The organism is Achromobacter arsenitoxydans SY8, from assembly GCF_000236785.1.
Lineage (GTDB): Bacteria > Pseudomonadota > Gammaproteobacteria > Burkholderiales > Burkholderiaceae_B > Achromobacter > Achromobacter arsenitoxydans.
Genome location: NZ_AGUF01000039.1, coordinates 1 through 55,815, shown reverse-complemented (window position 1 = coordinate 55,815; position 55,815 = coordinate 1). Strand labels below are relative to the sequence as shown.

The window sequence follows — 55,815 nt, the reverse complement described above, 5'->3', positions numbered from 1 at the left end:
GGATCAGGGTCGTCAGTTCTTCCTTGGAGGCCGACACGTTGCGGCCCAGCGAATACTGCGTGCGGCGCTTCTTGAGGGCGTCGAGATAAGCGTTGCTCATGGGAATATGGCCTTTCGACTAGTAGATAGAGGGAAACGATGGAAGGAATTCTACCGGCTGGCCCATGACACGAACACCCGTTCAGGCGCACTCAAACCGGAACAGACTGTTCTACCAATGAAGCGAATGGGGTTTCTAGTGCGCACGTGCGCGCAGAATCCAGCTCACAGATCCATGTCGAGCACACGGGTCTCGGTACCGCACGACGCGCATCGGCCCGACACGATGAGATTGCTGAAGAAGTTCTGCACGGTGTCCGGATCCTCGTCCCAGAGTTCGTCCGTGCCGTCGTAATCAAACTGCGCGAACACGGCAAAGCGCGTCCCCTTGCAGGCCGGGCAGGCGAACACCTGCGGCGCGCCCTCGCCGCGGATCTTGGCGGAGCAGTCCAGTTCGCCGTGGTAGCCGTGGATATCGCTGTCGAACACCACCGCGCCCTCCGCCGCGCCGTCCCACTTCACGGCCAGGGGCGACACGAATTCATAGGAATCGACGTGCTCGTTGTAGTCGCGCAGGTCATAGCCCAGGATCTCGCCGACCTGCGCGCCGTCCAGGCCCGTCAGGCGGAAGGCCACGGAAACTTCGCCGCGGTCTTGCACGATGACCGGCGCGGGCGTGGCGCGCACCGGATCCAGGCAGCGGGGCGGGTGGGCCAGGACGTGGTCGTAGGTGGGATCGGACATGCGGCGGCGACTCCTTGGATGCGCGGAAAAAGAGGAGCGCGTGACTATAAACAATCGGCGCGTCTTCAGGTACGCGTGCAGCCGCCGCAACGCAGTTCAGTCCGCCCGGAAGCCCGTCGCCTTCACGACCTCCGTCCAGCGCTTGCTCTCCGTCGCCAGCAACGCCTGCAGCGCTTGCCGGTCCGACCCCACCACGACGAAGCCGGCTTCGCCCAGCGTGCGCACGGCTGCCGGCTGGCGCAGCGCCGCCGCGCTGTCGGCGGCAAGGCGCGTCAGCACCGCGTCCGGCGTGCCAGCCGGCGCAAACAGCGCAAACCAGGCGCCGAAGTTCACTGCGGGCAGCCCGCGTTCCGCGAACGTGGGCACGCCGGCCAGCGCAGACGAACGCTGCGCGCCGGTGGTGGCCAGCGCGCGCAGCTTGCCGCCCTGCACCTGCGGCGCCGCCAGCGCGGTCGTCACGAAGGCCGCCTGGACGCCGCCGGACACCAGCCCCGACACGGCGTCGCCGGTCGAGCGGTAGTGGATGGCCTCGATCTTCAGGCCCGCCTCCCGCGCGAACAGTTCCGCGCCGAAGTGGCCGGGCGTGCCCGCGCCGAACGTGGCGAAGTTCAGGCGGTCAGGCGCCTTCTTCGCGGCGTCGATGAACGCGGCCAGATCCTGGTAGGGCGACGCGGCCGGAACCACCAGCACGAAGTCCGCGCGCACCACCTCGGATATCGGCGCGAAATCGCGCGGCGGATCGTAGTTCAGATTGCGGTACGTGGCGGGCGAAATGCTGATGGAGCCGACCTCGCCCAACAACAGCGTCTGCCCGTCCGCGGGACTGCGCGCAACCGCCTGCGCGGCGATCTGCCCACCCGCGCCGACCTTGTTTTCCACCACGACGCTTTCACCCAGCAGCGGCCCCAGGTGCTGGGACAGGGTGCGGGCCACGATGTCGGGGCCGGTGCCGGGCGGAAACCCCACGTTCAGGCGCACCGGTCCGTTCGGAAACTGCGCCGTCGCCGCAAGGGGCAGGCACAGAAGGAAGCCGCCCAGCAGGCGGCGCAGCATGGTGTTCATCGTTGTCTCCTGGTTTTTTTATTGCCGCGGCGCACGCCGCGGGTTCAGCAAATGCGGTAGAAGCGCAGCTCCACCCGGTCGGGATAGCGCGCGCCGGTGCCGATGAACAGGCTCTCGTTCATCCAGCCCAGCGCGGGCGACGCGGTTTCAAAGCGGGGATAACTGCGGAAATAGATCCGGGCGGGATCCACCGCCTCGCCGCGCGCCAGGCGCGCGATGTCCTCGGCGCTGCCCGTACGGATGCCGGTGTTCTCCACGTAGACGCGCTCGCCGTCCGGCGTTTCGATGACATAGCGCGCATGGATGTCGGTGTAGGTCGCCGACCGGATGATCTGGAAGTCGGCCCCGCCCGGCAGCACCTTGCCGCGCAGGCGCGGCCCGTCGACCGTGCCTCCCGTAATCGGGATGACCCGGCGGCGGCCTTGCGGCGTGTCGCCGACCTCCTGCGGCGCACCCACGTCGACCACCACGGTGGCCACGTGCTCCAGCCGGGGCGCCAGCGATTCCTTCAATTCGTCGATGCCGCTCATTGCTTTTCTCCACGGGCAAGGCGCAGCGCGGCAGGATCAAACCCCGCAAGCTGCTTGTAACGCAGCGACACCGCCGCCAGCTCCTGCTGCGGGATCACATCGTTGATATCCGCAAAACCCGCCGGTGCGCGCTCTTCGGCCATCTGCATAACCTGTTCGGGACCGTTCAGGCGATTGCGCAGCACAATGCCGGCGGTGCGCGGCAGGCGTTCGGCCTCGTATTCCAGCAGCGCGATTTCCATTGAACGCGTCGCGCCACGCGCCGCCAGGTCCAGCCAGTCGGACAGACAGCGAGCATCCAGGATCGCCTGGGCCGAGCCGTTGGACCCGATCGGATACATCGGATGCGCGGCGTCGCCCAGCAGGGTCAGGCGGCCGCGCGTCCAGCGCGGCAAGGGATCGCGGTCCACCAGCGGGAATTCGTAGATCGCCTGCGCGCCGTCGATGATGGCGGGGATGTCGATCCAGTCCCAGCGCCAGTCTTTGAAGCGGCCGGCAAAGACCGACTTGTCGACCTTGCGGTTCCAGTCGGTGGCGGGCAGTTCGGCATCCGGGATGGAAAGCTCGGCGATCCAGTTGATCAGCGAACGGCCTTGCCGGCGCAGCGGCTCGGAAATCGGATAGCAGACGAACTTCTGGTCCTGGTGGCCCGCCATGAACATGCTGCGCCCGTCCAGGTACGGCGGCGCCTCGGTCACCGCGCGCCACAGCATGCGGCCGGAAAACCGGGGCTCATCGCCCACCGGGTGCAACTGGCGACGCAGCGCCGAATGGATGCCGTCCGCGCCCACCAGGATGTCGCCGCGCACGGTCTGCAGTTCGCCGTCCGCCCGGCGGCGGAACTGCGCCGACACGCCCGCGGCGTCCTGGCTGGCCGACTCCAGCACCATGCCCGGCACGATGGCGTCCGGCCCCAGGCGTTCCCGCACGGTTTGCGCAAGCAGCATCTGGAACTCGCCGCGATGCACCGAATACTGGGGCAAGGGATAGCCCGCCTGCAGGCCGCGCGGCTCGCGCCAGATAGGCTGCCCGAGCTTGTTGTAGTAGTGCAGCTGCGAGGTTTCGATGGCGCGTTCGGCCAGGGCGGGCATCAGGCCCAACTGCTCGATCTCGCTCACCGCGTGCGGCAGCAGATTGATGCCGACGCCCAAGGGGCGCAATTCCTGCGCGCTTTCGTATACGCGGCAGCCGATGCCGCGTCGATGCAGCATCAGCGCGAGCGTCAGCCCGCCGATGCCGGCGCCGGCAATGACGATTTGCATGTCTACTCCTGGTCTTATTTGTTATGCAACATAACAAAATCGCCATCCGTTCCGCACCGGGGATTTCCCGTAATCCGGTGGCGCGGCGACAATGCCTGCATTAGTGTTGAGCCCCCCCGCGCCGCGATTCCCCCATGTCCCGAACCTCCGCCCAACGCCCCCGCCGTCCCGCCGCCCGCGGCGAGCACTTCGATCCGCATGTCCCCGGCATCCAGTACGGCGCATTGGACGATCTGGTCGGCTACGCCATCCGGCGCGCGCAGATCCTCATCTATGAAGACTTCCTGTCCGCGCTGGCGCCCTGGGACATCACGCCTCAGCGCTACTCGGCGCTGACGCTGATCGCGGCCAACGCCAGCCTGAAGCTCACGGACCTGGCACGCATCCTGGGCATCGCGCGCTCAGGCGCGGTGCAGCTCGTCAATCAGCTGCAAGACCTGGGATACGTGGAACGGCAAGAGGCCGAGCGCGACAGGCGCGCATACGCCCTCGCCATGACCCCGGACGGCAGGGCCGCCCTGGCCGCCATCACTGCGGCCGTGCAGGATCACGACGCACGCATCAGCGCAAAACTGGGCGCGGCCGACCGGCGCAAATTGATCGCCCTCCTGGGCAAGTTGGGATAGCGCGCGCCCATCAGGGCATTCCCCTATTACTCCCCCGCCGTCAAAAAACTATCGTATTCGAGAATTATCAAATAAGAGAATTCTCGCTTCCGACAAAATGACTGCTGAATCCCTATACGATTTCGCCGTGGTCGGCGCCGGCATCGCCGGCGCGTCCGTGGCCTACCGCCTCAGCGCCTCGGCGTCCGTGGCGGTGCTGGAACGCGAGTCCCAACCGGGTTATCACTCCACGGGCCGCTCCGCGGCCATGTTCATGGAGACCTACGGCACGACGCAGATCAAGGCGCTGACGCGCGCCAGCCGCGCCTTCTACGAACACCCGCCGGAAGGCTTCTGCGAACACCCGCTGCTTAGCCCGCGCGGCGTGCTGTATATCGCCACGCCGGAACAGAAGGACCTGCTGCAAGAGGTGTATGACGACTTCCACAGCCAGTCGCCCAACGTGACGCTGATCGACGCCGGGCAGGCCGCGGCGCGCGTGCCCTGCCTGCGTGCAGACCAGCTCTGCGGCGCGATCGAAGAACCGGATGCGCGCGACATCGACGTGCACGCCCTGCATCAGGGATTCCTGCGCGGCATGAGCCGGCAGGGCGCGGTGCTGCACAACAACGCTGAACTCGTTTCCGCCGCCTATGCCGACGATGCCTGGACGCTGACCACGGCCGACGGCCGCACAATCAGGGCGCGCGTGCTGGTCAACGCCGCCGGCGCGTGGGCCGACCACGCCGCGGCCCTGTGCGGCGCGGCCCCCATCGGGCTGCAGCCGTGCCGCCGCACCGCTTTTACCTTCACCGGTCCGGAAGACGTGGACTTTTCCCACTGGCCCGCGGTGGTCGGCGTGGACGAAAGCTATTACTTCAAGCCCGACGCCGGCCAACTGCTGGGCTCGCCCGCCAACGCCGACCCGGTGGCCGCGCATGACGTCGTGCCCGAAGAGCTTGACGTAGCCACCGGCATCTACCGCATCGAAACCGCCACGTCGCTGACGATCCGCCGCCCGAAGCACACCTGGGCGGGCCTGCGCTCGTTCGTGCGCGACGGCGACTTCGTGGTGGGCTGGGACGCCTGCGCGCCCGCCTTCTTCTGGCTGGCGGCGCAAGGCGGCTACGGCATCCAGACCGCCGCAGCCACGTCCGAACTGGCGGCGGCGCTGCTGACGCGCCAACCCGTTCCCGAGCACCTGCGCGCGCACGGCGTGGACGCCAATGCCGTGCGTCCCGAGCGCCTGCGCTGAACCGAATTCCCACGACCGAGATCCCGACATGACCGCCATCACCCGCTACCCCAGCACCCTGCCCCTGCCCTTCTCGCGCGCCACCCAGGCGGGCGGATTCCTCTTCCTGTCCGGCCAGATTCCGATGGACGCCAACGGCCAGGTCGTGCGCGGCGACATCTCCGCCCAGACGCACGCCGCCATCGAGCGCATCAAGGAAACGCTGGCGCTGGCGGGCGCATCCCTGAAGGACGTGGTGCGCGTGACCGTCTGGCTGTCCGACCTGGCGCTCTTTGCGCAGTTCAACGAGGCCTATCGCAGTCATTTTTCGTCCGACTTCCCATCGCGCTCCACCGTCGAGGCCAAGCTGGCCATGGAAGTCGACGTCGAAATCGAAGTGCAGGCGTGGCTGGGCGACGTCCAGGCCCGCGGCTACTCGCCCGGCCCGACGTCCGAAGCCTGACGCCGCACCCGACCGATTGCATGACACCGCCAGGCCCGGCGCCTGGCGGCGCGACACCCCCACGCGCGCGCGTCGATGCCCGCGCCCCAGCCCCTCTTTGCGCGGAGCGTCATCCATGAAGATATTTTCCGGGTCCCTGGCGACCGAGACCAACACTTTTTCCCCCATCCCGACCGGCCTGTCCGCCTACCGCTCGCGCGGCTACTACCCCGCCGGCCAGCATCCGGACCGCATGCAGATGTTCTCCGGTCCGCTGTGGGCCGCGCGCCAGCGCGCCGCGGGCAAGGACTGGACGCTCATCGAAGGCCTGACCGCCGGCGCGACCCCGGCCGGCATCACCACCCGCCATGCCTATGAAACGCTGCGCGACGAACTGCTCGAAGACCTGCGCCGCGCGGGCAAGGTCGACATCGCCTTGTTCGGCCTGCACGGCGCCATGGTGGCCGACGGCTACGACGACTGCGAAGGCGACCTGCTCGCCCGGGCGCGCGAGATCGTCGGCCCCGACACCGTGATCGGCGCCGAGCTGGATCCGCATTGCCACCTGACGGACGCCATGGTCCACAGCGCCGACTTCCTGGTCTGTTTCAAGGAATACCCGCACACCGACATCCTGGACCGCGCGTACGACCTGGTGGACCTGTGCGTGGCGCGCGCCGAAGGCCGCATCAAGCCCGCGCGCGCCGTCTTTGACTGCGAGATGATCTCCATCATGCACACCAGCCGCGAGCCCATGCGCGGGTTCGTGGACCGCCTGCTCGCCATGGAAGGCAAGGAAGGCGTACTGTCCGTGTCCATCGCCCACGGCTTCCCGTGGGGCGACACGCCGGACATGGGTTCGAAAGTGCTGGTCTACACCGACGGCGACGCGGCCCAGGCCGAAGCCCTGGCGCGCGCACTGGGCGAAGAGATCATCGGCTTTCGCGACCAGCTCGCGCCGCCCTACCCCGGCGCGGACGAAGCGCTGGACCAGGCCCTGGCGCACAAGGAATTTCCCGTGGTGCTGGCGGACTCCGCCGACAACGCCGGCGGCGGCGCGCCCAGCGACGCCACCTTCATCCTGGAACGCGTGCTGGCGCGCGGCATCGCCGACGTCGCCACGGGCCCGTTCTGGGACCCGGTGGCCGTGCAGCTCTGCTTCGAAGCCGGCGAAGGCGGCCAGATCAAACTGCGCGTCGGCGGCAAGGTGGCGCCAGTCTCCGGCCAGCCGCTGGACCTGGACTGCGAAATCCTGGCGCTCAAGCGCGACGCCGTCATGACTGGCCTTGCCGGCACCCCCGCGCTGCTGGGCGACGTCGCCGTCGTGCGCACGCGCGGCGTGACCATCGTCATGACCACGTCGCGCACCCAGGCGATGGGCACGGACCTGTTCACGCAGTTCGGCGTGGACCTGCAGGCGATGAAGCTCATCATCGTCAAGTCCTCGCAGCACTTCTACGCCTCGTATTCCAAGGTCGGGCGCCACGTCATCTACGTCGAGACGCCGGGCGCAATCACGCAGGATGTCAACGCGCTGCCGTTCACCAAGCGCAAATTGCCCAAGTGGCCGTTCAAGGCCTGAGGCCGCACCCATTTGCCGCCCGTGACGGGCGCACATAACCAACAAGGGGAAAACGATGATCAGACGTTTCAGCCTGCTGGGAGCCGCCGCGCTCCTGGCCATGAGCGCCGCCACCGGCGCGCTCGCGCAGACCAAGACCCTGCGGCTGGTGCCGCACGCGGACCTGAAGACGCTGGACCCGCTGTTCAACACCGCCTACATCACGCGCAACCACGGCTACATGGTGTTCGACACGCTGTTCTCGCAGGACAGCAAGGGCCAGGTCAAGCCGCAGATGGTGGACACCTGGACCGCGTCCGACGACGGCAAGCGCTGGACGTTCACGCTGCGCCCCGGCCTGAAGTTCAGCGACGGCACGCCCGTCACGGCCGAGGACTGCATCGCGTCGTTGCAGCGCTGGGCCAAGAAAGACACGATGGGACAGGCCATGATGGCGGCCGGCGCCGAGCTCGCCGCCACGGGCGAAAACACCTTCACGCTGACGCTGAAGGAGCCCTTCGGCCTGGTGCTGGACGCCCTGTCCAAGCCCTCGGGCATGCCGCCGTTCATCATGCCCAAGCGTCTGGCCATGACGGACCCGAACACCCAGGTCACCGAGATGGTCGGCTCGGGTCCCTTCCTCTTCAAGCGCGATGAATGGGTGCCCGGCAACAAGGTCGTCTACGTGAAGAACCCGGCCTACGTGCCGCGCGCCGAGGCGCCGGACGGCCTGGCCGGCGGCAAGACCGTGAAGGTGGACCGCGTGGAGTGGGTGTACATCCCCGACGGCAACACTTCCACCGCCGCACTGATGAACGGCGAGGTCGACATGATCGAACAGGTCACGCCAGACTTCCTGCCCGTGCTCGAAACCAACCCGGACATCACGCTGAGCACCTCGGTCGCCTCGCAGGGCATGGTGATCCTGAACTCGCTGCATCCGCCGTTCAACAATCCGCTGGCCCGCCAGGCGCTGTATCACCTGGTCAGCCAGAAGGAAATGCTGATGGCAATGGGCTACCCGGACAAGTACCGCGTCGACTACTGCGCCACCATGTACATCTGCGGCTCGCCCCTGGCGACCGACGCGGGCGCCGCCCCCTACGCCAAGCCCGACGCGGCGCGCGCCAAGCAGTTGCTGCAGGAAGCGGGCTACAAGGGTGAAAAAGTGGTGCTGCTGTACCCGACGGACCACCTGAGCGCGCCCGCAGTCATGGTGCTGGCGCAAAACCTGAAGAAGGCCGGCGTGAAGGTTGACGTGCAGTCGATGGACTGGGCCTCGCTGGCCGGCCGCCGCCTGAAGAAGGACGCGCCGGACCAGGGCGGCTGGAACATCTTCCTGACCTGGGGCGGCTACTTCGACGCCAGCACGCCGCTCACCAACCCCTGGCTGTCCGCCGCCTGCGGCAACAGCCTGCCGGGCTGGCCCTGCGACAAGGAACTGGACACGCTGCGCACCAGCTGGATCCGCGAAACCGACGCCGCCAAGCGCAAGGACATCGCGGCGCAGATCCAGGCGCGCGCCTACCAGACGGTGCCCTACGTCATGTGGGGCGAGTTCAAGCCCGTCTTCGCGGTGCGCGGCCTCAAGCACACCGAGCTGATCAAGTCCGGCATCCCGGTGATGTGGAACATCGAAAAACCGTAAGGCAGACGCCGGGCGCCGCGCGCGCCCGGCCGCAAGCCGGGGGGAATCCAGCGTGAAATTCATCCTGCGCCGCATCGCGGCCGTCATACCCGTCATGGCCGTCGTGGCGGTGGTGGTGTTCCTGCTGATACACCTGTCGCCGGGCGATCCGGCGGCGGTGATCGCGGGCGACAACGCCACCGCCGACGACGTCGAGAAAATCCGTCAGAACCTGGGTCTGGACAAGCCGCTGCTGCAGCAGTTCGTCATCTGGGTCAGCCACATCGCCGTTGGCGACCTGGGCACGTCGATCGCCACCCAGATGCCGGTTTCGCAGCTGATCGCCCAGCGCATGGGTCCGACGATCTCGATCGCCATTTTCACGATGCTGTTCGCCGTGCTCGCGGCCATTCCCCTGGGCGTGCTGGCCGCATGGAACGCCGGGAAGTGGCTGGACAGATTGGTGATGGTGGGCGCGGTCTGCGCGTTCTCGGTACCCGTGTTCCTGATCGGCTACAGCCTGGTCTACGGCTTCTCCATCAAGCTAGGCTGGCTGCCGGTTCAGGGCTACAAGCCCATGGCCGACGGCATCGTGCCCTACCTGCGCCACCTGGTGCTGCCCTGTCTGTCGCTGGGACTGGTGTACATGGCGCTGCTGACGCGCATGACGCGCGCCACCATGCTGGAAGCCCTGTCCGAGGACTACATCCGCACCGCCCGCGCCAAGGGCCTGTCCTCGGGGCCCGTCGTGTGGCATGCGCTAAAGAATGCCGCCAATCCGATCGTCACCACCATCGGCGTCGGCGTGGCCCTGCTGATCGGCGGCGTCGTCGTAACCGAAACCGTGTTCGCGATTCCCGGCCTGGGCCGCCTGACCATCGACGCCGTGCTGCGCCACGACTACCCGGTCATCCAGGGCGTGCTGCTGGTGGCCTCGGGCATCTACGTGCTGATCAACCTGCTGGTCGACCTGAGCTACCGGCTCTTCGATCCCCGCATCCGCTACTGAGAAGGGGCAACGCATGAACACGACCACCCTGCCGCTTCCCGCCGCGCGCCCGCGCCTGCGGCGAGCCTTCAGATCGCTGCGCCGCCACCCCATGCTGTTCGCGGGCGGCGCAATACTGGTGCTGCTGGCGGCCATCGCCCTGGCCGCGCCCTGGCTCGCCACCGTCGATCCGCAGGACATCAATCCGATGGCGCGCATGAAACCGCCGTCCGCCGAGCACCTGTTCGGCACCGACGCGCTGGGCCGCGACGTCTATTCGCGCACCGTCTGGGGCGCTCGCATATCACTGCTGGTCGGCGTCGTCGTGGCGCTGGCATCCACCGTGGCGGGCGTGCTGCTGGGCATGCTGGCGGGCTACTTCCGCCGCATCGACGCCGTCATCATGCGCATCATGGACGGCCTGATGGCCATCCCAGGCGTGCTGCTGGCGATCGCCCTGATGGCCACCCTGAAGGGCGGCCTGGGCACCGTCATCATCGCCATCGTCATCCCTGAGATCCCGCGCGTGGTCCGCCTGGTGCGCGCGCTGGTGCTCACCATCCGCGAGCAGCCCTACATCGAAGCGGCCGTGTCGGTGGGCACGCGGGTGCCGTCGATCCTGCTGCGCCACATCCTGCCCAACCTGTTCGCGCCGCTGATGGTGCAGGCCACCTTCATCGCCGCCTCGGCCATCCTGACCGAAGCCGTGCTGAGTTTCCTGGGCGTAGGCATCCCGCCGCACATCCCCAGCTGGGGCAACATCATGGCCGAAGGCCGCAACTTCGTGGCGGTGGCGTTCCACATCATCCTGTACCCCGGCCTGTTCCTGGGCGTGGCCGTGCTGGCCGTCAACCTGGTCGGCGACGGGCTGCGCGACATGCTCGATCCCCGCCTGGCCAAGAAGCTGTAGGAGCGCACATGCAACCCGATCCCGTCCTGCGCGTGCATGACCTGACCACCTGTTTCGACGGCGACGACACGACCGTCCTGGCCGTCGACAAGCTCTCGTTCGACCTCCTGCCCGGCGAAACCCTGGGTCTGGTCGGCGAATCCGGCTGCGGCAAGAGCGTCACGTCCCTGTCCATCATGCGCCTGCTGCGCGCCCCCGGCCGCGTCGCGGGCGGCAGCATCGAATTCGACGGCCGCGACCTGCTGGCGCTGCCCGAGAAGACCATGCGCGCCATCCGCGGCAACCAGATCTCGATGATCTTCCAGGAACCCATGACCTCGCTGAACCCCGTGATCACGGTGGGCAAGCAGATCAGCGAGTCGCTCATGCTGCACCAGGGCCTGTCGCGCCGCGACGCGCTGGCGCAGGCCGAAGCGCTGCTGGACCTGGTGCAGATATCGGATCCGGCGCGCCGGGTGCGCGAATATCCCTACCAGCTCTCGGGCGGCATGCGCCAGCGCGCAATGATCGCGATGGCGCTGGCCTGCCAGCCGAAGGTATTGATCGCGGACGAACCCACCACGGCGCTTGACGTGACCATTCAAGCGCAGATCCTGCACCTGCTGCGCGACATCCAGGCGCGGCTGGGCACGGCCATCGTGCTGATCACGCACGACCTGGGCGTGGTCGCGCAGATGTGCCAGCGCGTGATCGTGATGTACGCCGGCCGCAAGGTCGAGGAAGGCAGCGTGGACGACGTCCTGGACCGCCCGCAGCATCCCTACACGCAGGCGCTGATCCGGTCGCTGCCGGACTTCGTGGACGGCCAGGACCACACGGCGCGGCTGGCCGAGCTGCCCGGCATCGTCCCCGTAAGAACGCCCGAATCGCGCGGCTGCGCCTTCGCCGCGCGCTGCCCGCAGGCGCTGCCGCGCTGCGCCCAAGAGGCCCCATCCGCCACCGACGCCGGCGCCCGCCACCGCGTCTGGTGCTGGGCCCGGCAGGCCGAGCCCGCCGCCCTGACCGCGTGAGACCCGCCATGAACCTGCACGACATCCCCCTTGCCTCTTCCGCGCCCGCGGCCACCGCTGTCCCCATGCTGGAAGTCATCGGCCTGAAGAAGCACTTCCCCGTGGACAGCGGCGGCGGCGCCAGGGTGCTGCGCGCCGTCGACGGCATTTCGCTGTCGGTCCCGCGCGGCCAGACGCTGAGCCTGGTCGGCGAATCCGGCTGCGGCAAGTCCACCACCGGCAAGTGCCTGATCCGCCTGACCGATCCCACCGAAGGCCGCATCCTGCTGGAAGGCGAGGACCTGGCGACGATGAACAGCAGCCAGCTGCGCGCCATGCGCCGCCGCATGCAATTCATCTTCCAGGACCCGTTCTCTTCTATGAACCCGCGCATGCGCGTGCGCGACATCATCGGCGAGCCGCTGCGCAACTTCGGCCACGACCGCGCCGCCATCCGCGAACGCGTGGCGCAGTTGCTGGCGCGCGTCAGCCTGCGCCCCGACGCCGCAGACCGCTATCCGCACGAATTCTCGGGCGGACAGCGCCAGCGCATCGTCATCGCGCGCGCCCTGGCGCTGGACCCCGGCCTGATCGTCTGCGACGAGCCGGTGTCCGCCCTGGACGTGTCGGTCCAGGCGCAGGTCATCAACCTGCTCATGGACCTGCAGCGCGACCTGGGCCTGACCTACGTGTTCATCTCCCATGACCTGAGCGTGGTGCGCCACATCAGTCACCGCGTGGCCGTGATGTACCTGGGCAAGATCGTGGAGATCGGCACCCGCGACGCCATCTTCGACCGCCCGGCCCACCCCTACACGCGCGCACTGCTGGCGGCCGTACCGTCCGCCCGCCAGGGCGAGCGCACGCCGGTCGAAGTCTTGAAGGGCGAAATCCCCAGCCCGCTATCCCCGCCGTCGGGCTGTGCGTTCCGCACCCGTTGCCCGATGGCCCAGCCGCGCTGCGCCGAAGAAGCCCCCCTGCCCCGCCAAGTCGCCGCCGAACAGCAGGTTGCCTGCCACTTTGCCTGACCCTATCCGCCGGAGAAACGCATGTCCCAGCACGACGCCACCCCGTTTGACTACATTCTTGCCGGCGGCACCGTCATCGACGGCACCAACGCCCCCGGCCAGCGCGCCGACGTGGGCGTGCGCGGCGACCGTATCGCCGCCGTCGGCGACCTGACCGCCAGCGCCGCCCGCCGCCGCATCGACGTGTCGGGCAAGGTGGTCGCCCCCGGCTTCATCGACTCGCACACGCACGACGACAATTACCTGCTCAGGCGGCGCGACATGACGCCCAAGATCTCGCAGGGCGTCACCACCGTCGTCACCGGCAACTGCGGCATCAGCCTCGCGCCGCTGGCCCACGCCAACCCGCCCGCGCCGCTGGACCTGCTGGACGAAGGCGGCTCCTACCGCTTCGAGCGCTTCTCCGACTATCTGGACGCGCTGCGCGCCACCCCCGCCGCCGTCAACGCCGCCTGCATGGTGGGCCACTCCACGCTGCGCGCCGCCGTCATGCCCGACCTGCAGCGCGAAGCCACCCCGGACGAAGTGCAGGCCATGCAGGCGCTGGCCGACGACGCCCTGGCCAGCGGCGCCATCGGCATCTCGACCGGCACCTTCTACCCGCCCGCGGCTCGCGCCACCACCGAAGAGATCATCGAAGTCTGCCGTCCGCTCAACACCCACGGCGGCATCTACGCCACGCACATGCGCGACGAGGGCGAACACATCGTGCAGGCGCTGGAAGAGACCTTCCGCATCGGCCGAGAACTGGACGTGCCCGTGGTGATTTCCCACCACAAGGTGATGGGCCAGCCCAACTTCGGTCGGTCCCAGGAAACCCTGCCCCTGATCGAAGCCGCCATGGCCAGGCAGGATGTCTCGCTGGACGCCTATCCCTACGTGGCGGGCTCCACCATGCTCAAGCAGGACCGCGTGCTGCTGGCCGGCCGCACCATCATTACCTGGTGCAAGCCCTATCCCGAACTGAGCGGGCGCGACCTGGACGAAGTCGCGGCGGAACGCGGCAAATCCAAATACGACGTGGTGCCAGACCTGCAGCCTGCGGGCGCCATCTACTTCATGATGGACGAGCCCGACGTGCAGCGCATCCTGAAATTCGGCCCCACCATGATCGGCTCGGACGGTCTGCCCCACGACGAGCGTCCGCATCCCCGGCTATGGGGCACCTTCCCCCGCGTGCTGGGCCACTACTCGCGCGACCTGGGCCTGTTCCCGCTGGAAACCGCCGTCTGGAAGATGACGGGCCTGACCGCCGCCAAGTTCGGCCTTGCCGAACGCGGCCAGGTGCAGCCCGGCTACTACGCCGACCTGGTGGTCTTTGACCCCGCCACCGTGGCGGATGCGGCCACCTTCGAGCGCCCCACCGAACGCGCCGCCGGGATTCATTCGGTTTTCGTCAACGGCGCCCCGGTCTGGGAAGACCAGGCCTTCACCGGGCAGCACGCCGGCCGCGTATTGCACCGGAGCGCCGCATGATCGCCGAACGCACCGGCGCCTGGCCGGCCGCCTGAACCAGACCAGCCCTTACAATCCGGCTAGACGCGGCGGGGCTTGCGGGCCCTGCCCCAGCCCTCAACCCTAGAAGCCAGACCGCCACATGGCCCCAACCGGCAATACATCCCCGCCCGAAATCGTGGGCAAGGAAGAAATGGGCGCCCGCCTGCGCGCCGAGCGCAAGGCCAGGAAAATGACCCTGCAGGCGCTGTCCAAATCCAGCGGCATTGCGGTATCGACCCTGTCCAAGGCCGAACTCGGGCAGATCGCCCTCAGCTACGAAAAATTCGCCGCCCTGGCCCGCGCGCTCGACATCGACATGACCCGCATGTTCATGCTGCGCGACGCCTCCCAGGCCGCCGTCGCGCCCACCTACGTCAAGAACAGGCTCAGCGACGCCCGCGACTACATCACCGAGAACTACCACTATCGCCTGCTGATGGGCGAATACCCCGGCAAGAAGATGCTGCCGATGGTCGCCATGATCGACTCGCGCAAGGTGGTGGAATTCGAAGACTACATCCGTCACCCGGGGCAGGAATTCGTCGTGGTGCTGTCCGGCAAGGTCCGCATCCAGTTTGAAAACGGCGACAGCGTCGTGCTCAGCCGGCTGGAGTCGGCGTATTTCGACAGCAGCATCGGACACGTGTATCTGTCGCTGAGCCGGAAGCCGGCCGAGGTGCTGGCGGTGTGCAGCGATATGGAGGATGTGCCGGAGCGCTTGAAGGGCTGAACCCTTACTTCAGACGGTCGCTCGCCGCCATGAGCTTCTTAGCCATGTTGTCGTATCTGCGCAGGATACGCCGGGCGTTCAGCGCCTTGCTCCAGGAATACACCGGAATCAGTTGCTTGGAACCGTATCCGTCCACCAGGTAAAGGCCTTCCCGCCCGCTGGCATTGAAGCCCACGACGATGTTGCTGGCGCTCACGTCGTTGAAGATGACGTGGGCGTCGATCAGCGCCATGACAAACTCTTCCACGCGGCGGCGAAGCTCTGGATTGAATCCTTGCCGCGCCACCACCTCTTTCAGGGTGGGCGCCAGATTTCCATGCGCGTCGACGATACGCTCCACCACCAGACCCAGCCCCTTCGACGTCAACACCAAGCCGAAGATGCGCGCCATCAGCGAATTGCCCGTGATGGCGGATTGCCGGGTCGAAGTCGCTATGTACTCGACGGTTTCGGCGATGATGACCCGATTGCCGCCCTCGCGCTGGAAACGCTTGTACCAATGGCGCTTGCGGTGAATCTGGCTGCTGCGGGCCCAGTTGACGGTTTTGATGAGCAGGGCTGTGTCGGTGGGGTGCAGGTACACATCACGCTCGCTGCCTGCCGCGGCAATGGCGAGCGGTCTCAAGTCCAGGACCTCGAACGGGTCGGATGACGTTACGGGGAAGAACTTCTGCTGAAGCATGACTTCCATACCCCCCAAGGAGGTCGCCGCGTTGGCCACTTTTTTCCGGACGGATACATTCAACATGTCGATCCCTCAGCTTGACTGCTGCATCGCGGCCAAGCCCGGGGATCCGCGCTGCGCGAGCCATGCTTCGTAAACCTGTTCGGTGCGAGCACCCAGCCCCGCCAGGGAGAATTTTCCCTCGGCATACGCCATGCGCCTGCCCGCCTCTCCCATGCGCGCCCGCAGCTTGTCATCGTCGATCAGGCTGGCCAGGGCCTCCCTGAGCTTCACGACATCGCCTGCCGGCACCAGGATGCCCGTCTCGCCGTCATTGACCATTTCGCTGACGCCGCCAACGTCGACGCCGACGACGGGAAGGCCGGCGGCTGCAGCCTCGACATATACCGTGCCCGACGCCTCTTTCTGCGTAGCCAGGGCAAAAATGTCGCTGCCGGCCAGAATGGCGTGCACGTCATTCCGGAATCCCAGCATGTGGATGCGATCGGCCAGTCCGATTTCCGTGATGAGCGCCTGCAGTTGCTCGAACAACGGCGATCCGTTGCCGACCAGGACCAGGTGCACCTCAGGCCGCTCCGCCATCAAGGGCCGCAGCGCTTCGATCAGTTCGCGGTGTCCCTTGGTGGCCCTGAGAATGGCGACACAACACACCACGATGGCATTGGCGGGCAGGTTCAACTCTTCCCGCAGGCCGGATCGAAGATCGGGCGGGGGCAACTTGATGGGCGAGTAGACGGTCTCCACCCGCGCTGCAGGCACGCCGCGCTCGATCAGGTATCCCCGGACATGATTGCTGACCGTGGTGATCCGATGCGGAATCCAGGTGTACGCCAGCATGGAATTGACGCGATTGGTCAAGTGGCGCGTACGTACGATCAAAGGCGTGCCCGCCATGCGAGCCCCCATACCGGCCAGCAGCGTGTCAATGCGGCTATGGGTATTGAGGACATCGAAGCGCCCCTTGCGCAAAATGCGGGCCACCTGCGGCGCGCCGCGCAGCAGGTTCATCAAGCCCCCCATGCGCAGCGTATGGACAGTGATTCCCGCCTCGGTTGCAGCCTGGACGAGTTTCGCCTCTGGCCGGCATATCAGTTCCACGTGATGCCCGCGATCACGCATGGCCTGCATTTCTTTGAGGATTCGGCGTTCCTGGCCGGCAAAGCCTAAAGCGGCTTCGGCATGGGCGATGCGCAAAGATCGTGGATTTTCAGAAGACATAGGGAAATATGAAGGCAACACTTCGACCTGAACGAATGGTTGCCTGGAGTCTTGATGGCGTAGTGGCAACATGGTATTCGCGCGACCCCGGCGGCACAAGCGCCGATCGGCCGCCGGCGAAGCGAAATTCGCCGAAATATCCGCGCTGTTGCTGCGCAGCTGGCGGCTAAGCCCGTTGTTTCCCAATCTGGAAATGTGTTTTCCACCAGTCAAGCGCCGCTTTTCGTTGCGTCCAGGTCACGGTTCGCTCGGTCTACGGCTGCTCCAGGCAACAAAAAACCCGCACCCCCTTGCGAGGATTGCGGGTTATTTGCGAGGAATTCTGGTGCCGACGGCGAGACTCGAACTCGCACAGCTTTCGCCACTACCCCCTCAAGATAGCGTGTCTACCAATTTCACCACGTCGGCTTGACCATCCCAGAAAGGCATACCTTCCTGGAAAGTCGAGCATTCTATCACGTAAATCGGAATGCGGGGAACCCGTCCCGTTTTATCCGTGAAAGCGTCCCCAGGGCCGGCCGATGACGCCGCCGCGGGGACCGTCCGATCAGTTGATCTGCAGGTTCGTCGCCTTGACCACTTCGCCCCACTTGCGGGTTTCGCTTTCCATGAAGGCCTTGAATGCCTGCGGGGTGTTGGGCGGCGGGGGCAGCAGGAAGCCATTGGTCTGGTAGCTGGCGGCCAGGGCGGGATCAGACGTCAGCGCCTTGTTGATGGCGGCGTTGACCTTTTGCACGATCTCCGGCGGGGTGCCGGCCGGGGCGAACAGGCCGAACCAGGCCGCCACGTCGAAGCCCGGCACGCCGGATTCGGCGATGGTCGGGATTTCGGGGGCGAACGGGACGCGGCTGCCGGTGGTGACGGCCAGCCCGGTCAGCTTGCCGGCGCGCACGTGCGGCAGCAGCGGCGGCAGGTTGTCGAAGATGGAATCCACCTGCCCGCCCAGCAGGTCGGCCACGGCCGGGCCGCTGCCGCGGTACGGCACGTGCAGGATGTCGATGCCGGTCTTCATCTTGAACAGCTCGCAGCCCAGGTGGGCGGACGAGCCGTTGCCGGGCGACGCGCAGGTCAGCTTGCCGGGATTCTTCTTGGCGTAGTCGATGTACTCCTGGACGGTCTTGACCGGCACGTTGGCATTGACCGCCAGGATGTTCGGCACCACATTCAGCAGCGCGACGGCGTCCAGGTCCTTGAGGGCGTCATAGGACATCTTGGAATACAACGACTGGTTGATCGCGGTGGAGATCGACCCCACGAACAGGGTGTAGCCGTCGGCGGGCGCGCGGGCGACAGATTCCGCGCCAATATTGCTGTTGGCGCCGGGCTTGTTCTCCACGACGAAGGTCTGGCCGAATTCCTTGCCCAGCACATCCGCAATCATGCGGGCGCTGATGTCGGTCGTGCCGCCGGGGGCATAGCCCACGACCAGACGGACCGGCTTGGTTGGATAGGCGTTCGCCTGAGCCTGGACGGCTCCCGACGCGAAGCACGCCAGCACCGCGGCTGCGCCAGCCAGCCTGGAATAGATTTTTCTCATGTTTCCTCCTTTTGAGAACGATCGGGCGCGACGGGACGTGCGCGCCATTTTTTGTTGTTGTCCGGGCCTGCCGGCCCGGCGGGGATTACGCGGCGGCCTGTGGCCGCCAGGAACCAGCCGCGCTCACCGGCGCGATCAGGTCTGGTGTGACGTCGGCAAGCGTGCCGCAGCCTAGCAGCGCCATGTTGGTCGAGATTTCGCTGCGGAAAATATCGGCCACCTTGCGGATGCCGGCGGCGCCGGCCACCGCCGCGCCGAAGAGTTGAGGCCTGCCGGTAAATACCATGCGCGCGCCCTGCGCCACCGCCTTGAGCACGTCGGAACCGCGCCGGAAGCCGCCGTCGACCATCACGGGGTAGCCAGGCGGCACCGCCGCCACGACGTCGGGCAGCGCCTGCAAGGGCGAAATGCAGCCGTCGAGCTGGCGGCCGCCGTGGTTCGACACGATCACGCCGTCGGCGCCGGCCGCGCAGGCCAGCCGCGCGTCGTCGGGATGCATGACGCCCTTCAGCACCAGCTTGCCGGGCCAGTTGTCGCGGATCCAGCGAATGTGTTCCCACGACAACTTGTCGCGTTCGCCGCGAAAGCCGTTGGGCGGGTCCTGCGTGATCGGCGGACCGATGTCCTCGTACAGATTCGAGAAACGGGGCACGCCGCTGCCCAGTAGCGTGCGCATGAAAACGTTCAGGGTCCAGCGCGGATGCAGCATGCCGTCCAGGACGACCCTTGCGCTCATCTTGAACGGCACCGTGAAAGCCAGGCGCTGCAGGTTCTCGCGGTTGGCGCCGACGCAGGTGTCGATGGTCACGACCAGGACAGGAATGCGGGCCTGGCGCAACCGCGCCATCAGCTTGCCGATGCGCTCGATATTGCCCGGCAGGTAGGCCTGGTACCAGCAGCGGTTGCCGGTGGCTTCCTGCAGGCGTTCGAGCGGCACGCTGGAGGCGCCGCTGATGATGAAGGGAATCCGGGCGTCCTGGGCCGCGCGCGCCAGCGCCAGATCGCATTCGTGCATGACGATGGCCGAAAACCCGGTGGGCGCGAAGCCGACGGGCATGGCGTAGTCCTCGCCGAACAGGCTGACCTGGCTGCTGCGCTGGTCCACGACACGCAGCCCGCGCGGACGAAAGCCGATGCCGCGAGGGGCGCGCAGGCTTTCGGCCAGCGACTCGCCGTCTTCGGTGCCGCCGCAGATGTAGCCTTCGACGCAGCGCGGCATGATGCGCCGCGCTTCACGTTCAAAGTCGCCCACCGACAGGCAGCGGTCCAGGCGGCTCATGCGGCCACCGGCGAACCGGCTTGCGCGCCCAGCGCCTGCTGGCAGGCGGCAAGCGACCGCGCCTGCGTGTCTTCATACAGCGCCAGCTCGTCCTTCACCGGCGCGCCCAGGGCCTGCTCGAAGGCAACCTGGCTGGCGTTCTGCGCGTACTCGGCCTGCGCCTTGTCGCCCAGGTTGGACTGGAAGATGCCCGCGGCGCTGACAGGCAGGAAGTCTTCGTACACCAGCGGCTCGAATTGGATGTAGCCCTGCGCGATCAGCGCGTGCAGGTCCGCCGTTCCTGGCTCGCCCTGCTTGCCGGTCAGGAAATAGCGGAAATAGGCCAGCCCCTGCTCATGCAGTTGCGCGTAGTCGTCCGGAAACGCCGCAAAGCAGTCCTGCAGGTTCTGCATGTAGGCGGCTGCGTTGCCTTCGTTGGGCGCGCCGCTGATCCGGCTGCGCGCCAGGTCCAGCAACTGGTCGTATAGAGCGCGCCCCTTGCGGGTCAGCGCCACGCCGCGCTGCTCGATCTCGCCGAAGCGGGCCGTGTGGCTGCCCACGGACGAGACGCCGTCCGCGCCGGCAAAACGCACGGGTTCTTCCAGCGCCTTGAAGCTGGTCTGGCGCAGCAGGATCGGGCACTTGCGCGGCGGCGGGCCTTCGATCACGGCCTTGGCCGACACGCCACGCCGGGGCATCTCGGCCTGCGCTTCGTCGATGTCCAGGGTGCGCGGGGTCAGATGATTGATGTGCGGCCCCTTGAAGGCCACCACGTCTGCGATCAGGCGGTGCTGGCCGTGCAGTTCACGATAGTCGTCCAGGCTGACCGTGGACTCGCTGTGCCAGCGGAAGGTGTGCAAGGCCTCGGCGACGAATTCCCGCGCGTCAGCCTCGTTCAGGCCGCCTTGCGTCTCGAAACAGGCGGTCAGCGCCAGCACGCGGTCAGTGAAGATCTGGCGCGCCGCCAGGATGCGGGCCGCCTTTTCGCGCAGGCCGGCGTCGTCGATGAGTTCCAGGCGCAGCAGCGACGTGAACACGCGGAACGGACTGGCCTGCAACGCCGCTTCGTGGGTAGCGCGGAACGCCGTGGAATGCACCGGGACGCCTGCGGGCGACAGGTCGTAGTAGCCCACGGGCTGCATGCCCATGACGGCGAACACGCGCCGCATGTTGGACAGTTCCTCGGGGGTGCCCACGCGGATCGCGCCATGGCGCTCGATGTCCAGGCGCTCGATCTCGCCGGTGCGCGACAACTGCGCGGCCAGTTCGGGCTGCTCGGCCATCGTCTTGGCGTTCACCTGCGCAACCAGGTCCAGCAGCGTGTCGTACAGCGGCACTTCCTGCTTGTACATGTCGGACATGGCGCGGGAGAACCAGGCGCGGATTTGATCGGGATTAACGAAACTCTGACTCATGGCGGGCTTGACGCATCGGTAAACAAGGATGGCCCGCATGAAATCACGCCCGGCGGGGCGCAATCAAATGAAAAAATTCGGCCTAATCAGTCCGTTTTTTCATGGACCGCAGCCGCCGGTCCTGTCGGGCGTCCCGCGGCCCCCGCTTCGTCTTCGACCCAGGTCACGAACTGCTTGATTTTCGGCACCTCGGCCGAGTGTTCGGAATAGGCGACGAAGTACGCGCCGCCGCTGGGCTGCACGTAATCCCAGGGAATGATCAGCTTGCCGGCCTGCAGCTCTTCCTCGGCCAGCAGGCGCGGCGTCAGCGCGATGCCGCAGCCGCCTTCGGCCGCGCGTACGCACATGTAGAACGTATCGAAGCGCGGACCGTGGTAGCTGCGGTCGGACTGGAACTGCTGATGGGAAAAATAGTCGTGCCACGCCTCGGGGCGCGAAGCGCACTGGATCAGCGTCTGCTGGCCCAGTTCGCCCAGGCTGGCGATTTTGTCGCCGCGCAGGAATCCGGGCGCGCATACCGGCACCACGTCGGCTTCGAACAGTTCTCGGCATTGCGCGCCGGGCAGCGTGCCGTGGCCGAAAAAGAACGAGATATCTATCTTCGCCTGCATCAGGTCGAACGGCCGGGTTTCGCTGCGCACCTTCACCTGGATGTCCGGGTGCGCGGCCATGAAGCGCTGCAGGCGCGGGATGAGCCAGCGCGCGCCAAACGTGGGCTGGGTGCCGATGGTCAACACCTGGGTTTCGCTGCCGTAGGTCAGGATGGCGCGCGAGGACATGTCCACCTTGTTCAGGATCGCCCTGACCTCGGACTGGTAGAGCGCCCCGGCGGGCGTCAGCTGCAGGCGGCGCCGCACTCGCAGGAACAGCGGATTGCGCAGTAGCCCCTCCAATTGCGCGATCTGCTTGCTGATCGCGCTTTGCGTCATGTGCAGTTCCTCGGCCGCGCGCGTAAAGCTCATGTGCCGCGCCACCGCCTCGAAACACTGAAGCGCCATCATCGACGGCATCAAACGCTTTTCCATGGGGCCTCCACGCGGATCGCTACATTGCTGCAAGCGTAAAAAAAGGCCGGCATGCGCCGGCCTCTTTTCCTGCTGCCCTCTTACTTCGCCGGTGCGGCGGGCGTTTCCGCCGGCTTTTCGCCAGCCGGTGCGGCAGGCGCGGCGGGTGCGGCCGGCACCGACGCGTCGGGCTTGGCGGCGGGAGCCGGGGCTGCGCCGGGGACCGACGAAGCGCCAGGCACCGACGAGGCGCCGGGAGCGGCGGGCACCGAGGAACCCGGCGCTTGCGGAACCGAACGGTCGGCCGGGAAGCTTTGCATCACGCCGGAATCGACGGCCGGGCCGCTGGTGCCTTTGTGACTGACATAAGCCAGGCCCGCGGTGGAGGCGAAGAAGACCACGGCGGCCCACTTGGTGGCGCGCGACAGGAAATTGGCCGCGCCGGTGGCGCCGAACAGGCTGCCGGACGAGCCGCTGCCGAAGGCGGACCCCATGTCGGCGCCTTTGCCCTGCTGTAGCAGGACCAGGACGATGATAGCCAGCGCCGAGATCACTTGGACGGCCAGCAGGATTTTGAGCATCAGGGGCATTACAGACTCCGGAACGGAAACTTAGATGGCGGCAATTCGCAAAAACTCATCGGCCACGAGCGACGCGCCGCCGACCAGGGCTCCGTCGATATCAGTCATGGCGAACAAACTGGAGGCGTTGGCGGCCTTCACGCTGCCGCCGTACAACACTTGCACCTGCGCGGCGCCCAGGGCGCGCAGCGCGGCGCGGATGGCGCCGTGGACTTCCTGGGCCTGCTCGGGGCTGGCGGTGCGGCCGGTGCCGATGGCCCAGACGGGCTCATAGGCCAGGACCATGCGGGAAACGGCGTCGGCGCCCAGGGCCAGCACAGGCTTCAACTGGCGTTCGATGACGGCCAGCGTGTTGCCGGCTTCGCGGTCGGCCAGGGACTCGCCCACGCACACCACGGGGGTCAGGCCGGCGGCCAGCGCGGCCTGGGCCTTGGCGGCCACGGCTTCGTCGGTTTCACCGTGCAGCACGCGGCGCTCGGAGTGGCCGGCCAGCGCCCAGCGGCAGCCGAATTCCTTCAGCATGGCGCCGGACACTTCGCCCGTGTACGCGCCCTTTTCGTGCGCGCTGACGTCTTGCGCGCCCCAGGAGACGCTGCTGCCGGTCAATGCCGAAGCGGCCTGCGCCAGGTACGGGAACGGAACACAGATGCCGATTTCGCAGTGGCTCGCAGCATCCGCGGCGCGAAGCTCGGTCAGCAACGCGGCGTTCTCGGCCAGGTTGCCGTGCATCTTCCAGTTGCCCAGCACGAGGCGGGCGCGGTTTTCGACTGAAGTCATGGCGAATTTGTTTGGCGAATTTGTCTGAAGCGGAAAAACCAGCACAACGCGCGCCCTGTCCGGAAGTCCGGCCTGGAAATCCAGGCTGGGAGACGAATCAGGGGCCTTGTGCGGCAACCGCCCACGGGCCTGCCTGGAAAAAATTCCAGGCGAAACCCGAGATTGTATCCTGTTGCGCGGCGATACGCCGAACGCCGCGCGTTTCTTACATTGTCAGGATGATTTTGCCGATGTTTTCACCGCTTTCCATCATGGCGTGCGCCTTGGAAGCCTCGGCCAGCGGGAACGTGGCGTGCACGATGGGCTTGATGGCCCCATTTTCCAGGAGCGGCCAGGCCTGCTCACGCAGGGCGCGGGCAATGGCGCCCTTGAAGGCAACGGGACGGGGACGCAGGGTGGAGCCGGTGATAGTCAGGCGACGGCGCATGACCTGAGCCGTGTCCACATTGGCGTGCGAGCCGCCCAGCTGGGCGATGATGACGATGCGCCCGTCGTCGGCCAGGCACTGCATGTCGCGGGCGATGTAGTCGCCGGCCACCATGTCCAGGATCACATCCACGCCGCGGCCGCCGGTCGCGTCCAGCACTTCCTTCACGAAGTCCTGGGTCTTGTAGTTGATGCCCTTGTCGGCGCCCAGCGCCTCCACGGCGCGCGCGCGGTCATCGCTGCCGACCGTGGCGTACACCTTGTGGCCCATCGCGCGGGCAAGCTGGATCGCCGTCGTGCCGATGCCGCTGGCGCCGCCATGCACCAGCAGGGCTTCGCCTTCGGCCAGCCGGCCGCGATCAAACACATTGCTCCAGACGGTGAAATAGGTTTCCGGCAGGCCCGCGGCCTCGATGTCGGACAGGCCCTTGGGGATGGGCAGGCACTGCGCGGCCGGCGCGACGCAGTATTCGGCGTAGCCGCCGCCCGCCACCAGCGCGCAGACCTTGTCGCCCAGGGCAAATCCGCTGCCCGCCAGGTCGCCGCCCACGATCTCGCCGGCCACTTCCAGGCCCGGCAGGTCGGACGCGCCGCGCGGCGGCGCATAGTTGCCCTTGCGCTGGAACACGTCGGGACGGTTGACGCCTGCGGCGCTCACTTTGATCAGGACTTCGCCGGCGCCGGCTTCGGGCGTGGGACGTTCCACGGGGACCAGGACATCCGGGCCGCCGGGGCGGGAGATTTCAACAGCGTGCATCGCGTGCCTCCTTCGCAGCAAATGGATTATTATTGCGCCCTTTACGGGATATCGCGTTTCCGTTCAGGCAGAATGTCTGCCAGACGGCCGGATCGCGGGGCGACTGCCCGGCGGCCTGCGCATAGCGGCAAGGCCAAGTCCCAGCACTACCCCAGCAGTACCCCGGAAGCGTGGCAGAGTGGTCGATTGCACCGGTCTTGAAAACCGGCAACGGGCAACCGTTCGTGAGTTCGAATCTCACCGCTTCCGCCAGCAGGCCCATGCCTGCTCCAGCCTTGTGGGCGCGGCGCAGCCTTGCAGGCCGCGCCGGCTTGCCATGTGTTCAGCGCTTGCCGAACAGGCGCCTGATACGCCGGCGCAGCTTCGAAGGCTGCCGGGGCGGCTGCAGGACGGGGGCAGCGTCATAGGCGCCCGCAAGCACGGCCAGATCTCCAGCCGCGGGCCGGGCGCCCTGAAGCAGTTGGCCGGCCACGCCGATCATCGCCCCCTTCAGCGTTTCGACCTCTTGCGAAACCGCCTTCCAGTCGATCGACGAAAACTCCGACGGCGTATACACCGGGATCAGCCGGTCGATCGCCGAGAAGCGGTCATCCCTGTCGCGCCGCGCCAGCACCACGGGAATGCCCATCGCCAGACAGGGGCTGGCCACATGCAGCAGGGGCGTCACGACGAGGGAGGCCTCGTTCTTGTAGACATCAAGATAAGACTGCGCCAATGCGTCCATTTTCTGGATGGCGCCATCGCTCAACGGCACGTCGGGCACGGGTTCCCGCTGATAGACGAGCCGCGCGTGTTCCAGGATGGGCTTGGGGATGTTTTCAAGCAGATTCTGCTGCAGGACGCCCGATCCCGCGCCGAACGCGATGACCGGCTTGCCGCCCACTGCGGGGTCTTCCCGCTTGGCCAGCGTAAGCGTCGCGCAACCCGTCACAAAAGCGGAGATGCGGTGCTTGTCGAACAGGCGCTTGGTGGCGTTGTCGCGACAGCCGATGGGCTGGTGCTTCTGGAACAACGCCTTGTTCCGGGTAATGACCGTTTCAGTTTCCGCGTTGAATCCAAAAAAGACGGGCTCGATCTGCGGGGGCAGCGGAAAACAGTCGTCGTGGAAACACCCATTCATGATGAGCTTGACGGGTTCTCCGTCATAGTCGCGGAGCGAGTCCCGATCTATCCCTACGATGCTCGTGTCCTGGATTTTCAGGCGGTTCAACAATCTGCGCACGGCAATGGATTGAATATTGTCGCCAACGTTGACAGTGCGCCGCTTTGGATTATTGCCGTACCGGAATTCCAGGTACCCGAACTTCTGGGTGTGCATGATTTTCAAATTTGAGGGGCTGCGCGGGCGCCCCCCGCCTATCGGAGGGTGCCGGACAGGCAGCGGTGAATCACAGGCTTATGCCGACATAAATTGTAAATCATCAACATAATCCCAAACATTGCTGCCAGCGAACTCGGACCGCTTCCGATCACCAGGCGGCCTGCCGAACGCCCCCTTCAGGCGTAGTATTGACGCAGATTCCCACCTGGAGGTTGCCATGTACAAGCACATACTCATCCCCATCGACGGATCCAGCCTGGCCAATTCCGGCCTGGAGCAGGGACTGGCCCTGGCCCGCGAGCTAGGCGCCAGCGTCACGGTGCTGACGGTGTACAGCCACTTCCACATGCCCTCGATGGAGACCGTGCAGCTCGAAGGCGTGCGTCAGGTCTACGAACATCAGGCCAAGGAACTGGCCAGCTCGTATCTGTCGGAAGCCGCCGGCAAGGCAAGCGCGGCGGGCGTCGCCTGCGCCACCGAACTGCGCGAAAGCGACACCCCCTACCAGGTGATCGTCGATGTGGCGATGACGCACAACTGCGACCTGATCGCCATGTCCTCGCACGGGCGCGGCGGCATGGCGGCCCTGTTGCTGGGCAGCCAGACGCAGAAGGTGCTGGCGCACTCCACCCTGCCGGTGCTGGTGTACCGCTGAAACGTCAGGCGGCTGAGTAGGTCCTGGGAATGCCGGCGGCGGCCACGCCGCTGCGCAGGCTTTCCCGCGGCAGGGACGCCGCCAGCAGTTCGCGCGCCGCAATTAGCCGGGACAGATCGACCCCGGTCCGGTAGCCCATGCTTTCCAGCATGAACACCAGGTCTTCCGTCACGATATTGCCCGACGCGCCCGGGGCGAACGGACAGCCGCCCAGCCCGCCCAGGCAGGAATCGAAGCCGCGGATGCCTTCATCCAATCCCGCCAGGACATTGGCCAGGCCCAGCCCCATTGTGTCGTGCAGGTGCAGCTTGGTCAGCGTCGCGCCCACCGCATCCTGCGTGGCGCGCACTGCCTCCCGCACGCGCGCCGGATGGGCATAGCCCACGGTGTCGGCCAGCGCGATTTCATCGGCGCCGGCGCGGGCCGCCGCCTGGGCCACCTGGGCCACGCGCCGCACCGGCACCTCGCCTTCCATCGAGCATCCGAAGGCGGTGGCCACGGCGGCGTCGATGCGCATCGGCCGCGCCTGCGAGCGGACCCAGTCGACGATGGATTCAAGCATCGCCACCTGCGCGTCCGTGCCCTTGCCCACGTTGGCATGGCTATGCGTGTCGCTGACCGACACCGGAAATGCCAGCACGTGCGCGCCCGCCTCGTAGGCGGCGATGGCCCCCTTGAGATTGCAGGCCAGCGCGCAAACGGTCACGCCGTCCATCTTCAGGACCTCGGGCAGGATATCGCCCGTATCCGCCATCTGCGGCACCAGCCGCGGCGACACGAAGCTGCCCACCTCGATCTCGCGCAGGCCCGCGTCGGCCAGCTGCCGTATCCAGCGCAGCTTGTCGGCGCCGGCCATCATGCCCTTGGCCATCTGCAGGCCGTCGCGCGGCCCCACTTCGCAAAGCCTGACTTCCTGATTCATGTGCGTCCCGCGCTCCGTGTCCTGACTATTGCTGGATGACGATGCCAGCGCTCTTGATGGTCTGGCGCGCCTTGCCGATGTCCGACTGGATCAGCGCGGCGAATTGCTCGCTGGATACCGGGTCGGTCTCCAGGCCCTGGGCCGCCAGCGCTTCCTGCACGTCCTTGCGCGCCAGCAGCTTGTTGAAGTCGCCATTCAGGCGCGTCACGATGTCGGCGGGCGTCTTGGCCGGGGCCAGCACGCCGTAGTAGGTCACCACGCTGAAATCCTTGTATCCCAGCTCCGCCACGGTGGGCACGTCTGGCAGCGCGGGATTGCGCTTGGGCGAGGTCACCGCCAGCGCGCGCACCTTGCCGGACTTGATAAGGGTCGCCGCCGACGAAATCGACGAGCCTGCAAACTGCAAATGCCCGCCCATCAGATCGGCCAGCGCCGGCGCGGACCCCTTGTACGGCACATGCTGCATCTTGAAGCCGGCCGCGTGCTGCAGCATTTCCATGGCGATGTGCACGCCGCCGCCGGTGCCGGAGGTTCCGTAGGAAATTTTGTTGGGCTCCTTCTTGGCGGCCTCAATCACCTCCGGCAGCGTCTTGTAGGGCGATTGCTCGGCCACCAAAAGCACCATCGGCGTGGTGGCCACCAGCGCCACCGGCGCCAGATCCTTGACCGGGTCGTAGGCTACCTTCATCAACAGCGGAATCAGCGTGACATTGTCGGACTGGCCGATCACCAGGTCGTAGCCCTGGGCGGGCGAACGCGCCGCCTCGGCCAGGCCCAGCGCCGTGCCCGCGCCGGGCTTGTTTTCCGGCACCACCGCCCAGCCGTTCAGTTCATGCAGCTTGGTACTCATCAGGCGCCCGATGTAATCGGTGCCCCCGCCAGGCGTCGACGGAATGATGATGCGGATGGGCTTGCTGGGATAGTCCTGCGCATGGGCCGTGCAGGCGATGGCCAACGCGGCCAGCGCAAAGAGTTTGCGGATCATCTCGGGTTGTCTCCTCTTTGGTGGACGTCTTGGCGGTCTGGCGCCGCCTCGACAGGGATCAGGCGCTATGGCCTGGTCTTCATGCAATGACTCCCTCGGCGCGCAGGGCTTCGATGCGCGCGGCATCCAGGCCCAGGCCCTGCAGAATGGCGTGCGTCTGCGCGCCCTGGTCCGGCGGATCGAACCGCTTGCCCGCCTTGCGGCCGTCGAATTCGATAGGCAGCGCGGCGGCCGATATTTCGCCGCCGTCCGGCAGCCGGGTCTTCAGCAATGCGCCGCCGGCGTTCAGGTGCGCGTCGTCCAGCAGATCGTGCGGCTGGCGGATCGGACCGTAGGACAGATTGGCCTCTTCAAGCGCCGCGCACAGCGCGTCGGTCTTCCAGGTTTTCAGGATCTCGCCCACCCCGGGAACCAGCCAGGAACGCGCGGCCTCGCGGTCGACGGCCGTGGCCAGGCGCGGATCCGCAGCCCACTCGGGAGGCAGGAACCTGCGGGCGAAATTGCGCCATTGGGCGTCGCCCACCACCGCGACGAACACGCGGCCGTCGGCGGTTTCGAACACGTCGTAAACGCCCCATGGCGGCTTGCGCTCCGCGCCCATGGGCTTGGGCGCCGTTCCCGTCAGCTGGAATTGCGCGATGAACTGGGCCACCAGCAGCAGGTTGTTTTCAAACAGGCCGGACCGCACGTGGCGGCCACGGCCGGTCGCATGCCGGTCGTGCAGCGCGGCCAGCGCGCCCACCACGCCGAAGGTGCCGCCCAGGATGTCGTTGACCGATGCCGCCACCCGCTGCGGCGTGTCGGCGCCGCCGTTGATGTAGGCCAGACCGCCCATCATCTGCACCACTTCATCCAACGCGGTGCGGTGCTTGTAGGGTCCGGACAGAAAGCCCTTCAGCGAGACATAGATCAGGCCTGGGTTCTCGGCCGACAGCGACTCGTAGTCCAGCCCATACTGCGCCAGGCTGCCGTCGCGGAAATTCTCCACGATCATGTCGGTCTGCAGGGCCAGCTTGCGCACGACCTCCTGGCCCTCGGACGACTTCAGATCAATCGCCAGGCTCTGCTTGTTGCGATTGAAGACCGGAAAATAGCCGCTGCCGGAGCCCTTCAGGCGCCGCGTGCGGTCGCCGTCGATGGGTTCGACCTTGATCACGTCCGCGCCCAGATCCGCCAGCGACAGGCCGGCCGCCGGCCCCATGATCATGTGGGACAGTTCCAGGACCTTGATGCCGCGCAGGGGCAATTCGGCGCTGTCCATGAAAGGTGAAGCCGGTGCTGCTGTCATCCGTGTTTTCCTCGTGCCTGCCTGTTCGACCAGTGTGCGCCGGCGGCGGGGAATCAGGCTTGCCGCCGCCAGCATGGACCCATGATCGCGGGCTTGCGCGGGCTGCGGGTAGCGGTCTTTCAGCACGGGGGCATTCTCGTTTCGGAACGTCCGGGTTTGCCCTGGGCTTGCCCCGACATCTCAGGTTGGCGCGGCGGGCAGCACCCCAAGGTGCGCCAGCAAGGCGCGTGCGGCCGGCGACAGCGCCTGCGGATCGCGCACGGCGATGCAGAGCGGCGTGCTGGACCAGGGACCGCGCAGCGGGATGAAGCGGATGTCCAGGTGCGCAAGGCGCGGCTTCAGGTAATGCGGCACCACGGCCACGCCCATGCCGCGCGCCACCAGCAGGCAGATGGTTTCGTGCGAGCTGACCCGGGCGCTGATGCGGCGTGTCATGCCCGCGTTGCGCGCAGCCTGGTCGAATACGCTGCTGATGCCGTTGTCGCGGTTCAGTTCGATCTGCTCGAACGGCAGCAACTGCGCGTAATCCAGCGTCTCGCGGTCGGCCAGCAAGTGCTGGCCGGGCACCACGGCCGCCAGTTCGCAATGGCCGCAGGGGTACACCTGCAGGCCGTCATGTCCGAAGTCCGATCCGGCGGCCACGTCCGCCTGCCCTTCCAGCACGGCGCGGAAGGCGGCCTGGGTCGTGTCCTCTTCCAGCGAGATGTCGATCTGCGGATACGCGCGCCGGAACGACTGGATCTGCGCCGGCAGGTCGCCCGACAACGCCGCGAAGCTGACCGCCAGCCGGATGTGGCCGCGCACGCCGGTCGCGAATCCCGCCATGTCGCGATGCATGCGGTCCATGTCCTGCAGCACCCGGCGCACGTGGGTGGCCAGCGCGTCGCCGGCCGGCGTCGGCTGCACGCCCTTGACGCCGCGCTCCAGCAGCGGCACGCCGAATGCGTCCTCCATCTCGGACATGCGTTTGCTGACGGCGGAGGGCACGATGTTTTCGCGGGCGGCGGCGCGCGCCAGGCTGCCCTCTTCGAGCGCGGCAAGAAAGAGACGCAGGGAAACGGGGTCGATATCGCGGATTGGCGCGGCGGGCGGGGACGGCTTCATGGCGCAAAGTGTCGTCCTTTGTCGGCCCGGGCTGGGATCGGGGTTTTCCCGTGGCGACGCATCGGGCCCGGGCATGGCCCAAACGTTGTGGGCGCCCGCGGCAACCTAGACGCTGGTCCAGTCGTAGTCTTGCAGCAATTCCAGCAAACAGCGCCTGACCGCCGCCACCGCCCCGTCGCGCAAGGCGTCGCCGCGCCAGCCCACTTCAATGGCGTATCCAGGCATGGCGATCGGACAAGGCAGCAGCCGCAGGCCCGACGCTTCGGCCAACCCGCGCGCCGCGTGCGTCGGCAGGGTCGACAGCGACTCCCCATCCCGCAGCAGGAACGCCAGCGCGGAGAAATGCGTGGTCGACGCCTGCACCCGGCGCGTCAGGCCCATCCCATGCAGCACTTCGTCCACCACGCCGATAAAACCGCCCGACGACACCAGCACGTGCTGGCGGCGCGTGAACTCTTCCACGGTCAGGCTCGCCTGGCCCGGCGCCAACGTCGCAGGATCGAGCAGGCAGGCATAGCCGCCCTGCCCGACCGTCACGTGCTGCAGCGCCGGCGCGGTCAGGCCGCCCGATGCGATCACCAGATCCACCTCGCGCGCCATCAGCATCTCGGCAGCCAGCCGGCTGTGCGTCTGGCGAAAAATGACGCGCAGGCCCGGCGCGCTGTGCGCCAGCGCATGGATCACATCCCGTCCCAGCGCGATCTCGAAATCGTCTGACAGCCCCAGCGTCACCGACCGTCCCGCGTAGCCCTGCGCGCCAGGGCGCACCAGCGACAGACTCTGCCGGAACTTGTCCAGCGCCTCGCCGATGATCGGTCGCAATTCGCGGGCGCGCAGGCTGGGCGTCAGGCCCCGCCCCGTACGCGTGAACAGCGCGTCGCCATACAGCGCACGCAACCGTCCCAGCGCCGCGCTGACCGCCGATTGCGTGACCCCCAGCCGCAGGGCGGCCCGGCCCGCGCCGCCCTCGTCATAGATAGCCTCGAAGACCTTGAGCAGGTTCAGGTCGGCCGACTCGATATCTATCTGGTTCATATCATTTATCTTTGGGCGGGATTGATTGATTTTAGGACGAGCCAGACACTACCGCCTTGCCCGCCCACTTCCCGAAGGAATCGCCATGACCGCCACCACCGTCGCCGCCCTGCAGATCGGCTCCGCCCCCGAGGGCAAGGCCCGCACCCTGGAACAGATCCTCGCCTTCGAATCCGACATCGCCGCCTCGGGCGCCTCGCTCGTGGTCATGCCCGAAGCGCTGCTGGGCGGCTACCCCAAGGGCGAAATCTTCGGCACCCGGCTGGGTTACCGGCTGCCCGAAGGCCGCGAGGCGTTCGCCCGCTACTACGACAATGCGATCGACGTGCCGGGTCCCGAGACCGAGGCGCTGGCCGGCCTGTCCCAGCGCACGGGCGCCAGCCTGGTCGTGGGCGTGATCGAGCGCGGCGGCAATACGCTCTACTGCACGGCCCTGTTCTTCGAGCCGGGCATCGGCCTGGCCGCCAAGCACCGCAAGCTCATGCCGACCGGCACCGAACGCCTGATCTGGGGCCAGGGCGACGGCTCCACCCTGCCCGTCATCGACGCCGCCGCAGGCCGCATCGGCGGCGCCATTTGCTGGGAGAACCACATGCCGCTGCTGCGCACCGCCATGTACGCCAAGGGCGTCGAGATCTGGTGCGCGCCCACCGTGGACGAACGCGACATCTGGCAATGCTCGATGCGCCACATTGCGCACGAAGGCCGCTGCTTCGTCGTCAGCGCCTGCCAGGTGCAGCCCTCGCCCGCGGAACTGGGCGCGGACGTCCCCGGCTGGGACGCGGGCCGCCCGCTGATCAATGGCGGCTCGGTCATCGTCGGACCGCTGGGCGACGTACTGGCCGGCCCGCTGCGCGGCGGCGCGGGCCTTTTGACGGCGCGGATCGACACGGCGGAACTGGTGCGCGCGCGCTACGACTTCGACGTGACGGGACACTATTCCCGTCCCGACATCTTCTCGTTGACCGTGGACGAACGGCCCCGCCCGCCCGTCCGATTCATTTCGTGATTACCCTTGCACCCGCGTTGCCCGCGAAAAACCGTGCGGCCAAGATGGTATAGTCTCGCCCGCTGCCGGTCCGCAACGGGCCGCGCAACGCCCGAGTGGTGAAATTGGTAGACACAAGGGACTTGAACTAATTTGAGCCCTTTGGGGGAAACTCCAAAGGTGTAGCCCGTCAAACTCGGCGAAGGCCCTGGACCTGTTCCGCGCTAACACCGAGCCAAGCCCCGGTTTCGCAACCGGGGAAGGTGTAGAGAGCAGACGGCGGGCACCTAAGGCCTCGGGGCTATGGTGAAGGCGTGCTCCAGACCACGAACAGCAAGCCCTTGCTGGCGGCGAAAGCCGAAGTGGTAAGAAAATCCCTCGGCCTCGCGGCCGTACCGGTTCGATTCCGGTCTCGGGCACCAAATATCTATCCAGATGATCTGGCGCTACTTCCATTCCGCGCCAGCTGCCGCTTCGGCGTGCAGGCGAATGCCCAGCGCGCGGACCACTTTCCAGATAGTGGCAAATTCAGGATTGCCTTCAGCCGACAACGCACGGTAAAGGCTTTCACGTTTGACGCCGGTGTCTCGGGCAAGCTGACTCATGCCGCGCGCGCGGGCAATCACGCCCAGCGCATGGGTGATGAATTTAGGATCGTCTCCGGCTTCTTCAAGCGCCGCCTCAAGATACGCCACCATTTCTTCCTCAGTGCGAAGATGGGCAGCAGAATCCCACGGACGAGTTTTTACCTGGGTCATGACTCACTCCAAATCGAGCGCGGCGGCAATCGCCTTCGCTCGCGTTATGTCGGCCTGCTGGGTGGACTTATCGCCGCCACACAACAGCATCACAAGCACGGCGCCCCGCTGGGTGAAATACACCCGGTAGCCTGGCCCGTAGTCGATGCGCAATTCGATAATCCCGCCACCCACCGCCTTGCAATCGCCTGGATTTCCCATTTCAAGCCGGTCAATCCGTATTTGGATACGAGCTCTGGCGCGGATGTCGCGCAACTTCGAGAACCAGTCATCGAAAGCCGCAGTAGTGCGGACCGATATCATGGAGTTACTGTAATCCATAAGAGACAACCCTTCAATCCGATTTCTTCTAGCTTCGCCTAAGGCCGTCTCGCATTTGGCGCCACCGTGCCGAAAATGCCACGCCGCCCACCCCGACGTACGCCCACCCGGCGCTGGACAACAGGCGTCGCCTCGGCGCAAGCTTGGCCTTCCAGGGGCGCCCCGCCGCGGCGCCTGACATCCGGGGGCCACGCATGTGTTCGCACTATCAGACGCTTAAGGATGCGGAGCTGCTGCTGCAGAAATTCGGCGTGCGGCGAAAGCCCGCGGCCGTCGGCAAATACGACATGTGGCCCCGGTACGAGGGCTTGTTCGTGCGCCGTCCCCCTGAACACGATGCGGGCGACGAGGCCGTGCCCGACCGCGAAGCCTGCGTCGGCCGCTGGGGCCTGATCAGCGCCATGACCCGGGCGGACGGTCTGGACAAGGCCGGAAAGCTATCCACCTTCAATGCCCGCGCCGAGACGGCACCCGCCTCGTTCACCTTCGGCAACGCCTGGCGCCGCGCGCAACACTGCATCGTGCCCGCCGACGCTATCTTCGAGCCCGACTGGAGATCCGGCCGCGCCGTCGCCACGCGCTTCGCCCGCGCTGATGGCGAACCGATGGGCATCGCGGGCCTATGGGACCGATACCGCGACGCGGCCGGACAGTGGCGCGACACCTACACCATGCTGACCATCAACGCCGACAACGACCCCGTCTTCCGGCATTACCACCAAGCGGGTCACGAAAAGCGCATGGTCGTCATCCTGGCCGAAGGCGCCTATGGCGAGTGGCTGAACGCCGACGCATCCCGGAGCCGGGAATTCCTGGTTCCCTTTCCCTCCGAAAGGCTGGTCGCCACGCCGGCGCAGCCGCCTTCCTCCCCTGCCCCGATCCAGCCCGCCGGGAGCCCGCCATGATCACCCTCCACTCCTATCCCGGACTCTACGGCCTTGAGGACAACAATCCGTATGGCCTGAAGGTTTATGCGTTCCTGAAGCTGTGCCGCCTGCCGTTCGACCACGAGCATGGCATCGACGTCAGCACGGCGCCCAGGGGCCAACTGCCTTACCTGACCGACAATGGCCTTTCCATCGGCGATAGCGACACCATCATCGCCTACCTGAAGCGCCAGTACGAACTGACCATCGACGCTTCGCTGAGCCAGGCGCAGCAAGACCAGGACCTGATGATCCGGCGCACCCTGGATGACCTGTATTGGGTGATGTCCTATTCCCGCTGGCGCGACGACCGCTATTGGCCCGCCTTCCGCAAGGCGCTTCTGGACACGCATCCGGAGGTCTCGCCCCAGCAGCTGGAGGCCGCGCGGCAATACAACTTCCAGCGCTACCACTACCAGGGCATCGGCCGGTATGCGCCCGAAGAAGCCTACGCGCGCGGCATCGCGGACCTGGACGTGATCGCCGATCTGCTGGGCGACAACCCGTTCATGTTCGGCCCCAATCCCGGCAGCGTGGACGCCGGCATCTATGGATTCCTGGCCAATATCTATCACTACGCCATCGACACGCCGCTCAAGCAGCGCCTGCTGTCGCGGCCGAACCTGGTGAGCCATTGCCTTGCCCTGCGGGCCGAACTGGACTGAGGCCCGCGCGGCAAATCCGGAAAATCGTTATGCTCTCCGGCTTGCTCCTGTCTGACCGATGTTTCCATCTTGACCGCTCCCGCCGCTACGCCCCCCTTTATCGTCCTTGACGCCTGCGTGCTCATGTCCGGCATCCTGCGCCGGCTGCTGCTGCGACTGGCCGAGGCCGGCGTCTTTCTGCCGGTCTGGACCGAGCGCATCGGCGAGGAATGGCGCCGCAACGCGTCGCGCATCTGGGACATTCCGCCGGAAGTGATGGCCGAGTTCTGGGCCGACATGAATGCGCGCTTTCCCGGGGCCATCGAATCCGACACCCAGGTCTACGAAGCCTCGTTGCGCTACAGCGACCCCAAGGACTTCCATGTGATCGCGGCCGGCCTGGCGCGCCGCGCGCGCTGCGGGCTGCCGCAGACGCCCACGGTGCAGGTGCTGACGTGGAACCTGAAGGATTTCAACCGGTCGGAACTGCGCCGCCAGGGGCTGGACGTCTACAACCCCGACCGCATGCTGGTGCAGTGGTGGCAAGCAGGCGCGGACCGCATGCGCGACGCCATCGCACAGATTCCCGCCGACTACATCGCGCTGGGCCGCGAACCGGAGCCGCTAGCCGCGACCCTGCATCGTGAGCGCCTGTACGGCCTGAAAAGCCTGGTTTCCCGGGGATAGCGCGGCCGCGGCCACTGGGCGCGCCAGCGATTCCAGGCAAGCGCCTTCTGCCGCCTGAGCGCCCAGAAGCAAAAAAAAGGGCCTGGCCGGCTTGCGCCGAACCAGACCCGGAGCCAACCGTGTCCGACCTGTCAGTCGACCTCTACGAAGGCTTCCTCGCGCTTCTTGCGCAGCGCGGGCATCGCCACCAGCACAAGCAGGATTGCAGCAAGCGCCAGCAATGTCGCCGACAGCGGCCGGGTGACAAAGGTGCTGAAGTCGCCTCGCGAAAGCAGCAGCGCCCGGCGGAAGTTCTCTTCCATCATCGGGCCCAACACCAGGCCGAGCAACAGCGGGGCGCCTTCGCAGCCCAGCTTGCTCCACACGTAGCCGACAATGCCGAATATGGCGAACATGAAGATATCGAACGCGTTGTAGTTCAGCGAGTACACGCCGATCGTGCAGAACACGAGAATCGCCGGGAACAACATCCGGTACGGCACGCGCAGCAGCTTCACCCAGATGCCGATCAACGGCAGGTTCAGGATGACCAGCATCAGGTTCCCGATCCACATGGACGCGATCAAGCCCCAGAAAAGCTCCGGATGGCTGGACATCACCTGCGGACCCGGCTGGATGTTGTGGATGGTCATGGCCCCCACCATCAGCGCCATCACCGCGTTGCCCGGAATACCCAGGGTAAGCAGCGGAATGAACGAGGTCTGCGCACCTGCGTTATTCGCCGACTCGGGTCCGGCCAATCCCGCGGGGTGGCCCTTGCCGAACCGTTCCGGCTCTTTCGACAGCTTCTTTTCCAAGGTGTAAGACGCGAAAGCGGACAGCACCGAACCGCCGCCGGGCAGGATGCCCAGGGCCGAACCCAGCGCCGTCCCGCGCACGATGGCCGGAGCGGCTTCGCGGAATTCCTGGCGGCTGGGATAGAGCGACCCGACCTTATCGGTAATTTCCACCCGGTTCTCTTTCTGTTCCAGGTTGCTCATGATTTCCGACAGGCCGAACACACCCATTGCAACGATCGCGAAATCTATGCCGTCCTGCAGCTCAGGGATACTGAAGTCGTAGCGGGCGACGCCAGAGTTGACGTCGGTGCCGACCATACCCAAGAGCAGGCCCAGCAGGATCATGCAAATGGCTTTCGGCAACGAGCCCGACGCCAGCACCACTGCGCCGATCAGGCCCAGCGCCATCAGGGAAAAGTACTCCGCGGGTCCAAACGCGAACGCCACTTCCGCCAACGGCGGCGCGAATGCCGCGATGAGCACCGTCGCCACGCTTCCGGCAAAAAAGGATCCGATGGCCGCGAGCGACAGCGCCGCCCCGGCGCGTCCATTGCGCGCCATCTGGTGACCATCCAGGACCGTCACCACCGCCGAGGTCTCACCCGGCAGATTCACCAGGATGGCCGTGGTGGAGCCGCCATACTGCGTGCCGTAATAGATGCCCGCCAGCATGATCAGCCCAGCAGTGGGCGGCAGCACGTACGTGATGGGCAGCAGCATCGCGATGGTAGGCACCGGCCCCAGGCCGGGCAGCACGCCGACCAGCGTACCCAGCAGGCAGCCGAGGAATGCGTAAGTCAGGTTCTCGGGGGTAAAGGCCACCGAGAAACCCATCATCAGGTTTTGTAGTAGTTCCATGCCCGGTCTCCTAGTTGGTCAATACGCTGGGCCACAGCGGAAAAATCAGCCCAAGTCCGCGTATGAATGCAATGTAGGAAAACGCCACCAGGAACAGGCCGTTGGCCACAGCCACTTTCCAGTTGAATTCGTGGCTGGCGTAGCTGCTGATGAGGACGAGCAAAAATACTGAGATATACAGCCCGAGGTAGCGCAGAGAGAAGCCGTACAAGGCTACCGAGCCAATCACGAGAAAAAGGATGCGGAAATCGTAGCGACTGATCGTGGTGGATTGGGCTTTCGGGGACAAGGCGCCCAAAAGAACCGTCGCGCCCATCAGCGCCAGCACGATGCCCAGCCAGAACGGGAAGTAACCCGGTCCCATGCGGGCCGCGCTTCCCATGGAGTACTGGGTCGCCTGCGCGGCGAAGGCGCCCCCCAAGACGATGAACATCACGCCGGACCAGAAATCCTGTCTGTTTTTTATCAAATCGCTGTCTCCCCTGATTTGCCGCGCCCGGGCTTTCGTGCCGCGACGCGCGCATTCTTCGTTCAACGCCGCCGGGCCATGTCGCCCGGAAACGCCTTGAACGCAGGATACTAATTCGCAACACGACATAACCCATATCCGGAAGAACCATGATTTTTTTGGGGATATCCCCTAGACCATGGAACGGACAAGATGCGGTTGGCAAAGGGCGTAAACGGCGCCATGGCCGGGCCAGAACGTGGCTCCAGCACTTGTTCCGCGTGGAAGTTGGCCTTTCACGAAAAAGTTCCCCGCGGCCAGCACGACGATCAGCGCCGTAACATGTAGATGCATTTTTCGCGCATCGACGGGGCGTGGGTCGGCGGCCGAATCCGGCTGGTCGATCAGGTTGCGAAGGGCGCAGCCAAGCCCCGCAGCGGAACCGGAATCACCACGATTCTTGCCAGCGGGGCCATGAAGGCTGAATGACAGCGATGTGAAAGGTTCTGGACGAGCGTGACGGCGGCGGACGCCGCCGCGTGGCCGCTTTAGTGGTCGTGATTGCTGGCGGCGAAGCCCGCCGCGTTCAGGACGTCGATCACTTCCTGGATATGTTCGGGCCCGCGAGTCTGGAGCACAAAGTCCACCTCGACGTTGCGCACCGGCAATGACGTGAACGCCCGCTGGTGATGCACTTCGGTGATGTTGGCCTGCGCGTCGGCGATGAGCTTGGTGGCATGGGCCAGCGCGCCCGGCAGGTCGCGCAGGTCGACACGGATGCGGGCCAGCCGGCCTGCGCGCACCATGCCGCGCTCGATCAGCTCTCCCAGCATCAGCGGATCAATATTGCCGCCCGTCAGGACCAGGCCAATACGCTTGCCCTTGTAGCGGTCGCTGCCCTCTTCCTGCGCGCGCAGGAGCGCAGCCAGGCCCGCGGCGCCTGCGCCCTCGACCACGGTCTTTTCGATCTCAAGCAGCACCACGATCGCGTGCTCGATGTCGGCCTCGCTGACCAGTTCAACCCGGTCGGCCAGCCGTTGCACGATGGGCAGCGTCAGGTCGCCAGGAGACTTGACGGCGATCCCTTCGGCGATGGTGTATTGGCCCTGCGGCATGGACACGCCCTTGACCGCCGCGTACATCGCCGGAAAGCGCTCGGTCTGCACGCCCACGATCTCGATGCCGGGCTTCAAGGCCTTGGCCGCCGTGGCGATACCAGAGATCAGCCCGCCGCCCCCGATGGCGATGACCAGCGTGTCAAGCTGCGGCTGGTCTTCCAGCATCTCCAGCGCCACCGTCCCCTGCCCCGAGATGACGGCTTCGTCGTCGTAGGGGTGGATCATGATCAGGCCGCGTTCTTTGGCCAGCTCGTAACCGCGCGCCTTGGCGTCGTCGAAGGTGTCGCCGGCCAGCACGACTTCGGCGCCGAAGCGCCGCGTGTTGGCGACCTTGACCGTGGGGGTGAAGCGCGGCATCACGATCACGGCGGGCACGCCCATGCGCTGCGCATGATAGGCGACGCCCTGGGCGTGATTGCCGGCCGACACCGCGATCACGCCCTTGGCGCGCTCATCGTCCGACAGCGTCAGCATGCGATTCAATGCCCCCCGCTCCTTGAAGGACGCGGTGAACTGCAGGTTCTCGAATTTCAGCCAGATCTCGGCGCCGAAAATGTCGGACAGCGTGCGGGACAGGGTGAAGGGAGTCTTAAGGACCTGGCCGCGCAGGTTCTCGCGGGCGGTCTGGATGGAGGCGATATCTATCACGATGGAAATCCTGTTAGCGCACGGGCAGGAAATTGAACAGCAGGAGGCCTTGCGCGTAGTTGATCCCGATGCGCCTGGAGTTCTCGCCGAGCAGGTTGGCGATCAGGTCGAGCCGGCCAATGATGGCGCCGAACTCGCGCTCGAAGCTGAGATTCGTGGCGTTCGGGGATATTTCGTTGGCCAGCAGCAGCAACTCGCCTTGATTGTTGCGCCGCGATGCCAGCAGCCACGCCGCGGCCTCGACGTTCCGAGCGGCATTGTAGACCCGCTGTCCGTCCAGCGCGTCAGTGGCGTAGAGGCGCGTCTTGCCGTTGTGCGCCGCGATGATGGTGTCGGCGAGGCCGTAGATGAAAGCGCCGACGCGGTCGCCCGGATAGTTCGGATCCAGCGAGACGGCCAGGATCTGGATGTCGCGCAGTCCCGACAGGTCGCTGGGCGGGACGCGCACTTCGATGGAATGTTTGACCCGGTTGATGGCCGTCGCCAGGTCAGGCGCGCCGGTCTTGCGCCACTCGCGGGGATTGCGGCGGTACAGCTTGTCCAGCAGCGAATACAGGCTGGCCAGGTTATCGCGAACTTCGAGCGTGACGGTGCGGTTGAAATCGGTCTGCGCGAGCTGGTCGGCGGACATGTCCTCGCCCCTGGGGCCGCGCTGGCCCGCCCCTGGCGGCGCCATACAGCCGGTCATCAGCAGCGCGGCAAGCAGCGCCCCGGCGACGGCGGTTATCGGCCACGCTGTCATGCCTTGTTCATCCGTATACCCTCTTTCAACATCGTGTCGAGGGCGTCCTGCCGGACCGGGGCGGCGCCTCTCTCGCGCAAGACTTTACAGGAAGGCCGCGGAAGTTGGGAGACGCCTCGCATCCTGCCGTGGCAAGCCGATTCGTGGCCACCGTGCGCCCGAAAAAAAACGGCGCCTTTCGGCGCCGTCTTTCAATCAGTGACCTGCGGGCTTATTCGGCCTGCGGTTCCGATTGGGGAGCGGCTTCAGGAGCGGCAGCGGCTTGCTGCTGCTCGATGCCGCCGATCGCCTTGATGGACAGGCGCAGACGGCCCTTGTCGTCGGCCTCGATGACCTTGACGCGGACTTGCTGGCCGACCTTCAGCACATCGTTGATGTTCGCGATGCGGTAGTTGGCGATTTCCGAGATGTGCAGCAGGCCGTCGCGGCCCGGCAGCACCTGCACGATGGCGCCGAAGTCCAGCAGGCGCAGGACCGAGCCTTCGTAGATCTGGCCCACTTCGACGTCGGCGGTCAGTTCGACGATGCGGCGCTGGGCTTCCTTGGCCTGCGCTTCGTCGACGCTGGCGATCACGATCGTGCCGTCGTCGGAGATGTCGATCTGCGTGCCGGTTTCTTCGGTCAGCGCGCGGATGGTGGCGCCGCCCTTGCCGATCACGTCGCGGATCTTCTCGGGGTTGATCTTGATGGTCAGCATGCGCGGAGCGAAAGCCGACAGCTCGCCACGCGAACCGTCCAGCGCATCCTTCATCTTGCCCAGGATGTGCAGGCGGCCTTCGCGGGCCTGAGCCAGCGCCACTTGCATGATTTCCTTGGTGATGCCCTGGATCTTGATGTCCATCTGCAGTGCGGTGACGCCGTTTTCGGTGCCCGCAACCTTGAAGTCCATGTCGCCCAGGTGATCTTCGTCGCCCAGGATGTCCGTCAGCACGGCGAACTTGCCGCCGTCCAGGATCAGGCCCATGGCCACGCCGGCCACGTGATCCTTGACCGGCACGCCGGCGTCCATCATGGCCAGCGAGCCGCCGCAGACCGATGCCATCGACGAGGAGCCGTTGGATTCGGTGATTTCCGACACGAGGCGGATCGTGTACTGGAAGTCTTCGGGGGCCGGCAGCAGCGGGATCAGCGAACGCTTGGCAAGGCGGCCGTGGCCGATTTCGCGGCGCTTGGGCACACCGATGCGGCCCGTTTCGCCGGTGGCGAACGGAGGCATGTTGTAGTGCATCATGAAGCGGTCGCGGTACTCGCCCATGAGCGCGTCGATGATCTGTTCGTCTTGCTTGGTGCCCAGCGTGGCAACGACCAGCGCCTGGGTTTCACCGCGGGTGAACAGGGCGCTGCCGTGCGCGCGGGGCAGCACGCCCAGACGCACGCTGATCGGGCGCACGGTGCGGGTGTCGCGGCCGTCGATACGCGGCTCGCCGTTCAGGATCTGGCCGCGGACGATGGCCGATTCCAGCGAGAACATGATGTTGTCGACGGTGACGGCGTCCGGCAGCGATTCGCCCTTTTCGGCGGCGGCGGCGGCCAGCTTGGCCGACACGTCGGCCGACACTTCACGCAGCTTGGCGGTGCGGGCCTGCTTTTCGCGGATCTGGTAGGCGGCGTTCAGGCCTTCCTGGGCGGCGGCGGTCACCGCAGCGATCAGGGCCTCGTCCTTGGCGGGAGCCTGCCAGTCCCAATCGGGCTTGCCGGCGTCCTTGACCAGTTCGTGGATGGCGTTGATGACAGCCTGCATTTGCTCGTGGCCGTACACCACGCCGCCCAGCATGACTTCTTCGGACAGCTGGTCGGCTTCCGATTCCACCATCAGCACGGCGTTTTCCGTGCCGGCGACGACGAGGTCCAGCTTCGAGGACTTGAGCTGCGTAGCGGTCGGGTTCAGGGCGTATTGGCCGTCGATGTAGCCCACGCGCGCGGCGCCGATGGGGCCGCTGAACGGGATGCCCGAGATGGCCAGGGCGGCGGACGCGCCGATCATGGCGGCGATGTCGGGGTCGATCTCAGGATTGACCGACAGCGTGTGGATGACCACCTGGACTTCGTTGTAGAAGTCTTCGGGGAACAGCGGACGCAGGGGACGGTCGATCAGGCGGGAGGTCAGCGTTTCCTTTTCGGACGGCTTGCCTTCGCGCTTGAAGAACCCGCCCGGGATGCGGCCGGCGGCGTAGGTCTTCTCGATGTAGTCGACGGTCAGGGGAAAAAACGTCTGACCCGGCTTGGCCTTCTTGGAAGCCACGACCGTGGCCAGGACAACGGTGTCCTCGATCGACACCACAACGGCGCCGGAAGCCTGGCGAGCGATTTCGCCGGTTTCCAGGACGACCGTGTGCTGGCCGTACTGGAACGATTTTGTCACTTTATTGAACATGACGATTATTCCTTACAAATGAAAAACCGTGGCCGCTGCGACATGCGTCGCACCGACCACGGTTGCGTCATGGGGAGCCAGCCCCGTCGATCACTTGCGCAGACCGAGTTTTTCGATCAGTGCGCGGTACGAATCGGGATTGCGGCCCTTGAGATAGTCGAGCAGCTTGCGGCGACGGCTGACCATACGCAGCAGACCGCGGCGCGAGTGATGGTCCTTCATGTGTTCTTTGAAGTGACCAGTCAGTTCGTTGATACGGGCGGTGAGCAGAGCCACCTGGACTTCGGGGGAGCCGGTATCGCCCTGAGCGCGTTGGAACTGCGCAACGATATCGGATTTCTTGATGTCAGCTACAGACATTGATGACCTCTTCGGACATGCGACAGGGCCGAGGCGCCCTGACGTGGTTTGGAAAAATTTGCGCGCGACCTGGCTAAATTCGCTTTCTCACTGCAGCCAATGTTGGCGCGCGCAAAGTATCTTGCAGAATCAATACACTTGATAAAGCTCGATGATTATAGCTGAATAGCTAGAATTACCCCAATGAGGGTCGGCGCCCCTGCGAGAGGCCTCCGTCCCGCGGCACCGGAAGGAGAAAAACATGATCAATTGTTACAGAATAGCCCGCTTGACCCTCGCTTCCCTGGCGCTGACGGGGCTGGCCGCCTGCGCCAACATGGCCCAAGTGCCGCCCGGCACGCCGCTGGCGGACGTCCAGGCGCAATTCGGGGCGCCCAATTTCGAGTGCCCGCAGGCCAACGGCGGCCGCCGCGTCATCTGGACCCAGCAACCCATGGGTCAGTACGCCTGGGGCGCCAACGTGGGCACGGATGGCCGGGTGGACCGCGTGACGCCGCTCCTGACCGACGAGCATTTCAGGGTGCTGGAAACCGGCGACTGGGGACCGGAACGCGTCCGCTGCGAGTTCGGGCCGCCCGCCCGGATCGACACGGTCGGCCTGGGTGAAAAGCGCGAGGTCGTCTGGTCCTATCGTTACCGCGAAAACAGCGTGTGGAATTCGCTGATGTACGTCTACATGAGCCGCGACGGCAGCAAGGTGACGCGCTTTCATCCCGGCCCCGACCCCATGTACGACGACGACAAATTCATGTGGCATTGAGCGCGCCGCCCAAAGAAAAACCCGCCTTCACAGAGGCGGGTTCTTTTCTTTGTGGCATCAGGACGAATGGCCCCGGCGCTCTTGCTGCAGGCGCCGGGCCTTGTTCCAGCGCCACGCCCAGGTGACCCAGCCCGACAGGCCATACAGCACGAACAGGCCGAACAGGACGACCGGGGGATCGCTGGACACGAACACGAACACGGCCACCACCAGCAGGATGCCCCAGAAAGGCACGCTGCGGCCCAGCGCGAAGCTCTTGCCGCTGAAGAACGGCGCGTTCGACACCATGGTGATGCCCGCGTACATGGTGAGCGTGAACGCCACCCAGGCCATCAGGCTGTCGTGGATGGGCAGCTTGTTGTCCACCGCCAGCCAGACGAAGCCCGCCACGAGCGCGGCCGCGGCGGGGCTGGGCAAGCCCTGGAAGAAGCGCTTGTCCACGACGGCGATGTTGGTGTTGAACCGCGCCAGGCGCAGCGCCGCGCCGGACACATAGACGAACGCCGCGAGCCAGCCCCAGCGGCCCAGGTCGTTCAGGATCCATTCGTACATGACGAGTGCGGGCGCAACGCCAAACGACGTCATGTCGGACAGCGAGTCGTATTGCTCGCCGAAGGCGGACTGCGTGTTGGTCAGGCGGGCCACCCGCCCGTCCATGCCGTCCAGCACCATGGCGACGAAAATGGCGATGGCGGCCACTTCGAAGCGGTCGTTCATAGCCTGCACCACGGCATAGAACCCGGCGAACAAAGCGGCGGTGGTGAACGCGTTCGGAAGCAGGTAGATGCTCCGGTGGCGGTTCTCGGAATCGCGCATGGAAAAATTGGGCATGGTCTCAATAACTTACAACGGACTTTGAAAGGTTAACCTATCTGGCCCTGCTTGCGGGCTGCAGCAAGGGTCGTGCCCGGCCCGAAATGGGTGCAAACGGCGCAAATGGCCAAAAAAAGCGGCATGCCCATGCAGGCATGCCGCTTCGATCCTGACCGGCGGGGCCGCGCCCCGCCCGCCCAGGCAGATCAGTTCTTGGACTTGTCCACCAGCTTGTTGGCGGCGATCCAGGGCATCATGGCGCGCAGCTTGCCGCCCACCTGCTCGATCTGCGATTCCGCGTTGATGCGGCGGCGCGAGGTCAGCGTCGGGGCGCCGGCGGCGTTTTCCAGGATGAACTTCTTGGCGTATTCGCCGGTCTGGATGTCCGTCAGGCACTGGCGCATGGCCTTGCGGGTTTCTTCCGTGACGATCTTCGGACCCGTTTCGTACTCGCCGAATTCGGCGTTGTTCGAAATCGAGTAGTTCATGTTGGCGATGCCGCCTTCATAGATCAGGTCGACGATCAGCTTCAGTTCGTGCAAGCACTCGAAGTACGCCATTTCGGGCGCGTAGCCGGCTTCCACCAGCGTGTCGAAGCCAGCCTTGATCAGTTCGACGGTGCCGCCGCACAGCACGGCCTGTTCGCCGAACAGGTCGGTTTCGGTTTCTTCGCGGAAGTTGGTTTCAATGATGCCGGCACGGCCGCCGCCGTTGGCGCTGGCGTACGACAGGGCCACGTCGCGCGCGGCGCCCGACTTGTCCTGGTACACGGCCACCAGGTGGGGCACGCCGCCGCCCTGCTTGTACGTGTTGCGCACCGTGTGGCCCGGGGCCTTGGGGGCGATCATGATGACGTCGATGTCTTCGCGCGGCACGACCTGGCCGTAGTGGACATTGAAGCCGTGGGCGAACGCCAGGGCGGCGCCGGCCTTGATGTTGGCGTGGACTTCGTTGTTGTAGACCGAGGCGATGTTCTCGTCGGGCAGCAGCATCATGACGATGTCGGCCGACTTGACGGCTTCCGCGACTTCCTTGACTTCCAGGCCGGCGTTGGCGGCCTTGTTCCACGAGGCGCCGCCCTTGCGCAGGCCGACGATGACCTTCACGCCCGACTCATGCAGGTTCAGCGCGTGCGCATGGCCTTGCGAGCCGTAGCCGATGATGGCGACGGTCTTGCCTTTGATGAGGGACAGATCGCAGTCTTTGTCGTAGAAAACTTTCATGTTGTGCTCCAGATTCCAGTATTTGGATATTCGATTAATTCAGATGTAGGGTGAGGCAGGCCTGGAAGGCCGGTCAAATCTTCAAAATCCGTTCACCGCGTCCGATGCCGGACACGCCGGTGCGCACGGTTTCAAGGATGGCACTGCGGTCCAGGGCCTCAAGGAAGGCCTGTACTTTTTCCTGCACCCCGGTCAGTTCGATGGTGTAGGACTTGTCGGTGACGTCAATGATGCGGCCGCGGAAGATGTCCGCCATGCGCTTCATTTCCTCGCGTTCCTTGCCCACGGCGCGCACCTTCACGAGCATCAGCTCGCGCTCGATGTGGGCGCCTTCGGTCAGGTCCACCACCTTCACGACATCCACCAGGCGGTTCAGGTGCTTGGTGATCTGTTCGATGACTTCATCGGAACCGGTCGTCACGATGGTCATGCGCGACAGCGTGGAGTCCTCGGTGGGCGCCACGGTCAGGGTTTCGATGTTGTAGCCCCGCGCCGAGAACAGGCCCACCACGCGCGACAGCGCGCCGGGTTCGTTCTCGAGGAGGACGGAAATCACGTGCTTCATTGGTGGCCTCCTTACAGGTCTTCAGAGCCGAGCAGCATTTCAGTCAGCCCGCGGCCGGCCTTGACCATCGGCCACACGTTTTCCGTGCGGTCGGTGATGAAGTCCAGGAAGACCAGGCGCTCCTTGTGCTTGCCGAACGCTTCGCGCAGCGCCGGCTCGACGTCCGCCGGGCGTTCGATGCGCAGGCCCACGTGGCCGTAGGCCTCGGCCACCTTGACGAAGTCGGGCAGCGAATCCATGTAGGACTCGGAGTAGCGCGAGCCGTAGTCGATCTGCTGCCATTGGCGCACCATGCCCAGGAACCGGTTGTTCAGGCAGATGATCTTGGGCGACAGGCGGTACTGGTGGCAGGTCGACAGTTCCTGGATGTTCATCTGGATGGAGCCTTCACCCGTGATGACGGCGACGTCATGCCCGGGATTGGCCATCTGCACGCCCATCGCGTACGGCAACCCGACGCCCATGGTGCCCAGGCCGCCGGAATTGATCCAGCGGCGCGGCTTGTCGAACTTGTAGTACTGGGCCGCCCACATCTGATGCTGGCCCACGTCGGAGGTGACGAAGGCGTCTCCGCCAGTCACTTCCCAGAGCTTTTCCACCACGAACTGCGGCTTGATGACTTCGTCCGAATTGGCGAACTTCAGGCATTCCTTGCCGCGCCAGGTCTCGACCTGATCCCACCACTTGGCGATGGAGGCGGGCTTGTGCTCGGCGGCCGCGATCTCGTATTGGGCGCTGATGTCGGCCAGCACGTCCTTGACGTTGCCCACGATCGGGACGTCCACGCGCACGCGCTTGGAGATCGACGACGGGTCGATGTCGATATGGATGATCTTGCGGGCGTTCTGCGCAAAGTGCTTGGGATTGCCGATCACGCGGTCATCGAAGCGGGCGCCGATGGCGAGCAGCACGTCGCAGTGCTGCATGGCCATGTTGGCCTCGTACGTACCGTGCATGCCGGGCATGCCCACGAACTGGCCGCTGCTGGCCGGGAAGCCGCCCAGCCCCATCAGGGTGCTGGTGCAGGGCGCGCCCAGCTGCGACACGAGCTTGTTGAGCTCGGGCGCGGCGTTCGACAGGATGACCCCGCCGCCCGTGTAGATCATGGGCCGCTCGGCGGCCAGCAGCATCTGCACGGCTTTCTTGATCTGCCCCTGGTGGCCCTTGTTGACGGGCGCGTAGGAGCGCATCGAGATCTCGCCCTTGGGCGGCGTGTACTTGCAGTGCGCAATGGTGATGTCTTTGGGGATATCGACCAGCACCGGACCGGGACGGCCCGTGCGCGCGATGTAGAACGCGCGGCGCATGGTTTCGGCCAGGTCCTTGATGTCGCGCACAAGGAAGTTGTGCTTGACGCAGGGACGCGTGATGCCGACGGTGTCGCATTCCTGGAAGGCGTCTTCGCCGATGGCCGCAGTGGGCACCTGCCCGCTGATGATGACCATCGGGATGGAGTCCATGTAGGCGGTGGCGATGCCGGTGACGGCATTGGTCACGCCCGGGCCGCTGGTCACGATGCAGACGCCGACCTTCTGCGACGAGCGCGAATAGGCATCGGCCGCGTGCACGGCAGCTTGCTCGTGACGAACCAGGATATGCTGAAATTTGTCTTGCTTGAAGATAGCGTCGTAGATGTAGAGCACCGCGCCGCCGGGATAGCCGAAGACGTGTTCCACGCCCTCATCGGCCAGGCAGCGCACGACGATATCGGCGCCATTCATTTCCATGTTGTAGTTCCTTTCAGTACCGGCCCTGCAACCCTGACTGCTGCTCGCCCGGATACGGCGGCAACTGAACCCATACCGGCTACGACAACATGATCCGGCGCTTAGCGGCTCACGGAGCCACGCCACCCGGACACCTTGCCGACCCGGCACACGCTCGACAGAACGCAGTGCAAACGCCCCTGGGGGACGCTGGAGGTCGAAATGGAAGCCTTGGCAACACACGCTTGTGGCGCGGCCAACGGCAGGTGTGACTTGCTGCAGGACGGCTGGGATGTGACCTTGGCCGTTCGCATCAACGCTCCGGTTTCGGATAGGCAGACCGAAGCAAGTGGAGCAATTTACCGCGTTGCGTCAAAGGTGGCAAATCGCCCTTTTCCGACCGTTGCGCGGAAGGTTCGGTAACTATCCGACCCCAAAAAGCACGGCAGCCTCTCTATACTTGTTCCGTCTTCCAGAACCGAGCCCCCTGCCCATGGATTTGCGCATTGCCAGCATTCGCCGCTTCCTCTACAGCCACTACTTCTTCGGAGGGGTGCGCCAGGGGGTCGGCATGCTGTTGCCCGTGCTGGTGCTGGGGGGGCTGTTCGGCAACTACACCACCGGCCTGGTCGCCACCTTCGGCGCGCAGTGCCTGGCCATCATCGACCAGCCGGGCGGCCCGCAGCGCCACCGCACCAACGAAATGCTGGGCGGCGCGGCGCTGGGCACGATCACGGTCATCATCACCGGCCTGGCGTCCTCGCATCCCGTGCTGATCTGGCTGGCGGTCATCGCGCAGTGTTTCGTCTATTCGATGTTCACCGTGTTCGGCAAGCGCGGCGGGCTGATCGGGTTCGCCGGCCTGCTGCTGATGACCCTGACCATGCACTCGCCGCTGGCGCCGCACGAAGTGCTGGCCCATGCCGCGGCCACGCTGGGCGGCGCGCTGTTCTACGTGGTGTTCAGCCTGGGATTTTCCCGGCTGTTCTGGCTGCGCGAAGAGCAGCAGGCCATGTCGGTCGCGCTCTTCGCCACCGCCGACTACGTGGCGGCGCGCGCGTCCTTCTACGACGAAACCGCTGATCTGGACGAAGCCTACCGCACCCTGATCCAGCGCCAGTCCGTCATGACCGAAAAACACCAGGCCGCGCGCGACATGGTGCTGCGCGCGCTGCCGCGCGGCAAGGGCCTGGGCGACCGCCAGCGCGTCATGATCTGGAACATGTTCGTGGACATGCTGCAGCTGCTGGACACGCTGGTGGCCACGCATACCGACTACGCGGCGCTGCGCCGCACGCTGGCCGGCAACGACTGCCTGATGTTCATGCGCGACGCGCTCGTGAAGATGTCGCTGGAACTGAACCGGATCGCGCTGGACGTGTCGCGCGGCCGCAAGGTGCAGTACCGCAGCAGCGCCAAGGCCGAGCTGCGCGCCATCGAATACGAGATCGAACAGCTCAAGCACCAGGGGCTGGGCGAACGCGACCCCGAAATGCTGGCGCTGATCATCCAGGTGCTGCGCCGCCTGCGCAATTCGGCGCGCATCGTGGACCGGCTGGCCGACCACACCGCGGCCTCGCCCGACGCCCGGCCCACCGACGTGCTGCGCATCAACAAATCGCTGACCCGCTTCATCTCGCGCCAGGAGTTCCGCTTCGGCCTGCTGACCAGCAACCTGCGGCTGGATTCGCCGCATTTCCGCTACGCGCTGCGCGTGACGGCCGCCGCCGCCATCGCCATGACGCTGGCCAGCCGCTGGCTGTCGCCGGCATTCTCGGCACACAACTACTGGATCATGCTGACCATCGTGATCATCATGAAACCGGGCTTCGCGCTGACCCGCCAGCGCAACGGCTGGCGGCTGATGGGCACGGTGATCGGATGCATCTGCGCGCTGCTGCTGTTCAACGTCACCGACGAGCCCGGCGTCCTGTTTGCCGTGCTGCTGGGCGCCTGCATCATGGGCAACAGCCTGGTGCAGCTCAACTACATGGCCAGCGCCATCTTCAACACCCTGTTCGTGGTGCTGGTCTTCCATTTCGTGTCGCCGGGCACCGTGTCCATGTCCGTGATCGGCGAACGCGCCATCGACACGCTGATAGGCTGCGCGCTGGCGCTGATCTGCAGCTACATCCTGCCCTGGTGGGAAGCCCGTTACCTGAAGCCCCTGGCCTCCGCCGCCACCCGCGCCAACCGTGAATACCTGCTGGCGGGGTTGCGCTACGCCGAAGCCATGCAGGCGCACGGCGCTCCCGTGGGCGCGGCGGCCGCCGAGACGCCCGCCGTGACGGACGCGGACCTGGCCTGGCGCCTGGCGCGCAAGAACGTGCATATCGCGTTCAGCAACTTCGCGGAAGCGTTCTACCGGATGATGAGCGAGCCCAAGTCGCATCAGGTCGATGTCCCCGAACTGAACAACCTGCTGATCCAGAACCACGTGCTGGCCTCGCAGATCACCGCCGCGATCCCGATCCTGGCGGCGCTGCCCGCCACGCCGGAACCGGTCCAGCAGGCCCTGAAGGGCATGGCGGACCTGCTGGACGAAAACAACACGCGGCCGCCGGCCAGCCTGCCCACGCAGTTCGACACGGGTGGAGACCAGGCCGCGCTGGCCTATCCGGTCAAGCAGATGCTGAAAGCCACCCACATGATCCGCCAGGAACTCCAGGCGTTGGCCGACCCCATGCACGCGCCGCCCGTGGCGGCGGCGTCGTAGGCGCTGCGGGCGACATCGTCAACCAAAAGAAAAATGCCGGCCCGGTTCCCGGGCCGGCATTTTTGTTGAAGCGGCGACTTACTGCGTCAGGTGCCTCAATCCAGCTTGCGTCGGAACACCAGCTTGTCTTCCGACGACGCCGAGGCGTCGAACGCATAGCCTTCCAGGTCAAAGCCCTGCAGCCCTTCCGGCTTGGCGACCTTGTGCTGGATGGCGTAGCGGGCCATCAGGCCGCGCGCGCGCTTGGCGTGGAAGCTGATGACCTTCCAGGCGCCGTTCTTCCAGTCCTGAAACACGCACTGCACGACCCGCGCCTTCAGCGTCTTCAGGTCGACCGACTTGAAATACTCTTCGGACGCCAGGTTGACGATGACGGGCGACTTCTGGCCGGACTGCCGCTCGTTCAGATAGTCCGCGATGGCGCTGCCCCAGTATTCGTACAGGTTTTTGCCCTTGGGGTTGGCCAGGCGGGTGCCCATTTCCAGGCGGTACGGCTGCATCAGGTCCAGCGGGCGCAGCACGCCATACAGTCCGCTGAGGATGGCGACGTGCTCCTGCGCCCAGTCCAGCTGCTTGGCCGACAGGGTGCCGGCGTCCAGGCCTTCATAGACATCGCCGTTGAAGGCCAGCACGGCCTGGCGCGAGTTGGCCTGCGTGAAGCTGCGCTTCCAGTGCGCATAGCGCTGGACGTTCAGTTCGGACAGCGCCGGGCTCAGGCTCATGAGTGCCGAGATGTCCTCGGCGGTCTTGGTCTTCAGGACCTTGATCAGGCCGGCGGCCTGATCCACGAACAGCGGCTGGGTGTGCGTCTCGATGTGCAGCGGCGAGTCGTAGTCCAGCTTCTTGGCGGGGGAAAGCAAAAACAGCATTCGGGGGTCCTTTGTTAGCGCGCCGTCCAGCCGCCATCGACGGAGACGGTGGTGCCGGTGATTTGCGCGGCGGCGTCCGAAGCCAGGAAGACGGCGGTGCCGCCCAGTTGCTCCGGCGTCACGAATTGCAGCGAGGGCTGCTTTTCGCTGAGCAGGTCGCGCGCCGCGGCTTCCTGGTCAACGCCATTCTTTTCCGCCAGCGCGGTGATCTGTTTTTCGACGAGCGGGGTGCGCACCCAGCCCGGGCAGATGGCGTTGGCGGTGATGCCCTGGCCGGCCGTTTCCAGCGCCGTGACCTTGGTGAAACCCACCACGCCATGCTTGGCGGCCACGTAGGCCGATTTGCTGGCCGAAGCCACCAGCCCATGCGCCGACGCGATGTTGATAATGCGGCCGGAGCCCTGCTTTTTCATGTGCGGCAGGGCCGCGGCGGTTCCGTGGAACACGGCCGACAGGTTGAGCGCCAGGATGGCGTCCCATTTTTCGGCGGGGAAATCCTCGATCAGTGCGGTGTGCTGAATGCCGGCGTTATTGACCAGGATGTCGATGCGTCCCAGCTGCCGGACCGTATTTTCGACCAGTTCGCGCACAGCTGCGCCCTTGGAGAGATCCGCGCCATCGTAGATCACCTTCACGCCGTGTTTTTCGGCAAGGCCCGCGCGCAGCTTTTCAATGTCGGTCGCATCGCCAAAGCCATTCAGGACGATATCGGCGCCCTGCTGGGCGAAGGCGGTGGCGATACCCAGGCCGATGCCGCTGGTGGAACCGGTGACAAGCGCTACTTTTCCTTTGAGCATGAGCTTTCTCCTGTGAGCTGGCGCATAAATCGGGAAGCGAAAACGGGCTTCAAGTGTAGCTGCCCGGCAAGGCGGTCATCATGCCATGCCCCCACGCGCAGCGGGGTCAAGCGGCGGGCGGCTTGTCGGTCGGGGAGGACGGCGACGCGTCCTCGGACTGCGCGCCTTGCGCGGCGGGCAGGCCCGCCATGCCGCCGTATCGTTCCGGCACGCGTTCGAGCAGCTTGATCAGCACGGGCACCACGCCCATCGACACGGCCACGATGACCGACAGCACGTCGCGCTGTTCCAGGTTCACCAGTTGGTTGTCCCAGGCTTCGTTGAAGATGGCGAAGCTGAATTCGCCGCCCTGCGCCAGCACCAGGGCAAACAGCAGGCGATGGTAGCGGGGCAGGCCCAGGAAGCGGGCGAACCCATAGAGGATCACGGCCTTGACGGCCAGCAGTGCCGCCACCCCGCAGAAAATGAACATCCAGTGGTGCGCCACCACCTTCAGGTTGATCGACATGCCGATGGCGACGAAGAACAGGCCCAGCAGCAATCCCTTGAAGGGGTCGATCGCCTTTTCCAGTTCGTCCCGATATCGCGATTCGGCCATCATCACGCCCACCAGGAACCCGCCCAGGCCCGCCGACAGGCCGGCATAGTCGAACAATTGGGCAGCGCCCACCACCATCAGCAGCGCCGCCGCAGTGAAAAGCTCGTTCAGTTCGGCCTTGGCCGCCCAGCCCAGCAGCCGCAACCGGTGGGCCACCGCCACCACGGCCACCGCCAGCAGCGCCTCTTTGAAGGACGGCGCCGACGTGCCGCCGGCGCCCAACAGGCCGGCGGCGACCAGCATCGGGATCGCGGCCATGTCCTGGAACAGCAGCACGCCCAGGGCGGAGCGCCCCAGCGGCGTGCGGGTAAGCTGGCGTTCGTCCAGCAGGCGCAGGGCCACCGCCGTGGACGACAGCGCCAGCGACAGGCCGCACAGCACCGCCGCCTGCCACTCCATGCCCGCCAGGTGCCGCAGGGCCGCCCCGAACACCAGCCCCAGCAGCAGGCCACAGACCAGCATCTGCAGGGAGCCCAGGATGAAGACTTCGTTGCGCATGGCCCACAGGCGTTTGGGCGACAGTTCCAGGCCGATGATAAACAGCATCATCACGACGCCCCACTGCGAGACGCCGATCATCGTGTCCACATTGGTGACCAGCTTCAGGCACGACGGCCCGACCAGCACCCCCGCCACCAGGTAGCCGGGAATGGCGCCCAGTCCCAGCCGCTGGGTGATAGGCACGCACAGCACGGCGGCAAGCAAAAGGATGAGGATCAGGTCCATGGGGCGGGCGGCAGGCGGGATTGGGGGAATTCTGGCCAAAGATTGCGCCGGCCGAAAGCCGGATGAAACCCGCTGTGGTCCTTTTACCCGTCTTCTTTTTCCACCCCTTTACACAAAAGAAAAAAATCCTGTAGAATTGCGGGCTTCGCTGCTCCGACAACGAAGATCCTTCCGACCAGGGATCTTGGCGTGAAAACCCCGAAGTGAAAATCTTCAGGAATTCACCGTTACGGAATCCAGCCACGGAGAGGTGGCAGAGTGGTCGAATGTACCTGACTCGAAATCAGGCGTACGGTATCCCCGTACCGTGGGTTCGAATCCCACCCTCTCCGCCAGTATTCAAGAACGAAGCCCCTGAGAAATCAGGGGCTTTTTTCTTTTTCGCGCCGCTGCACTCGTTGGCCAGGTCGTCAGGCTTGTTTTCGCGTGGCCGATACCTCGGATGCGCATTCATCTCCGCGGCCATCGTCCGCTCAATCCCCGCATTTTTCGCTTACGGAAGCTCCCAATTTAGTACTGGTCCAATTTTCAGCTTTTTGAACCATGGGCAGGATTGCGAACGGCATCCATGCACGCCCGCTCCGATCAGAGACTCGATGGACGGGTAGCTGAACAGGGAGTGAACGTTCTTATGTATAGCTGGAAAGAAACCTTCGAGCTGTGCGCGGAAAACCGCAGGTGGATCGAAAACGAAATGAAGTCGGGTCCGGCGGTCACCTGCACACGCAGCTTCATCATTTTGCCCCTGCGCTATGGCGCGGTGGGCGGCGCAGAGATCCCCCGCAAGCAGTTGCCGCCGCTGCCGGTAAACGCCGCTGACCCCTACAAGGTTGGAATGCTTAGCGAATCGTCCTACGCATTGCGGCCGTTGCGTCAGGGCTTTCTCTATGTGCTCATCAAACGCAAGCAGAAGCCGTATGAGTGGCACAGCCAGTACCGTGTCTCCGAGATCAGCACGCTCACTTACATTGATGCGGACAAGCCCTGGGAGTCTCCAGCGTCGGCCGGTGCAGGTGCGGGGGGATCAACAAGGCTGGCTTGGTCGTTGAAGATCTTCGATGTGGACGGCATCGACGACTTGCGCTTCCTTTTCAGTCCGGTTCCTCTCACGTCCGCAGTGCGGGACAAGTACCGCACCCAAGAGAGCCACCGTCAAACGATGAGATCGGTGAACG

Annotated in this window: 55 protein-coding genes and 3 tRNA genes (1 of these 58 only partly in view); 22 read left to right on the top strand and 36 right to left on the bottom strand. The window is 65.7% G+C overall.

The window, feature by feature from the left end:
* From KYC_RS09330 to KYC_RS09310, 5 genes are all read right to left on the bottom strand, one after another.
* Positions 1-100: the start of a nitroreductase family protein gene (locus tag KYC_RS09330; RefSeq protein WP_008161320.1), read on the bottom strand. It extends 500 nt beyond the left edge of the window; 100 of the gene's 600 nt are visible here — the first part of the coding sequence; it begins with the start codon at positions 98-100; its stop codon lies beyond the left edge, outside the window.
* A 164-nt stretch (positions 101-264) separates the two neighbouring features.
* Positions 265-783, bottom strand: coding sequence for a hypothetical protein (locus tag KYC_RS09325; RefSeq protein ID WP_008161318.1), 519 nt, complete (start codon positions 781-783; stop codon positions 265-267).
* 96 nt (positions 784-879) lie between these two features.
* Positions 880-1,845, bottom strand: a complete 966-nt coding sequence (locus tag KYC_RS09320) for a Bug family tripartite tricarboxylate transporter substrate binding protein (RefSeq protein ID WP_008161315.1) — start codon at positions 1,843-1,845, stop codon at positions 880-882.
* A gap of 44 nt (positions 1,846-1,889) precedes the next feature.
* Positions 1,890-2,375, bottom strand: a complete 486-nt coding sequence (locus KYC_RS09315; protein ID WP_008161313.1) for a DUF3237 domain-containing protein — start codon at positions 2,373-2,375, stop codon at positions 1,890-1,892.
* Positions 2,372-3,637, bottom strand: a complete 1,266-nt coding sequence (locus tag KYC_RS09310; protein ID WP_008161311.1) for a flavin-dependent oxidoreductase — start codon at positions 3,635-3,637, stop codon at positions 2,372-2,374. The genes KYC_RS09315 and KYC_RS09310 overlap by 4 nt, the downstream gene beginning before the upstream one ends.
* Before the next feature lie 134 nt (positions 3,638-3,771).
* Here KYC_RS09310 and KYC_RS09305 point away from each other — a divergent pair, with 134 nt between their 5' ends.
* The 11 genes from KYC_RS09305 to KYC_RS09255 all read left to right on the top strand — a co-directional run bounded on the left by KYC_RS09305 (position 3,772) and on the right by KYC_RS09255 (position 15,248).
* Positions 3,772-4,263, top strand: coding sequence for a MarR family winged helix-turn-helix transcriptional regulator (locus tag KYC_RS09305; protein ID WP_008161310.1), 492 nt, complete (start codon positions 3,772-3,774; stop codon positions 4,261-4,263).
* 97 nt (positions 4,264-4,360) lie between these two features.
* On the top strand, positions 4,361-5,497 hold the full coding sequence (locus KYC_RS09300; protein WP_008161308.1) for an NAD(P)/FAD-dependent oxidoreductase: 1,137 nt from the start codon (positions 4,361-4,363) through the stop codon (positions 5,495-5,497).
* Positions 5,498-5,525: 28 nt separating this feature from the next.
* On the top strand, positions 5,526-5,939 hold the full coding sequence (locus KYC_RS09295; RefSeq protein WP_008161305.1) for a RidA family protein: 414 nt from the start codon (positions 5,526-5,528) through the stop codon (positions 5,937-5,939).
* A gap of 115 nt (positions 5,940-6,054) precedes the next feature.
* Complete coding sequence (locus KYC_RS09290) at positions 6,055-7,500, top strand: M81 family metallopeptidase (RefSeq protein ID WP_008161304.1); 1,446 nt, start codon at positions 6,055-6,057, stop codon at positions 7,498-7,500.
* A gap of 55 nt (positions 7,501-7,555) precedes the next feature.
* Positions 7,556-9,127: an ABC transporter substrate-binding protein gene (locus tag KYC_RS09285; RefSeq protein ID WP_008161302.1), complete on the top strand. Its 1,572-nt coding sequence runs from the start codon at positions 7,556-7,558 to the stop codon at positions 9,125-9,127.
* 52 nt (positions 9,128-9,179) lie between these two features.
* On the top strand, positions 9,180-10,115 hold the full coding sequence (locus tag KYC_RS09280; RefSeq protein ID WP_008161300.1) for an ABC transporter permease: 936 nt from the start codon (positions 9,180-9,182) through the stop codon (positions 10,113-10,115).
* Positions 10,116-10,128: 13 nt separating this feature from the next.
* Positions 10,129-11,004, top strand: coding sequence for an ABC transporter permease (locus tag KYC_RS09275; protein WP_008161298.1), 876 nt, complete (start codon positions 10,129-10,131; stop codon positions 11,002-11,004).
* Between the two features lie 8 nt (positions 11,005-11,012).
* Positions 11,013-12,014, top strand: coding sequence for an ABC transporter ATP-binding protein (locus tag KYC_RS09270; RefSeq protein ID WP_008161295.1), 1,002 nt, complete (start codon positions 11,013-11,015; stop codon positions 12,012-12,014).
* An 8-nt stretch (positions 12,015-12,022) separates the two neighbouring features.
* Positions 12,023-13,021 (top strand): ABC transporter ATP-binding protein, encoded by a 999-nt coding sequence (locus tag KYC_RS09265; RefSeq protein ID WP_008161293.1) that lies wholly within the window; start codon positions 12,023-12,025, stop codon positions 13,019-13,021.
* Between the two features lie 21 nt (positions 13,022-13,042).
* Positions 13,043-14,497 (top strand): N-acyl-D-amino-acid deacylase family protein, encoded by a 1,455-nt coding sequence (locus KYC_RS09260; protein ID WP_008161291.1) that lies wholly within the window; start codon positions 13,043-13,045, stop codon positions 14,495-14,497.
* Positions 14,498-14,618: 121 nt separating this feature from the next.
* Entirely contained in the window at positions 14,619-15,248 is a 630-nt protein-coding gene (locus KYC_RS09255; RefSeq protein ID WP_008161289.1) for a helix-turn-helix domain-containing protein, read from the top strand.
* Between the two features lie 4 nt (positions 15,249-15,252).
* Here KYC_RS09255 and KYC_RS09250 read toward each other — a convergent pair whose 3' ends face one another.
* The 10 genes from KYC_RS09250 to KYC_RS09205 all read right to left on the bottom strand — a co-directional run bounded on the left by KYC_RS09250 (position 15,253) and on the right by KYC_RS09205 (position 24,906).
* Positions 15,253-15,939, bottom strand: a complete 687-nt coding sequence (locus tag KYC_RS09250; protein WP_008161286.1) for a YrbL family protein — start codon at positions 15,937-15,939, stop codon at positions 15,253-15,255.
* A gap of 66 nt (positions 15,940-16,005) precedes the next feature.
* Positions 16,006-17,151 carry a glycosyltransferase family 4 protein gene (locus KYC_RS09245; protein ID WP_043517990.1) on the bottom strand — a complete coding sequence of 382 codons (1,146 nt, stop codon included), beginning with the start codon at positions 17,149-17,151 and terminating at the stop codon, positions 16,006-16,008.
* Between the two features lie 323 nt (positions 17,152-17,474).
* Positions 17,475-17,559, bottom strand: a tRNA-Leu gene (locus KYC_RS09240).
* Positions 17,560-17,698: 139 nt separating this feature from the next.
* Positions 17,699-18,688 carry a Bug family tripartite tricarboxylate transporter substrate binding protein gene (locus tag KYC_RS09235; RefSeq protein ID WP_008161279.1) on the bottom strand — a complete coding sequence of 330 codons (990 nt, stop codon included), beginning with the start codon at positions 18,686-18,688 and terminating at the stop codon, positions 17,699-17,701.
* An 85-nt stretch (positions 18,689-18,773) separates the two neighbouring features.
* Positions 18,774-19,967 (bottom strand): alpha-hydroxy acid oxidase, encoded by a 1,194-nt coding sequence (locus KYC_RS09230; RefSeq protein ID WP_008161277.1) that lies wholly within the window; start codon positions 19,965-19,967, stop codon positions 18,774-18,776.
* On the bottom strand, positions 19,964-21,361 hold the full coding sequence (hglS, locus tag KYC_RS09225) for a 2-oxoadipate dioxygenase/decarboxylase HglS (protein WP_008161274.1): 1,398 nt from the start codon (positions 21,359-21,361) through the stop codon (positions 19,964-19,966). The genes KYC_RS09230 and hglS overlap by 4 nt, the downstream gene beginning before the upstream one ends.
* A gap of 86 nt (positions 21,362-21,447) precedes the next feature.
* On the bottom strand, positions 21,448-22,386 hold the full coding sequence (locus KYC_RS09220; RefSeq protein ID WP_008161273.1) for a LysR substrate-binding domain-containing protein: 939 nt from the start codon (positions 22,384-22,386) through the stop codon (positions 21,448-21,450).
* A gap of 80 nt (positions 22,387-22,466) precedes the next feature.
* Complete coding sequence (secG, locus tag KYC_RS09215) at positions 22,467-22,955, bottom strand: preprotein translocase subunit SecG (RefSeq protein ID WP_008161271.1); 489 nt, start codon at positions 22,953-22,955, stop codon at positions 22,467-22,469.
* A 21-nt stretch (positions 22,956-22,976) separates the two neighbouring features.
* Positions 22,977-23,723: a triose-phosphate isomerase gene (gene tpiA / locus KYC_RS09210; protein WP_008161269.1), complete on the bottom strand. Its 747-nt coding sequence runs from the start codon at positions 23,721-23,723 to the stop codon at positions 22,977-22,979.
* Positions 23,724-23,928: 205 nt separating this feature from the next.
* Entirely contained in the window at positions 23,929-24,906 is a 978-nt protein-coding gene (locus KYC_RS09205) for an NAD(P)H-quinone oxidoreductase (protein WP_008161268.1), read from the bottom strand.
* A gap of 164 nt (positions 24,907-25,070) precedes the next feature.
* Between KYC_RS09205 and KYC_RS09200 the strand changes: the two genes are divergently transcribed.
* A tRNA-Ser gene (locus KYC_RS09200) sits at positions 25,071-25,158 on the top strand.
* A gap of 70 nt (positions 25,159-25,228) precedes the next feature.
* Here KYC_RS09200 and KYC_RS09195 read toward each other — a convergent pair.
* Positions 25,229-25,918, bottom strand: coding sequence for a hypothetical protein (locus tag KYC_RS09195; protein WP_420796110.1), 690 nt, complete (start codon positions 25,916-25,918; stop codon positions 25,229-25,231).
* Here KYC_RS09195 and KYC_RS30120 point away from each other — a divergent pair.
* Positions 25,904-26,239 carry a hypothetical protein gene (locus KYC_RS30120; RefSeq protein WP_420796109.1) on the top strand — a complete coding sequence of 112 codons (336 nt, stop codon included), beginning with the start codon at positions 25,904-25,906 and terminating at the stop codon, positions 26,237-26,239. The two genes, KYC_RS09195 and KYC_RS30120, sit on opposite strands and share 15 nt — an antisense overlap.
* Before the next feature lie 205 nt (positions 26,240-26,444).
* Positions 26,445-26,882 (top strand): universal stress protein, encoded by a 438-nt coding sequence (locus KYC_RS09190; protein ID WP_008161266.1) that lies wholly within the window; start codon positions 26,445-26,447, stop codon positions 26,880-26,882.
* A gap of 4 nt (positions 26,883-26,886) precedes the next feature.
* On the opposite strand, the gene KYC_RS09185 is transcribed toward KYC_RS09190, so the two are convergent.
* The 5 genes from KYC_RS09185 to KYC_RS09165 all read right to left on the bottom strand — a co-directional run bounded on the left by KYC_RS09185 (position 26,887) and on the right by KYC_RS09165 (position 32,216).
* Positions 26,887-27,804 (bottom strand): hydroxymethylglutaryl-CoA lyase, encoded by a 918-nt coding sequence (locus KYC_RS09185; RefSeq protein ID WP_008161265.1) that lies wholly within the window; start codon positions 27,802-27,804, stop codon positions 26,887-26,889.
* 25 nt (positions 27,805-27,829) lie between these two features.
* Positions 27,830-28,789, bottom strand: a complete 960-nt coding sequence (locus KYC_RS09180; RefSeq protein ID WP_008161264.1) for a Bug family tripartite tricarboxylate transporter substrate binding protein — start codon at positions 28,787-28,789, stop codon at positions 27,830-27,832.
* 79 nt (positions 28,790-28,868) lie between these two features.
* Entirely contained in the window at positions 28,869-30,077 is a 1,209-nt protein-coding gene (locus tag KYC_RS09175) for a CaiB/BaiF CoA transferase family protein (RefSeq protein ID WP_043517987.1), read from the bottom strand.
* A gap of 180 nt (positions 30,078-30,257) precedes the next feature.
* Positions 30,258-31,181, bottom strand: a complete 924-nt coding sequence (locus KYC_RS09170; protein WP_008161262.1) for a LysR family transcriptional regulator — start codon at positions 31,179-31,181, stop codon at positions 30,258-30,260.
* A gap of 105 nt (positions 31,182-31,286) precedes the next feature.
* Positions 31,287-32,216 (bottom strand): LysR substrate-binding domain-containing protein, encoded by a 930-nt coding sequence (locus KYC_RS09165; protein WP_008161260.1) that lies wholly within the window; start codon positions 32,214-32,216, stop codon positions 31,287-31,289.
* Positions 32,217-32,301: 85 nt separating this feature from the next.
* On the opposite strand from KYC_RS09165, the gene KYC_RS09160 reads away from it, so the two are divergent.
* Positions 32,302-33,225: a carbon-nitrogen hydrolase family protein gene (locus tag KYC_RS09160; protein WP_008161257.1), complete on the top strand. Its 924-nt coding sequence runs from the start codon at positions 32,302-32,304 to the stop codon at positions 33,223-33,225.
* 425 nt (positions 33,226-33,650) lie between these two features.
* Here the strand turns inward: KYC_RS09160 and KYC_RS09155 are convergent, their stop codons facing one another.
* Both KYC_RS09155 and KYC_RS09150 read right to left on the bottom strand, forming a co-directional pair.
* Entirely contained in the window at positions 33,651-33,962 is a 312-nt protein-coding gene (locus KYC_RS09155) for an addiction module antidote protein (RefSeq protein ID WP_043517985.1), read from the bottom strand.
* A gap of 3 nt (positions 33,963-33,965) precedes the next feature.
* Positions 33,966-34,283 (bottom strand): type II toxin-antitoxin system RelE/ParE family toxin, encoded by a 318-nt coding sequence (locus KYC_RS09150; RefSeq protein ID WP_008161253.1) that lies wholly within the window; start codon positions 34,281-34,283, stop codon positions 33,966-33,968.
* 194 nt (positions 34,284-34,477) lie between these two features.
* Between KYC_RS09150 and KYC_RS09145 the strand changes: the two genes are divergently transcribed.
* The 3 genes from KYC_RS09145 to KYC_RS09135 all read left to right on the top strand — a co-directional run bounded on the left by KYC_RS09145 (position 34,478) and on the right by KYC_RS09135 (position 36,540).
* A complete protein-coding gene (locus KYC_RS09145; protein WP_008161251.1) occupies positions 34,478-35,188 on the top strand; it encodes an SOS response-associated peptidase in 711 nt (236 codons plus the stop codon).
* Positions 35,185-35,874: a glutathione S-transferase C-terminal domain-containing protein gene (locus KYC_RS09140; RefSeq protein ID WP_008161249.1), complete on the top strand. Its 690-nt coding sequence runs from the start codon at positions 35,185-35,187 to the stop codon at positions 35,872-35,874. Before KYC_RS09145 ends, KYC_RS09140 begins: the two co-directional genes overlap by 4 nt.
* A gap of 123 nt (positions 35,875-35,997) precedes the next feature.
* Complete coding sequence (locus KYC_RS09135) at positions 35,998-36,540, top strand: PIN domain-containing protein (protein WP_008161247.1); 543 nt, start codon at positions 35,998-36,000, stop codon at positions 36,538-36,540.
* Between the two features lie 131 nt (positions 36,541-36,671).
* On the opposite strand, the gene KYC_RS09130 is transcribed toward KYC_RS09135, so the two are convergent.
* The 6 genes from KYC_RS09130 to rpsO all read right to left on the bottom strand — a co-directional run bounded on the left by KYC_RS09130 (position 36,672) and on the right by rpsO (position 43,867).
* A complete protein-coding gene (locus KYC_RS09130; RefSeq protein WP_008161245.1) occupies positions 36,672-38,177 on the bottom strand; it encodes a tripartite tricarboxylate transporter permease in 1,506 nt (501 codons plus the stop codon).
* A gap of 10 nt (positions 38,178-38,187) precedes the next feature.
* On the bottom strand, positions 38,188-38,610 hold the full coding sequence (locus KYC_RS09125) for a tripartite tricarboxylate transporter TctB family protein (protein ID WP_008161243.1): 423 nt from the start codon (positions 38,608-38,610) through the stop codon (positions 38,188-38,190).
* 563 nt (positions 38,611-39,173) lie between these two features.
* On the bottom strand, positions 39,174-40,391 hold the full coding sequence (locus tag KYC_RS09120; RefSeq protein ID WP_008161238.1) for a threonine ammonia-lyase: 1,218 nt from the start codon (positions 40,389-40,391) through the stop codon (positions 39,174-39,176).
* A 13-nt stretch (positions 40,392-40,404) separates the two neighbouring features.
* Positions 40,405-41,133: a hypothetical protein gene (locus KYC_RS09115; RefSeq protein WP_008161236.1), complete on the bottom strand. Its 729-nt coding sequence runs from the start codon at positions 41,131-41,133 to the stop codon at positions 40,405-40,407.
* Between the two features lie 211 nt (positions 41,134-41,344).
* Positions 41,345-43,507 (bottom strand): polyribonucleotide nucleotidyltransferase, encoded by a 2,163-nt coding sequence (gene pnp, locus KYC_RS09110; RefSeq protein WP_008161234.1) that lies wholly within the window; start codon positions 43,505-43,507, stop codon positions 41,345-41,347.
* Between the two features lie 90 nt (positions 43,508-43,597).
* Positions 43,598-43,867 (bottom strand): 30S ribosomal protein S15, encoded by a 270-nt coding sequence (gene rpsO, locus KYC_RS09105; RefSeq protein ID WP_006223612.1) that lies wholly within the window; start codon positions 43,865-43,867, stop codon positions 43,598-43,600.
* A 241-nt stretch (positions 43,868-44,108) separates the two neighbouring features.
* On the opposite strand from rpsO, the gene KYC_RS09100 reads away from it, so the two are divergent.
* Positions 44,109-44,627, top strand: a complete 519-nt coding sequence (locus KYC_RS09100; protein WP_043517981.1) for a hypothetical protein — start codon at positions 44,109-44,111, stop codon at positions 44,625-44,627.
* A gap of 57 nt (positions 44,628-44,684) precedes the next feature.
* Here KYC_RS09100 and pssA read toward each other — a convergent pair whose 3' ends face one another.
* From pssA to KYC_RS09080, 4 genes are all read right to left on the bottom strand, one after another.
* Entirely contained in the window at positions 44,685-45,458 is a 774-nt protein-coding gene (gene pssA, locus KYC_RS09095; protein ID WP_008161231.1) for a CDP-diacylglycerol--serine O-phosphatidyltransferase, read from the bottom strand.
* A gap of 188 nt (positions 45,459-45,646) precedes the next feature.
* Positions 45,647-46,663 carry a ketol-acid reductoisomerase gene (gene ilvC, locus KYC_RS09090; protein WP_008161230.1) on the bottom strand — a complete coding sequence of 339 codons (1,017 nt, stop codon included), beginning with the start codon at positions 46,661-46,663 and terminating at the stop codon, positions 45,647-45,649.
* 73 nt (positions 46,664-46,736) lie between these two features.
* Positions 46,737-47,228, bottom strand: a complete 492-nt coding sequence (gene ilvN / locus KYC_RS09085; RefSeq protein ID WP_006223608.1) for an acetolactate synthase small subunit — start codon at positions 47,226-47,228, stop codon at positions 46,737-46,739.
* Positions 47,229-47,239: 11 nt separating this feature from the next.
* Positions 47,240-49,009, bottom strand: a complete 1,770-nt coding sequence (locus KYC_RS09080; protein ID WP_274428493.1) for an acetolactate synthase 3 catalytic subunit — start codon at positions 49,007-49,009, stop codon at positions 47,240-47,242.
* 418 nt (positions 49,010-49,427) lie between these two features.
* Between KYC_RS09080 and KYC_RS09075 the strand changes: the two genes are divergently transcribed.
* Positions 49,428-51,650 carry an FUSC family protein gene (locus KYC_RS09075; RefSeq protein WP_008161228.1) on the top strand — a complete coding sequence of 741 codons (2,223 nt, stop codon included), beginning with the start codon at positions 49,428-49,430 and terminating at the stop codon, positions 51,648-51,650.
* A 95-nt stretch (positions 51,651-51,745) separates the two neighbouring features.
* On the opposite strand, the gene yaaA is transcribed toward KYC_RS09075, so the two are convergent.
* The 3 genes from yaaA to KYC_RS09060 form a co-directional block, all read right to left on the bottom strand.
* Positions 51,746-52,519 (bottom strand): peroxide stress protein YaaA, encoded by a 774-nt coding sequence (gene yaaA / locus KYC_RS09070; RefSeq protein WP_008161227.1) that lies wholly within the window; start codon positions 52,517-52,519, stop codon positions 51,746-51,748.
* A 14-nt stretch (positions 52,520-52,533) separates the two neighbouring features.
* Entirely contained in the window at positions 52,534-53,316 is a 783-nt protein-coding gene (locus KYC_RS09065) for a 3-hydroxybutyrate dehydrogenase (RefSeq protein ID WP_008161226.1), read from the bottom strand.
* Positions 53,317-53,422: 106 nt separating this feature from the next.
* Complete coding sequence (locus KYC_RS09060) at positions 53,423-54,640, bottom strand: cation:proton antiporter domain-containing protein (protein WP_008161225.1); 1,218 nt, start codon at positions 54,638-54,640, stop codon at positions 53,423-53,425.
* A gap of 244 nt (positions 54,641-54,884) precedes the next feature.
* On the opposite strand from KYC_RS09060, the gene KYC_RS09055 reads away from it, so the two are divergent.
* Together KYC_RS09055 and KYC_RS09050 are read left to right on the top strand one after the other, a co-directional pair.
* Positions 54,885-54,975: transfer RNA gene (locus tag KYC_RS09055), tRNA-Ser, on the top strand.
* A gap of 233 nt (positions 54,976-55,208) precedes the next feature.
* The coding region (locus KYC_RS09050; RefSeq protein ID WP_008161224.1) for a toxin VasX at positions 55,209-55,815 on the top strand (607 nt) is incomplete at its 3' end.

Excerpts from the sequence above, each read along its gene's own strand:
- KYC_RS09325 (WP_008161318.1), bottom strand. The coding sequence starts at position 783 with ATGTCCGATCCCACCTACGACCACGTCCTGGCCCACCCGCCCCGCTGC.
- KYC_RS09320 (WP_008161315.1), bottom strand. The coding sequence starts at position 1,845 with ATGAACACCATGCTGCGCCGCCTGCTGGGCGGCTTCCTTCTGTGCCTG.
- KYC_RS09315 (WP_008161313.1), bottom strand. The coding sequence starts at position 2,375 with ATGAGCGGCATCGACGAATTGAAGGAATCGCTGGCGCCCCGGCTGGAG.
- KYC_RS09310 (WP_008161311.1), bottom strand. The coding sequence starts at position 3,637 with ATGCAAATCGTCATTGCCGGCGCCGGCATCGGCGGGCTGACGCTCGCG.
- KYC_RS09305 (WP_008161310.1), top strand. The coding sequence starts at position 3,772 with ATGTCCCGAACCTCCGCCCAACGCCCCCGCCGTCCCGCCGCCCGCGGC.
- KYC_RS09300 (WP_008161308.1), top strand. The coding sequence starts at position 4,361 with ATGACTGCTGAATCCCTATACGATTTCGCCGTGGTCGGCGCCGGCATC.
- KYC_RS09295 (WP_008161305.1), top strand. The coding sequence starts at position 5,526 with ATGACCGCCATCACCCGCTACCCCAGCACCCTGCCCCTGCCCTTCTCG.
- KYC_RS09290 (WP_008161304.1), top strand. The coding sequence starts at position 6,055 with ATGAAGATATTTTCCGGGTCCCTGGCGACCGAGACCAACACTTTTTCC.
- KYC_RS09285 (WP_008161302.1), top strand. The coding sequence starts at position 7,556 with ATGATCAGACGTTTCAGCCTGCTGGGAGCCGCCGCGCTCCTGGCCATG.
- KYC_RS09275 (WP_008161298.1), top strand. The coding sequence starts at position 10,129 with ATGAACACGACCACCCTGCCGCTTCCCGCCGCGCGCCCGCGCCTGCGG.
- KYC_RS09270 (WP_008161295.1), top strand. The coding sequence starts at position 11,013 with ATGCAACCCGATCCCGTCCTGCGCGTGCATGACCTGACCACCTGTTTC.
- KYC_RS09265 (WP_008161293.1), top strand. The coding sequence starts at position 12,023 with ATGAACCTGCACGACATCCCCCTTGCCTCTTCCGCGCCCGCGGCCACC.
- KYC_RS09260 (WP_008161291.1), top strand. The coding sequence starts at position 13,043 with ATGTCCCAGCACGACGCCACCCCGTTTGACTACATTCTTGCCGGCGGC.
- KYC_RS09255 (WP_008161289.1), top strand. The coding sequence starts at position 14,619 with ATGGCCCCAACCGGCAATACATCCCCGCCCGAAATCGTGGGCAAGGAA.
- KYC_RS09250 (WP_008161286.1), bottom strand. The coding sequence starts at position 15,939 with ATGGAAGTCATGCTTCAGCAGAAGTTCTTCCCCGTAACGTCATCCGAC.
- KYC_RS09245 (WP_043517990.1), bottom strand. The coding sequence starts at position 17,151 with ATGTCTTCTGAAAATCCACGATCTTTGCGCATCGCCCATGCCGAAGCC.
- KYC_RS09235 (WP_008161279.1), bottom strand. The coding sequence starts at position 18,688 with ATGAGAAAAATCTATTCCAGGCTGGCTGGCGCAGCCGCGGTGCTGGCG.
- KYC_RS09230 (WP_008161277.1), bottom strand. The coding sequence starts at position 19,967 with ATGAGCCGCCTGGACCGCTGCCTGTCGGTGGGCGACTTTGAACGTGAA.
- hglS (WP_008161274.1), bottom strand. The coding sequence starts at position 21,361 with ATGAGTCAGAGTTTCGTTAATCCCGATCAAATCCGCGCCTGGTTCTCC.
- KYC_RS09220 (WP_008161273.1), bottom strand. The coding sequence starts at position 22,386 with ATGGAAAAGCGTTTGATGCCGTCGATGATGGCGCTTCAGTGTTTCGAG.
- secG (WP_008161271.1), bottom strand. The coding sequence starts at position 22,955 with ATGCCCCTGATGCTCAAAATCCTGCTGGCCGTCCAAGTGATCTCGGCG.
- tpiA (WP_008161269.1), bottom strand. The coding sequence starts at position 23,723 with ATGACTTCAGTCGAAAACCGCGCCCGCCTCGTGCTGGGCAACTGGAAG.
- KYC_RS09205 (WP_008161268.1), bottom strand. The coding sequence starts at position 24,906 with ATGCACGCTGTTGAAATCTCCCGCCCCGGCGGCCCGGATGTCCTGGTC.
- KYC_RS09190 (WP_008161266.1), top strand. The coding sequence starts at position 26,445 with ATGTACAAGCACATACTCATCCCCATCGACGGATCCAGCCTGGCCAAT.
- KYC_RS09185 (WP_008161265.1), bottom strand. The coding sequence starts at position 27,804 with ATGAATCAGGAAGTCAGGCTTTGCGAAGTGGGGCCGCGCGACGGCCTG.
- KYC_RS09180 (WP_008161264.1), bottom strand. The coding sequence starts at position 28,789 with ATGATCCGCAAACTCTTTGCGCTGGCCGCGTTGGCCATCGCCTGCACG.
- KYC_RS09175 (WP_043517987.1), bottom strand. The coding sequence starts at position 30,077 with ATGACAGCAGCACCGGCTTCACCTTTCATGGACAGCGCCGAATTGCCC.
- KYC_RS09170 (WP_008161262.1), bottom strand. The coding sequence starts at position 31,181 with ATGAAGCCGTCCCCGCCCGCCGCGCCAATCCGCGATATCGACCCCGTT.
- KYC_RS09165 (WP_008161260.1), bottom strand. The coding sequence starts at position 32,216 with ATGAACCAGATAGATATCGAGTCGGCCGACCTGAACCTGCTCAAGGTC.
- KYC_RS09160 (WP_008161257.1), top strand. The coding sequence starts at position 32,302 with ATGACCGCCACCACCGTCGCCGCCCTGCAGATCGGCTCCGCCCCCGAG.
- KYC_RS09155 (WP_043517985.1), bottom strand. The coding sequence starts at position 33,962 with ATGACCCAGGTAAAAACTCGTCCGTGGGATTCTGCTGCCCATCTTCGC.
- KYC_RS09150 (WP_008161253.1), bottom strand. The coding sequence starts at position 34,283 with ATGGATTACAGTAACTCCATGATATCGGTCCGCACTACTGCGGCTTTC.
- KYC_RS09145 (WP_008161251.1), top strand. The coding sequence starts at position 34,478 with ATGTGTTCGCACTATCAGACGCTTAAGGATGCGGAGCTGCTGCTGCAG.
- KYC_RS09140 (WP_008161249.1), top strand. The coding sequence starts at position 35,185 with ATGATCACCCTCCACTCCTATCCCGGACTCTACGGCCTTGAGGACAAC.
- KYC_RS09135 (WP_008161247.1), top strand. The coding sequence starts at position 35,998 with ATGTCCGGCATCCTGCGCCGGCTGCTGCTGCGACTGGCCGAGGCCGGC.
- KYC_RS09130 (WP_008161245.1), bottom strand. The coding sequence starts at position 38,177 with ATGGAACTACTACAAAACCTGATGATGGGTTTCTCGGTGGCCTTTACC.
- KYC_RS09125 (WP_008161243.1), bottom strand. The coding sequence starts at position 38,610 with ATGTTCATCGTCTTGGGGGGCGCCTTCGCCGCGCAGGCGACCCAGTAC.
- KYC_RS09115 (WP_008161236.1), bottom strand. The coding sequence starts at position 41,133 with ATGACAGCGTGGCCGATAACCGCCGTCGCCGGGGCGCTGCTTGCCGCG.
- pnp (WP_008161234.1), bottom strand. The coding sequence starts at position 43,507 with ATGTTCAATAAAGTGACAAAATCGTTCCAGTACGGCCAGCACACGGTC.
- rpsO (WP_006223612.1), bottom strand. The coding sequence starts at position 43,867 with ATGTCTGTAGCTGACATCAAGAAATCCGATATCGTTGCGCAGTTCCAA.
- KYC_RS09100 (WP_043517981.1), top strand. The coding sequence starts at position 44,109 with ATGATCAATTGTTACAGAATAGCCCGCTTGACCCTCGCTTCCCTGGCG.
- pssA (WP_008161231.1), bottom strand. The coding sequence starts at position 45,458 with ATGCCCAATTTTTCCATGCGCGATTCCGAGAACCGCCACCGGAGCATC.
- ilvC (WP_008161230.1), bottom strand. The coding sequence starts at position 46,663 with ATGAAAGTTTTCTACGACAAAGACTGCGATCTGTCCCTCATCAAAGGC.
- ilvN (WP_006223608.1), bottom strand. The coding sequence starts at position 47,228 with ATGAAGCACGTGATTTCCGTCCTCCTCGAGAACGAACCCGGCGCGCTG.
- KYC_RS09075 (WP_008161228.1), top strand. The coding sequence starts at position 49,428 with ATGGATTTGCGCATTGCCAGCATTCGCCGCTTCCTCTACAGCCACTAC.
- yaaA (WP_008161227.1), bottom strand. The coding sequence starts at position 52,519 with ATGCTGTTTTTGCTTTCCCCCGCCAAGAAGCTGGACTACGACTCGCCG.
- KYC_RS09065 (WP_008161226.1), bottom strand. The coding sequence starts at position 53,316 with ATGCTCAAAGGAAAAGTAGCGCTTGTCACCGGTTCCACCAGCGGCATC.
- KYC_RS09060 (WP_008161225.1), bottom strand. The coding sequence starts at position 54,640 with ATGGACCTGATCCTCATCCTTTTGCTTGCCGCCGTGCTGTGCGTGCCT.